Origin of the sequence: Tropicimonas sp. TH_r6 (genome assembly GCF_033101155.1) — a bacterium.
Taxonomy (GTDB): domain Bacteria; phylum Pseudomonadota; class Alphaproteobacteria; order Rhodobacterales; family Rhodobacteraceae; genus Tropicimonas.
Genome location: NZ_JAWMPX010000003.1, coordinates 168,843 through 226,513, shown reverse-complemented (window position 1 = coordinate 226,513; position 57,671 = coordinate 168,843). Strand labels below are relative to the sequence as shown.

General features: G+C 60.8%; 47 protein-coding genes, 1 tRNA gene and 2 pseudogenes (1 of these 50 only partly in view). 43 read left to right on the top strand and 7 right to left on the bottom strand.

Annotation, left to right across the window (positions count from 1 at the left end; all coding sequences use genetic code 11):
• Positions 1 to 1,323, bottom strand: the 5' portion of a protein-coding gene (locus tag R3X27_RS05085) for an ABC transporter substrate-binding protein (protein WP_317707745.1). 198 nt of this gene lie to the left of the window's left edge; 1,323 of the gene's 1,521 nt are visible here — the first part of the coding sequence; it begins with the start codon at positions 1,321 to 1,323; its stop codon lies off the left edge, out of view.
• On the opposite strand from R3X27_RS05085, the gene R3X27_RS05080 reads away from it, so the two are divergent.
• From R3X27_RS05080 to R3X27_RS04985, 20 genes are all read left to right on the top strand, one after another.
• Positions 1,322 to 1,777: an IclR family transcriptional regulator C-terminal domain-containing protein gene (locus R3X27_RS05080; protein WP_317707744.1), complete on the top strand. Its 456-nt coding sequence runs from the start codon at positions 1,322 to 1,324 to the stop codon at positions 1,775 to 1,777. The two genes, R3X27_RS05085 and R3X27_RS05080, sit on opposite strands and share 2 nt — an antisense overlap.
• Before the next feature lie 263 nt (positions 1,778 to 2,040).
• The gene (locus R3X27_RS05075) at positions 2,041 to 2,832 is read left to right on the top strand and encodes a transporter substrate-binding domain-containing protein (RefSeq protein WP_317707743.1); all 792 of its coding nucleotides are present in this window, start codon (positions 2,041 to 2,043) and stop codon (positions 2,830 to 2,832) included.
• A gap of 139 nt (positions 2,833 to 2,971) precedes the next feature.
• The gene (locus R3X27_RS05070; protein WP_317707742.1) at positions 2,972 to 3,769 is read left to right on the top strand and encodes an amino acid ABC transporter permease; all 798 of its coding nucleotides are present in this window, start codon (positions 2,972 to 2,974) and stop codon (positions 3,767 to 3,769) included.
• 93 nt (positions 3,770 to 3,862) lie between these two features.
• Entirely contained in the window at positions 3,863 to 4,165 is a 303-nt protein-coding gene (locus tag R3X27_RS05065) for a putative quinol monooxygenase (RefSeq protein WP_317707741.1), read from the top strand.
• Positions 4,166 to 4,252: 87 nt separating this feature from the next.
• The gene (locus R3X27_RS05060) at positions 4,253 to 4,684 is read left to right on the top strand and encodes a DUF4399 domain-containing protein (RefSeq protein ID WP_317707740.1); all 432 of its coding nucleotides are present in this window, start codon (positions 4,253 to 4,255) and stop codon (positions 4,682 to 4,684) included.
• A 75-nt stretch (positions 4,685 to 4,759) separates the two neighbouring features.
• Positions 4,760 to 6,811 carry a M3 family metallopeptidase gene (locus R3X27_RS05055; RefSeq protein ID WP_317707739.1) on the top strand — a complete coding sequence of 684 codons (2,052 nt, stop codon included), beginning with the start codon at positions 4,760 to 4,762 and terminating at the stop codon, positions 6,809 to 6,811.
• Positions 6,812 to 7,098: 287 nt separating this feature from the next.
• Complete coding sequence (sucC, locus tag R3X27_RS05050) at positions 7,099 to 8,292, top strand: ADP-forming succinate--CoA ligase subunit beta (RefSeq protein WP_317707738.1); 1,194 nt, start codon at positions 7,099 to 7,101, stop codon at positions 8,290 to 8,292.
• Between the two features lie 5 nt (positions 8,293 to 8,297).
• Entirely contained in the window at positions 8,298 to 9,179 is an 882-nt protein-coding gene (gene sucD / locus R3X27_RS05045; RefSeq protein WP_317707737.1) for a succinate--CoA ligase subunit alpha, read from the top strand.
• 147 nt (positions 9,180 to 9,326) lie between these two features.
• On the top strand, positions 9,327 to 9,899 hold the full coding sequence (locus R3X27_RS05040) for a DUF805 domain-containing protein (RefSeq protein ID WP_317707736.1): 573 nt from the start codon (positions 9,327 to 9,329) through the stop codon (positions 9,897 to 9,899).
• 52 nt (positions 9,900 to 9,951) lie between these two features.
• Positions 9,952 to 12,903 carry a 2-oxoglutarate dehydrogenase E1 component gene (locus R3X27_RS05035; RefSeq protein ID WP_317707735.1) on the top strand — a complete coding sequence of 984 codons (2,952 nt, stop codon included), beginning with the start codon at positions 9,952 to 9,954 and terminating at the stop codon, positions 12,901 to 12,903.
• Between the two features lie 4 nt (positions 12,904 to 12,907).
• Complete coding sequence (odhB, locus tag R3X27_RS05030; RefSeq protein WP_317707734.1) at positions 12,908 to 14,401, top strand: 2-oxoglutarate dehydrogenase complex dihydrolipoyllysine-residue succinyltransferase; 1,494 nt, start codon at positions 12,908 to 12,910, stop codon at positions 14,399 to 14,401.
• A gap of 6 nt (positions 14,402 to 14,407) precedes the next feature.
• Positions 14,408 to 15,079, top strand: coding sequence for a hypothetical protein (locus tag R3X27_RS05025; RefSeq protein WP_317707733.1), 672 nt, complete (start codon positions 14,408 to 14,410; stop codon positions 15,077 to 15,079).
• Positions 15,080 to 15,081: 2 nt separating this feature from the next.
• Positions 15,082 to 16,476: a dihydrolipoyl dehydrogenase gene (lpdA, locus tag R3X27_RS05020; RefSeq protein ID WP_317707732.1), complete on the top strand. Its 1,395-nt coding sequence runs from the start codon at positions 15,082 to 15,084 to the stop codon at positions 16,474 to 16,476.
• A 236-nt stretch (positions 16,477 to 16,712) separates the two neighbouring features.
• Positions 16,713 to 17,234, top strand: coding sequence for a peptide deformylase (gene def, locus R3X27_RS05015; RefSeq protein WP_317707731.1), 522 nt, complete (start codon positions 16,713 to 16,715; stop codon positions 17,232 to 17,234).
• Positions 17,235 to 17,236: 2 nt separating this feature from the next.
• On the top strand, positions 17,237 to 17,731 hold the full coding sequence (def, locus tag R3X27_RS05010; protein WP_317707730.1) for a peptide deformylase: 495 nt from the start codon (positions 17,237 to 17,239) through the stop codon (positions 17,729 to 17,731).
• Positions 17,728 to 18,225, top strand: coding sequence for a peptide deformylase (def, locus tag R3X27_RS05005; protein WP_317707729.1), 498 nt, complete (start codon positions 17,728 to 17,730; stop codon positions 18,223 to 18,225). The genes def (R3X27_RS05010) and def (R3X27_RS05005) overlap by 4 nt, the downstream gene beginning before the upstream one ends.
• 3 nt (positions 18,226 to 18,228) lie before the next feature.
• Entirely contained in the window at positions 18,229 to 19,128 is a 900-nt protein-coding gene (gene fmt / locus R3X27_RS05000; protein WP_317707728.1) for a methionyl-tRNA formyltransferase, read from the top strand.
• Between the two features lie 124 nt (positions 19,129 to 19,252).
• Entirely contained in the window at positions 19,253 to 21,685 is a 2,433-nt protein-coding gene (locus tag R3X27_RS04995; protein ID WP_317707830.1) for a ligase-associated DNA damage response DEXH box helicase, read from the top strand.
• Positions 21,686 to 21,920: 235 nt separating this feature from the next.
• Positions 21,921 to 23,006, top strand: coding sequence for a ribosome small subunit-dependent GTPase A (gene rsgA / locus R3X27_RS04990; protein ID WP_317707727.1), 1,086 nt, complete (start codon positions 21,921 to 21,923; stop codon positions 23,004 to 23,006).
• Positions 23,007 to 23,352: 346 nt separating this feature from the next.
• The gene (locus tag R3X27_RS04985; protein ID WP_317707726.1) at positions 23,353 to 24,600 is read left to right on the top strand and encodes a DUF2254 domain-containing protein; all 1,248 of its coding nucleotides are present in this window, start codon (positions 23,353 to 23,355) and stop codon (positions 24,598 to 24,600) included.
• 50 nt (positions 24,601 to 24,650) lie between these two features.
• Here R3X27_RS04985 and R3X27_RS04980 read toward each other — a convergent pair whose 3' ends face one another.
• Entirely contained in the window at positions 24,651 to 25,670 is a 1,020-nt protein-coding gene (locus tag R3X27_RS04980; RefSeq protein ID WP_317707725.1) for a putative zinc-binding metallopeptidase, read from the bottom strand.
• 272 nt (positions 25,671 to 25,942) lie between these two features.
• Complete coding sequence (locus R3X27_RS04975) at positions 25,943 to 27,829, bottom strand: acyl-CoA synthetase (protein WP_317707724.1); 1,887 nt, start codon at positions 27,827 to 27,829, stop codon at positions 25,943 to 25,945.
• Positions 27,830 to 28,152: 323 nt separating this feature from the next.
• On the opposite strand from R3X27_RS04975, the gene R3X27_RS04970 reads away from it, so the two are divergent.
• The 3 genes from R3X27_RS04970 to R3X27_RS04960 all read left to right on the top strand — a co-directional run bounded on the left by R3X27_RS04970 (position 28,153) and on the right by R3X27_RS04960 (position 29,718).
• Positions 28,153 to 28,752, top strand: coding sequence for a nicotinate-nucleotide adenylyltransferase (locus tag R3X27_RS04970; RefSeq protein ID WP_317707723.1), 600 nt, complete (start codon positions 28,153 to 28,155; stop codon positions 28,750 to 28,752).
• A 342-nt stretch (positions 28,753 to 29,094) separates the two neighbouring features.
• Positions 29,095 to 29,430 (top strand): hypothetical protein, encoded by a 336-nt coding sequence (locus R3X27_RS04965; protein ID WP_317707722.1) that lies wholly within the window; start codon positions 29,095 to 29,097, stop codon positions 29,428 to 29,430.
• Positions 29,431 to 29,631: 201 nt separating this feature from the next.
• A tRNA-Leu gene (locus R3X27_RS04960) sits at positions 29,632 to 29,718 on the top strand.
• A 511-nt stretch (positions 29,719 to 30,229) separates the two neighbouring features.
• Here the strand turns inward: R3X27_RS04960 and R3X27_RS25630 are convergent.
• Positions 30,230 to 31,255: pseudogene (locus tag R3X27_RS25630) on the bottom strand (recombinase family protein); the annotation flags it as partial.
• A gap of 141 nt (positions 31,256 to 31,396) precedes the next feature.
• The gene (locus tag R3X27_RS04950) at positions 31,397 to 31,636 is read right to left on the bottom strand and encodes a hypothetical protein (RefSeq protein WP_317707720.1); all 240 of its coding nucleotides are present in this window, start codon (positions 31,634 to 31,636) and stop codon (positions 31,397 to 31,399) included.
• Positions 31,637 to 32,125: 489 nt separating this feature from the next.
• Here R3X27_RS04950 and R3X27_RS04945 point away from each other — a divergent pair, with 489 nt between their 5' ends.
• From R3X27_RS04945 to R3X27_RS04885, 13 genes and pseudogenes are all read left to right on the top strand, one after another.
• On the top strand, positions 32,126 to 32,581 hold the full coding sequence (locus tag R3X27_RS04945) for a hypothetical protein (protein ID WP_317707719.1): 456 nt from the start codon (positions 32,126 to 32,128) through the stop codon (positions 32,579 to 32,581).
• A 70-nt stretch (positions 32,582 to 32,651) separates the two neighbouring features.
• Positions 32,652 to 33,095 carry a hypothetical protein gene (locus R3X27_RS04940; RefSeq protein ID WP_317707718.1) on the top strand — a complete coding sequence of 148 codons (444 nt, stop codon included), beginning with the start codon at positions 32,652 to 32,654 and terminating at the stop codon, positions 33,093 to 33,095.
• 959 nt (positions 33,096 to 34,054) lie between these two features.
• Complete coding sequence (locus R3X27_RS04935; protein WP_317707717.1) at positions 34,055 to 34,528, top strand: recombinase family protein; 474 nt, start codon at positions 34,055 to 34,057, stop codon at positions 34,526 to 34,528.
• Between the two features lie 100 nt (positions 34,529 to 34,628).
• A complete protein-coding gene (locus tag R3X27_RS04930) occupies positions 34,629 to 35,213 on the top strand; it encodes a hypothetical protein (RefSeq protein ID WP_317707716.1) in 585 nt (194 codons plus the stop codon).
• Positions 35,210 to 35,938: a hypothetical protein gene (locus tag R3X27_RS04925; protein WP_317707715.1), complete on the top strand. Its 729-nt coding sequence runs from the start codon at positions 35,210 to 35,212 to the stop codon at positions 35,936 to 35,938. The genes R3X27_RS04930 and R3X27_RS04925 overlap by 4 nt, the downstream gene beginning before the upstream one ends.
• A gap of 252 nt (positions 35,939 to 36,190) precedes the next feature.
• Positions 36,191 to 39,340, top strand: coding sequence for an AAA domain-containing protein (locus tag R3X27_RS04920; RefSeq protein WP_317707714.1), 3,150 nt, complete (start codon positions 36,191 to 36,193; stop codon positions 39,338 to 39,340).
• On the top strand, positions 39,309 to 41,300 hold the full coding sequence (locus tag R3X27_RS04915) for a hypothetical protein (protein ID WP_317707713.1): 1,992 nt from the start codon (positions 39,309 to 39,311) through the stop codon (positions 41,298 to 41,300). The genes R3X27_RS04920 and R3X27_RS04915 overlap by 32 nt, the downstream gene beginning before the upstream one ends.
• Positions 41,300 to 43,309: a chromosome segregation ATPase-like protein gene (locus R3X27_RS04910; RefSeq protein ID WP_317707712.1), complete on the top strand. Its 2,010-nt coding sequence runs from the start codon at positions 41,300 to 41,302 to the stop codon at positions 43,307 to 43,309. The genes R3X27_RS04915 and R3X27_RS04910 overlap by 1 nt, the downstream gene beginning before the upstream one ends.
• A gap of 71 nt (positions 43,310 to 43,380) precedes the next feature.
• Positions 43,381 to 44,811 (top strand): DUF2357 domain-containing protein, encoded by a 1,431-nt coding sequence (locus tag R3X27_RS04905; protein ID WP_317707711.1) that lies wholly within the window; start codon positions 43,381 to 43,383, stop codon positions 44,809 to 44,811.
• Positions 44,808 to 47,177: a hypothetical protein gene (locus R3X27_RS04900; protein WP_317707710.1), complete on the top strand. Its 2,370-nt coding sequence runs from the start codon at positions 44,808 to 44,810 to the stop codon at positions 47,175 to 47,177. The genes R3X27_RS04905 and R3X27_RS04900 overlap by 4 nt, the downstream gene beginning before the upstream one ends.
• Before the next feature lie 284 nt (positions 47,178 to 47,461).
• Positions 47,462 to 47,644 (top strand): hypothetical protein, encoded by a 183-nt coding sequence (locus R3X27_RS04895; RefSeq protein WP_317707709.1) that lies wholly within the window; start codon positions 47,462 to 47,464, stop codon positions 47,642 to 47,644.
• An 84-nt stretch (positions 47,645 to 47,728) separates the two neighbouring features.
• Entirely contained in the window at positions 47,729 to 48,127 is a 399-nt protein-coding gene (locus tag R3X27_RS04890) for a hypothetical protein (RefSeq protein WP_317707708.1), read from the top strand.
• Between the two features lie 27 nt (positions 48,128 to 48,154).
• A pseudogene (locus R3X27_RS04885) lies at positions 48,155 to 48,912 on the top strand (IS5 family transposase).
• 585 nt (positions 48,913 to 49,497) lie between these two features.
• On the opposite strand, the gene bhcR reads toward R3X27_RS04885, so the two are convergent.
• Complete coding sequence (bhcR, locus tag R3X27_RS04880; RefSeq protein WP_411572463.1) at positions 49,498 to 50,304, bottom strand: HTH-type transcriptional regulator BhcR; 807 nt, start codon at positions 50,302 to 50,304, stop codon at positions 49,498 to 49,500.
• Positions 50,305 to 50,572: 268 nt separating this feature from the next.
• Between bhcR and R3X27_RS04875 the strand changes: the two genes are divergently transcribed.
• From R3X27_RS04875 to R3X27_RS04845, 7 genes are all read left to right on the top strand, one after another.
• Entirely contained in the window at positions 50,573 to 51,670 is a 1,098-nt protein-coding gene (locus R3X27_RS04875; protein WP_317707707.1) for a TRAP transporter substrate-binding protein, read from the top strand.
• 80 nt (positions 51,671 to 51,750) lie between these two features.
• The gene (locus R3X27_RS04870; protein WP_317707706.1) at positions 51,751 to 52,362 is read left to right on the top strand and encodes a TRAP transporter small permease subunit; all 612 of its coding nucleotides are present in this window, start codon (positions 51,751 to 51,753) and stop codon (positions 52,360 to 52,362) included.
• A complete protein-coding gene (locus R3X27_RS04865; RefSeq protein ID WP_317707705.1) occupies positions 52,359 to 53,723 on the top strand; it encodes a TRAP transporter large permease subunit in 1,365 nt (454 codons plus the stop codon). Before R3X27_RS04870 ends, R3X27_RS04865 begins: the two co-directional genes overlap by 4 nt.
• Positions 53,720 to 55,072 (top strand): amidase, encoded by a 1,353-nt coding sequence (locus tag R3X27_RS04860; RefSeq protein ID WP_317707704.1) that lies wholly within the window; start codon positions 53,720 to 53,722, stop codon positions 55,070 to 55,072. Before R3X27_RS04865 ends, R3X27_RS04860 begins: the two co-directional genes overlap by 4 nt.
• Before the next feature lies 1 nt (position 55,073).
• A complete protein-coding gene (locus tag R3X27_RS04855; protein WP_317707703.1) occupies positions 55,074 to 55,274 on the top strand; it encodes a hypothetical protein in 201 nt (66 codons plus the stop codon).
• Positions 55,271 to 56,233 (top strand): D-glycerate dehydrogenase, encoded by a 963-nt coding sequence (locus R3X27_RS04850; protein ID WP_317707702.1) that lies wholly within the window; start codon positions 55,271 to 55,273, stop codon positions 56,231 to 56,233. The genes R3X27_RS04855 and R3X27_RS04850 overlap by 4 nt, the downstream gene beginning before the upstream one ends.
• Positions 56,234 to 56,250: 17 nt before the next feature.
• The gene (locus R3X27_RS04845) at positions 56,251 to 57,123 is read left to right on the top strand and encodes an NAD(P)-dependent oxidoreductase (RefSeq protein WP_317707701.1); all 873 of its coding nucleotides are present in this window, start codon (positions 56,251 to 56,253) and stop codon (positions 57,121 to 57,123) included.
• Positions 57,124 to 57,216: 93 nt separating this feature from the next.
• Here R3X27_RS04845 and R3X27_RS04840 read toward each other — a convergent pair whose 3' ends face one another.
• Positions 57,217 to 57,348: a heme-binding protein gene (locus R3X27_RS04840; RefSeq protein ID WP_411572461.1), complete on the bottom strand. Its 132-nt coding sequence runs from the start codon at positions 57,346 to 57,348 to the stop codon at positions 57,217 to 57,219.
• Between the last annotated feature and the right edge of the window lie 323 nt (positions 57,349 to 57,671).

The following is a 57,671-nucleotide window of genomic DNA, read 5'->3' as shown; positions in this document are numbered from 1 at the left end:
CTCCAGAACCTCGTCATCGCGGGTATAGTCCAGCGAACCATGCTTGAAGAACTGGCTGACCATGGCCGAGGCATCGTTGATCGAATAGCTGCCCCAGGTCTGGAAGGAGAGCGCCACCTTGCCGTCCATGTTCAGCTCGCGCAGGGCCGAATATTGCAGCATCTTGAAATCCGTCTGGATGCCCACGGCATTCAGGTAGGACGCGATGGCTTCGGCATATTGGCGGTCGCGATAGACGTAGAAATCGACCGTGAGCCCGTCCGGGTAGCCTGCTTCCGCCAGCAGCACCCTGGCCTTCTCGGGATCGTACTCATATTCGGTCACATCCTGGATGCAGCCGAACTGGCTGGGGAAACACGGCGTGTAGACGACCCGGGACTTGCCCTGCAACAGGGCATCCACCAGTTCCTGACGGTTGATCGCGTGGTTGACCGCCTGGCGCACCTTCCGGTCGGCAAAGGGGGAGTCTTCCGTGCGGCCCGCCGAGTCCATCTGCAGGTAGCCCACCCGCATGGTGGATTCATTGGCGACAGTGAACTGGTCCATCTGCGCCAGCTTGTTGGCCTGATCCGCCGGAACCTGCCAGATCAGGTCGAGCGAGCCCGAGAACAGTTCGGCCATCTGCGTGTTCACGTCCGGAATGGTACGGATGTCGATGCGCTCCACCTCTGGCTGACCTTTCGGGCTGTCATGGTAGGCTTGGTTCTTTTCCAGCACGAAATGCTGGCCGGGGACGACCTCGACGACCTTGTAAGGGCCGGTGCCGACGGGCTTGAGCCCCATGCCGGAGGGGCCGGCCTCGGCATAGTACTGGTCGGGATACATGGAGACCGGGCCGGAGAGGAATTCGATCGCCGCCGGGAACTTGTCCTTGAGGGGAATGCGCACGGTGTAGTCGTCGACTTTCTCGGCCGAGTCCATCCAGTTCACATTGCGCTGCGTCTTCACGCCGTTCTCTTCCTTGGCGACGAAATTCACCGTGTAGACAACGTCATCGGCGTTGAAAGGCTCGCCGTTGTGGAAGGTGACGCCCTCCCGCAGCTTGAACTCCAGCGTGGTGTCGTCGATCCACTCCCAACTGGTCGCAAGGTTGCCGATATATTCGTTCGTGTCCGGATCACGATAAATCAGCCCGTCCCAGACCGCGCGTTGCAGGACAACGCCTTCGCGGGAGGAGTTGAAATAGCTGTCGACGTTTTCAAGCTCCTTGGTGAAGGCCACTTTCAGCGTGCCGGACGCCTTTTCGGCGACGGCCGGCATGGCCGCTGTCGTTGCCAGAATGAGAGCCAGTGCTGCGGAACGTTTGGTCGATATCGTGGTCATGAGAGAGACCGGGACCCTCGCCCAGATCTCCGGAGATCACATCATCTACTCGCTGCGCCTGCCAAACCAGCGCATGCATTTCGCCGCCAGTCTCATCGGGCGCCGGATAAATGCGCTGGGCACGGCGGGACGGGTAATGCTGGCGACATGGCCCGAGGCCGAGGCCCGAACCGCCTTCGAGACTTGGTCGATCCATCAGGTTACCCCTAAGACAATCACGGATCGAAGCAAGATCGCGCAGAGCGCCGCGCAGGCCGCACGCGATGGCTATTCCATCACGCAGGATCAGATGATCCTGAAGGAGATCAGTATTGCCGCCCCGATCCTGAATATCGACAGGCGGGCAGACGCCGCCGTTCAGGTCTCCGTGTCGAGCCTCAGCTATGACATCGATACGATCATGGACAAGATCCTCCCCACGCTGCTGGATGTCGCCGGCGGCATCCAGGGCTAAGGCCGATTGCAATCCATACACGCCGGATGTGCTTGCAGAACCGGGGCGCGTCCTTCACCAGCATCCGAAACTCAAGATCCGCCGGTGCGTTCGACGCGGCAGTCAGGATCTTGTGAACCCGTCTGGCGTTCCGGCCCGGAGACCGACGAAACGGGCTGGGAATCGCGTAACGCGCAAATCTGCCATGCTCGGAATCCTCCAGCATAGCTGGACCTTTTCCAAAGGCTGGCCATACTGCGCGCGAAGAAAAAAGGAGAACCTCGATGCATCTTGTCAGAACGCTCGCCGCTGCCGCGCTGGTCACGCTCGCCACCGGCCCGCTCTTGGCCGAAACGCCCGATCTTGGCGGGCGAGAGGTGACCGTCGTCACCGAGAATGCCTATCCGCCGCTGCAATTCGTTGACCCGAACACGGGCGAACCGGCAGGTTGGGAATATGACGCGATGGAAGAGATCGCCAAGCGTCTCAATATCGAGGTGGTCTACGAAAACATCTCCTGGGATGCGATGATCCCGGCTGTCTCGGAGGGCCAGTACGATCTTGGCATGACCGGTATCACCATCCGCGAAGACCGGATGGAGAAGGTTGATTTCTCCGACGCTTACTTGCGCTCCGAGATGCGGATGATCGTTGCCGGCGACGAGGACCGCTTCACGGACCACACCGAATTCGCCGCCAATGAAGACCTGCTGATCGGTGCCCAGCCTGGCACCACGCCCTTCTATGTCGGCATCTATTCGGTGCTGGACGGCGATGAACAGAACCCGCGCATGAAGCTCTTCGAGACCTTTGGTGCTGCCATCCAGGCGTTGCGCACCGGCGACATTGATCTCGCGCTCTCCGACGGCACAGCTGCCAATGGCTATGTCTCCGCGTCCGAAGGCAAGCTGAAGATCATCGGCGAGGCCTTGGGGACGGAAGATTTCGGCTTCATCTTCCCCAAGGGTTCGGATCTCGTCGCGCCGATGAATGCAGCCATCGCCGAGATGAAGGAAGACGGGACCATCGACGCGCTCAACAAGAAGTGGTTCCTCGATTTCAAGATGGGCGGCTGAGCCTGTCCGGCGCGCCACGCTCTGGGCGGGGCGCGCCACCTGCAACATTCCGGCGCGGGGCGTCGGGTGGCCATTGCGGCCAGGCGGGAATTCTTGCTATCGGAGCCGGGCTGCTGCGCGCCCTTCCCGAAAGGCATCCATGATCCCCCGGAACAAGAATGACGAAAGAGAGTTTCCCTGGTGGCTGGTCGTCGCCGGTGCGCTTGGCGCCTTCTTTCTCTATCGCATCCTTGCCGACGATCTCTACCGGCAGGTCCTGACCACGCTCTCCCGCGGTGTCGGCATCACGCTCTTCGTGACAGCCGTGGCCTTCACCTCGGCCTGCCTGATCGGGCTCGGCCTCGCCGTCGCCAGCCTCTCGCGCTACCGTCTGCTGCGCGAGCTGGCGCGCTTCTATACTGAGATCCTGCGCGGCCTGCCGATCCTCGTGCTTCTTCTCTATGTCGCGTTCGTCATTGCGCCGGGGATGGTCGCAGCGATCAACTGGGTTCTGGAAGGATTGGGACAGGAAACGATCCGGACGCGCGACTTCTCCTTGCTCTGGCGCGCCATTGTCGCGCTGACGCTGGGCTATTCGGCTTTCATAGCCGAGGTCTTCCGCGCCGGCCTGCTCTCGGTCGATGAGGGGCAGGTTGAGGCCGCCAAGGCGCTCGGTCTCAATGGCTGGCATCGCTTTCGCTTCATTGTCTTTCCGCAGGCGATCCGCACGATCCTGCCGCCGCTGGGCAATGACTTCATCGCCATGATCAAGGACAGCTCGCTGGTCTCCGTGCTCGGCGTGCTCGACATCACCCAGCTCGGGAAGGTCACCGCGGCCGGCAACTTCCACTATTTCGAGACCTATAACGTCGTCGCTTTCCTCTACCTGACGATGACGGTCACGCTGTCCCTGCTGCTGCGTCGGTTGGAAAGACATATGCGCCGCAAGCCGGGCTGACCTTCCGACGGAACAGGCCTTCTCCGCCGTTCAGGGATTGCAGCGACCGAGTCACGCACTTACGTGACATTCAATTCCAAGGAGGAGGGCAGCGTGAAGCCGCCAGTTTACTGTCTTGTGAGCGTCAAGGTCCGTAAAGAACGTCTGAACGATGCCCGCCGGCAGATGCGGCTGTTGGAGAAGGACGTTCTGTCCCGCGCCGGATGCCTTCAATATCACCACCTGCAGAACCTGGACGATCCGACCCGGTTCACCGGCTACGGCATCTTTGCCTCCCATTCCGATCTGGAAGCGCATTTCGAAATGATGAAGGCGCGCAGGACGGGCGACGATGCCTTGGATGGGATCATGGATCCGGACGTCGAGGTCACGGTACAGACGATGGACCGCATCTGACCGACTTTCCGTTAGGTTAGCTTCCGATTGAGTTCCTTCCGTGGGCGGCTATCCTCGGTTGTGCGTGAACAGAGGAGCCGACGCATCATGAAGAGAGTTCTTTTTGCCGCCCTTTTGGCGGCCAGTCCCGTTCTTGCCGAGACCAGCATGTCGCCTGAAGGTGCGAAAGTGTATTTCGCCAATATCGAAGATGGCGCGACCCTGTCCTCCCCGGTCGAGATCCAATTTGGTCTCGACGGAATGAAAGTCGCCCCGGCCGGAACCGAGATGGAGAGTTCGGGCCATCACCATATCCTCGTCGATCGCCCGCCGCTCGGCGAGGGCGAGGATGGCGCCGACGAGTTGCTCTACAGCCTTCCTGCGGACGAAAACCACGTGCATTTCGGCAAGGGGCAAACCGCGGTCGTGCTGGACCTGTCGCCGGGCGAGCATACGCTGCAACTAGTCCTGGGAGACCACAACCATATCCCGCATGACCCGCCGGTCGTGTCCGAGGTGATCACGATCACCGTTCAGTAACCGCGGGGCAGAGGGGCTGGAAAGCCCGGGCGGGGCAGCTTAGGTATCGGCGCAAGTCAAACCGGAGCCCCGCCCATGACCAACCCGCTTCTTGCCGAGCGCACGCAGCCCTTCGAGCTTCCCGACTTCTCCACCATTTCCGACAAGGATTTCGCCTCGGGGTTCGAGACCGCGCTGGCCGCGGCCCGGGCCGAGATCGACGCCATTGCCAACTGCCCGGAACCGCCGAGTTTTGCCAATACCATCGAGGCGCTGGAACTGGCCGGCAAGGAGCTGTCGGATGTGCTCTCGGTCTTCTTCCTGCTGGCGGCGGTGGATTCGAACCCGGCGCGGGAGGCCCTGCAACGGGATTTCTCGCCGAAACTGGCGGAATACGGCTCCGATGTGTCTCTCAATGTGCCGCTGTTCGAACGGGTCGATACGCTCTGGCAGGCGCGCGCGACGCTGGATCTCTCCGAGGAACAGGCGCGGGTTCTGGAGCTGACGCATCGCAGCTTCCGCCGCTCCGGCACGGCGCTGGACGCCGCCGGGCGGGCGCGTCTGCGCCAGATCAACACCCGTCTGGCCGAGTTGGGCACAGCCTTCGGCCAGAACCTGCTCGCAGATGAGCGGGACTGGTACATGGAGCTTTCCGAAGACGATCTCGACGGGTTGCCCGGCTTCGTCGTGGACACGGCGCGGGCCGCCGGGGCCGAGAAGGGGATAGACGGGCCAGTTGTGACGCTGTCGCGCTCGCTGATCGTGCCGTTCCTGCAATTCTCGCCGCGCCGCGCCCTGCGCCAGCGCGCCTATGAAGCCTGGGTCTCGCGTGGGGCCGGCGGGGGCGAGACGGATAACCGGGCGATGGTCGCAGAGATGCTGGCGCTGCGCCATGAGAGCGCGCAGCTGCTGGGCTATGAGAGCTTCGCCGATTTCCGGCTCGAGCCGGAGATGGCCAAGACGCCGGATGCGGTGCGGGAGCTGCTGATGCAGGTCTGGGCGCCGGCGCTCAAGCGGGCGAGCTATGACAATTTCCATCTCGAGCGCGCGATGGTGGCCGATGATGGCGACATGCCGCTGCAGCCCTGGGACTGGCGCTATTATTCGGAGAAACGACGCAAGGCCAAGCATGACCTCGACGAGGCCGAGCTCAAGCCCTATCTCCAGCTCGACCGGATGATCGAGGCCGCCTTCGACTGCGCCAACCGTCTTTTCGGCCTCGAATTCGCACCGCTCGATCTGCCGCTGCACCACCCTGATGTCCGCGCCTGGGAGGTGAGCCGCGACGGTCGGCACATGGCCGTCTTCATCGGCGACTATTTTGCTCGCTCCGGCAAGCGCTCCGGGGCCTGGTGCTCGGCGATGCGCAGCCAGCAGAAGCTCGCTGGCGAGATCCGTCCGCATGTGCTCAATGTCTGCAACTTTGCCAAACCCGCAGAGGGATCGCCGGCGCTGCTCTCCTATGACGATGCGCGCACGCTCTTCCACGAGTTCGGCCATGCGCTGCACCAGATGCTGAGCGACGTGACCTATGAGAGCATCTCCGGCACCTCCGTGCCGCGCGATTTTGTCGAACTGCCGAGCCAGCTCTATGAGCATTGGCTTGAGGTGCCGGACGTACTCCGGCGCTTCGCCACCCATGCCGAGACTGGCGAGGCCATGCCGCAGGAGATGCTCGACGCGGTGCTGGCAGCGGCCAATTACGACATGGGCTTCCAGACAGTGGAATTCATCGCCTCGGCGCTGGTCGACCTGGAGTTCCATGCCGGCGAGCCGCCGGCGGATCCGATGCAGAAACAGGCGGAGGTGCTGGAAGGCATCGGGATGCCTGAGGCGATCCGGATGCGCCACGCCACGCCGCATTTTGCCCATGTCTTCTCTGGTGGCGGTTACGCCTCGGCCTATTACAGCTACATGTGGTCGGAGGTCATGGATGCGGACGCGTTCCAGGCCTTCCTTGATGCCGGGGACCCGTTCGACGCTGAAACCGCCGCCGCGCTGGAGGCTAATATCCTCTCCGCCGGCGGGCTGCGGGAGCCGGACATGCTCTACACCGCGTTTCGCGGGCGGCTGCCTGCGGTCGAGGCATTGCTGGACGGGCGCGGGCTGTTGACGGAGCCGGTCGAGGAGCCGACGCATTCGCATTGATGCTTTTCGGGGCCCTCGGCGCGTCGAATGATGCAGCCTGCATTTTCGCTGTTTCGGGGCCGGAAATACCACGATGACACATGTTTGCGCTATCTTGGGCCTTGCCTGCAGAGGTTGATTCCCTTCGGGGTGATACCAATTCCAAAGTTTTGTGATCACAGTTTTTTCCGCTGTGATCACAAATGACGGTTTTTTCCCGGATTCCCCTGTCTGAACACATAAAACAGTTTGATTGCACACCGTGGCATGCCAATCAGGAAAAAATCGAAGCAAGACGGGACAGTTTCATGAACATCCATGAATACCAGGCGAAGGCTCTCCTTCGCGACTTCGGCGCCCCGGTCAGTGACGGCCGTATCGTCTACAAGGCGGAGAATGCAAAAACCGCCGCGGGTGAAATCGACGGACCGCTCTGGGTCGTCAAGGCCCAGATCCATGCTGGTGGCCGCGGCAAAGGCTCCTTCAAGGAGCCCGAAGCTGGCGACAAGGGCGGTGTTCGCCTCGCCAAGTCGGTCGAGGAGGCCGCGGAAGAGGCGCGCAAGATGCTCGGCCGCACGCTCGTCACCGAGCAGACCGGTCCGGCGGGCAAGGAAGTCCACCGCGTCTATATCGAGGATGGCTGCAACATCCAGCGCGAACTCTACCTCGCCCTGCTGATCGACCGCCAGACCTCGCGCATCTCCTTCGTCTGCTCCACCGAGGGCGGCATGAATATCGAAGAGGTCGCTGCCGAGACCCCCGAGAAGATCCTTTCCTTCTCCGTCGACCCGGCCACCGGCTACCACGGCTACCATGGCCGCCGCATCGCCTTCATGCTCGGCCTCGAGGGCCCGCAGGTGAAGCAATGCGTTGCGCTGATGAAGACGCTCTACCGGATGTTCGTCCAGAAGGACATGGACATGCTGGAGATCAACCCGCTGGTTGTTTCCGACAGCGGCGATCTCAAGTGCCTCGATGCCAAGATGGCCTTCGACGGCAACGCGCTCTATCGCCACCCGGACGTGGCCGCGCTGCGCGACGAAACTGAAGAGGACTCGAAGGAGCTGGAAGCCAGCAAGTTCGACCTCAACTACATCGCGCTGGACGGCGACATTGGCTGTATGGTGAACGGCGCAGGTCTGGCCATGGCGACGATGGACATCATCAAGCTCTATGGCGCCGAGCCGGCGAACTTCCTCGATGTTGGCGGTGGCGCCACCACGGAGAAGGTCACCGAAGCCTTCAAGATCATCACCTCCGACCCGAACGTGAAGGGCATTCTGGTGAACATCTTCGGCGGCATCATGCGCTGTGACGTGATTGCCGAGGGTGTGATCGCCGCGGTGAAAGAAGTTGGCCTGCAGGTTCCGCTGGTTGTCCGTCTTGAGGGCACGAATGTGGAGAAGGGCAAGGAAATCATTGCCACCAGCGGTCTCAACGTGATCGCGGCGGACGATCTGGCCGATGGCGCCCAGAAGATCGTCGCAGCGGTGAAAGGATAAGAAGAATGGCTGTTCTCGTTGACGAAAACACAAAGGTGATCTGCCAGGGCTTCACCGGCTCGCAGGGCACGTTCCACTCCGAGCAGGCGATTGCCTATGGCACCAAGATGGTCGGCGGCGTGACGCCGGGCAAGGGTGGCAACACCCATCTCGGCCTGCCGGTCTTCGACTCGGTCCACGAAGCCAAGGCCCGCACCGAGGCCAACGCGACCGTGATCTACGTGCCGCCCCCCTTTGCCGCCGATTCGATCCTCGAGGCGATCGATGCCGAGATGGAGCTGATCGTCTGCATCACCGAGGGTATCCCGGTCATGGACATGCAGACCGTCAAGCGCGCGCTGATGGACAGCAAGTCGCGCCTGATCGGCCCGAACTGTCCAGGTGTCATCACGCCCGACGCCTGCAAGATCGGCATCATGCCCGGCCATATCCACAAGCGCGGCTCGGTGGGCGTCGTCTCCCGCTCCGGCACGCTGACCTATGAGGCGGTCAAGCAGACCTCCGATTCCGGTCTGGGCCAGTCTTCCGCTGTCGGCATCGGCGGCGACCCGATCAAGGGCACCGAGCATATCGACGTGCTGGAGATGTTTCTGGCCGATGACGAGACGCAGTCGATCATCATGATCGGCGAGATCGGTGGCTCGGCCGAAGAGGAAGCCGCGCAGTTCCTCGCCGATGAGAAGAAGAAGGGCCGCTGGAAGCCGACCGCTGGTTTCATCGCCGGCCGCACGGCGCCTCCGGGCCGCCGCATGGGCCATGCCGGTGCGATTGTCGCCGGTGGCAAGGGCGGCGCCGAGGACAAGATCGAGGCCATGATGTCGGCCGGGATCACCGTCGCCGAAAGCCCGGCACATCTCGGGCAGGCCGTCCTCAAGGCGATTGGCTGAGACTGAACCTTCCGGCGCCCTCTCACAGGGCGCCGGGTTTTCGAAATGACTTCAGGGACGTGCAGAGGCGGCTTCGCGATTTGACACCCTTTGGCGGTAAAGGGCCTGTATCGGGAACGCGTCTTGCCTCGCGAGGAGGGGACTGAGATGGGACTGATCGAAGCGACGAGAACCTGCTTTTCGAAATACGCCACATTCTCGGGTCGTGCATCGCGCCCCGAGTTCTGGTGGTTCATGCTGACCTATGCGATCTGCATGGGCGTGGCCTCCTTCCTAGACATCTCGGCATTCGGCGAGACCGTCAGCACGGTCGCCAGCACCGAGACGGAGGCGGGAAGCACGGCTGCGGCCAACGTCGAAGTTACCACCCGCCACCACCCGGTACAGTCGATAACCTGGCTTGTTTTCTTCCTGCCATTGCTGGCCGCCGCCTGGCGCCGCATGCAGGATACGGGCCGTCCGGGCTCCGTCCTGCTTTTGCCAATAATCATCTCTCTTGCCGCTGGAATTTTCCTTTTCCTGGGGGTACTTGGGTTCAGCCTGCTGGAAATGATCGGGCTTGACGGACAGGTGCTCCGGGCGCTTGCGAGCGCGATGGGGATTGCCGGGCTGATCGGCTCGCTGGTGCTTCTGCTGGCTATGCGGATCCTGATCCTCGTCTGGCTGATCCGGCCGAGCGTGAAGGGCCCGAACGAATATGGCCGGCAACCGGCCCACTGAACGCAACCGGCCGCGCGGAGGCGGCAAGAAGAACAAAGTCAAAGGTGCGACGATGACCGAACACAGCCCCAACGATATCTTCCACGCCTCGAGCTTCCTGCAGGGCCATAACGCAGAATATGTCGAGCAACTCTACGCCCGCTATTCGAACGACCCCAGTTCGGTCGACGAGGCCTGGGGGGAGTTCTTTCGGCAACTCGGCGATGGCGAGAAAGAAGTGAAGGCTGAAGCGACCGGCCCGTCCTGGGCGCGGCCCTCGAACTTCATGGCCGACGAACTGACCGCGGCGCTGACCGGCGAATGGGCCGAGCCGGAGGTCCGCGAGGCGGGAAAGAAGATCAAGGCGAAGGCCAACGAAAAGGGCGTCGAGATTTCCGACGACCAGGTCAAGCGCGCTGTGCTCGATTCCGTCCGTGCGCTGATGATCATCCGTGCCTATCGGATCCGGGGCCATCTCGTCGCCGAGCTCGACCCGCTCGGGATGCGCGATGCGACACCGCATCCGGAGCTCGACCCAGCCTCCTATGGCTTCAAGGACGCGGACATGGACCGTCCGATCTTCATCGACAACGTGCTCGGCCTGCAAGTGGCCTCGATGCGCCAGATCCTGGAGATCGTGAAGCGGACCTATTGCGGCACCTTCGCGCTGCAATACATGCATATTTCCGACCCCGAGCAATCCTCCTGGCTCAAGGAGCGGATCGAGGGTTTCGGCAAGGAGATCCACTTCACCCGTGAAGGTCGCCGCGCGATCCTGAACAAGCTGGTTGAGGCCGAGGGCTTCGAAAAGTTCCTCCATGTCAAATACATGGGCACCAAGCGTTTCGGCCTGGACGGAGGCGAAAGCCTGATCCCGGCGATGGAGCAGATCATCAAGCGCGGCGGCGCGCTGGGCGTGACCGATGTCGTGATCGGCATGCCGCACCGTGGGCGCCTGAGCGTGCTCGCCAACGTGATGAGCAAGCCTTACCGCGCGATTTTCAACGAATTCCAGGGCGGCTCCTTCAAGCCCGAGGACGTGGATGGCTCGGGTGATGTGAAATACCACCTCGGCGCCTCCTCGGACCGTGAGTTCGACGGCAACTCGGTGCACCTGTCGTTGACCGCCAACCCGTCTCACCTCGAAGCCGTGAACCCGGTCGTTCTCGGCAAGTCCCGCGCCAAGCAGGACCAGAACAACGACCAGCTGCGCACCTCCGTTATGCCGATCCTGCTGCACGGCGATGCCGCCTTTGCCGGGCAAGGGGTCGTGGCCGAGTGTTTCGCGCTTTCGGGCCTCAAAGGGCACAAGACAGGTGGCACGATGCACATCGTTGTCAACAACCAGATCGGCTTCACCACAGCGCCGCACTTCTCGCGCTCCTCGCCCTATCCGACGGATAACGCGCTGGTCGTGGAAGCGCCGATCTTCCACGTCAACGGGGACGACCCCGAGGCGGTTGTGCATGCTGCGAAAGTGGCGACGGAGTTCCGGCAGAAGTTCCACAAGGACGTGGTGATCGACATCTTCTGCTACCGCCGGTTTGGTCACAACGAGGGCGACGAGCCCATGTTCACCAACCCGATCATGTATAACAACATCAAGCGTCACAAGACGACGCTGGCGCTCTACACGGAGCGGCTGGTTAAGGACGGCCTCATCCCCGAGGGTGAGATCGAGGATATGAAGGCGGCCTTCCAGGCCAAGCTCAACGACGAGTTCGAGGCCGGCAAGGAGTTCAAGCCCAACAAGGCGGATTGGCTGGACGGCCGCTGGTCGCATCTCGACCGCGAGGGCGACAGCTACCAGCGCGGCGAAACCGCGATCAAGAGCGAGACCTTCGACGAGGTCGGCAGGGCGCTGGTCTCCGCGCCCGAGGGCTACCCGCTGCACAAGACGGTTGGCCGGCTTCTCGACGCCAAGAAGAAGATGTTCGAGAGCGGGCAGGGCTTCGACTGGGCCACGGGCGAGGCGCTGGCCTTCGGCTCGCTGATGACCGAGGGCTATCCGGTGCGCCTTGCGGGGCAGGATTCCACCCGCGGCACCTTCTCGCAGCGCCATTCGGGCTTCACCAACCAGCAGACGGAAGAGCGCTACTACCCGCTCAACAATGTCCGCGAGGGCCAGGCGCATTACGAGGTGATCGACTCGGCGCTGTCCGAATATGCCGTGCTCGGGTTCGAATATGGCTACTCGCTGGCCGAACCGAATGCGCTGACGCTCTGGGAAGCGCAGTTCGGCGATTTCGCCAATGGCGCGCAGATCATGTTCGACCAGTTCATCTCCAGCGGCGAGAGCAAGTGGCTGCGGATGTCGGGGCTTGTCATGCTGATGCCGCATGGTTTCGAAGGGCAGGGGCCGGAGCACAGCTCCGCGCGCCTCGAGCGCTGGCTGCAGCTCTGCGGCTCGGATAACTGGATCGTCGCGAACTGCACGACGCCGGCGAACTACTGTCACATCCTGCGCCGCCAGCTCCACCGGAGCTTCCGCAAGCCGCTGGTGCTGATGACGCCGAAATCGCTGCTGCGCCACAAGTTCTGTATCTCCAACCGTGAGGATTTCGTCGAGGGTTCGTCCTTCCACCGCGTCCTCTGGGACGATGCCCAGAAGGGCAATTCGGAGATGGACCTCAAGCCCGACAGCGAAATCAAGCGCGTCGTGATGTGCTCGGGCAAGGTCTATTACGACCTGCTGGAAGAGCGCGATGCGCGCGGCCTGGACGATGTCTACCTGCTCAGGATCGAGCAATTCTACCCGTTCCCGGCGATCTCGCTGGTCAAGGAGCTTGAGCGCTTCAAGGGCGCCGAGATGGTCTGGTGCCAGGAAGAGCCCAAGAACCAGGGCGGCTGGACCTTCATCGAGCCGAATATCGAATGGGTGCTGACCCGTATCGGCGCAACGAATAAACGTCCGTCCTATGCCGGGCGCTCCGCCTCTGCCTCGCCCGCCACGGGCCTGGCCTCCATCCATAAAGCACAGCAAGCGGCGCTCATCGATGAAGCGCTGACTATCGAAGGGAAGTGAAGCAATGACCATTGAAGTCCGCGTGCCCACCCTGGGCGAAAGCGTCACCGAGGCCACAGTCGCCACCTGGTTCAAGAAGCCCGGCGATGCCGTTGCTGTCGACGAGATGCTGTGCGAGCTGGAGACCGACAAGGTAACGGTCGAAGTGCCCGCCCCCGCCGCTGGCGTGCTGGGCGAGATCGTCGCCGGGGAAGGTGAAACTGTCGGTGTCGATGCGCTGCTGGCCACTCTGGCCGCCGGTGACGGCGCAGCACCTGCTCCCGCCGCTGAAGCGCCGGCCGACGCCGCTGCTGCGCCGACCGCATCCGGCGGAGGCGCTGCTGTCGATGTCATGGTGCCGACGCTGGGCGAGAGCGTCACCGAAGCCACCGTCTCGATCTGGTTCAAGGCTGTTGGCGATGCCGTCGCGCAGGACGAGATGCTCTGTGAGCTGGAGACGGACAAGGTCTCCGTCGAGGTGCCGTCGCCCGCTTCTGGTGTGCTGACCGAGATCTCCGCGCCGGAAGGTTCGACCGTCGATGCCACCGCCCGGCTGGCCGTCATCTCCGCCGGCGAAGGCACCGCCGCCCCGGCTGCTGCCGCGCCCGCCGCTGCTGCCCCGGCCGCTGCCAAGGACGTGGCCGACGCGCCCTCCGCGCGCAAACTCATGGCCGAGAAAGGCATCGAGTCTGCTGCCGTTTCCGGCTCCGGTCGTGATGGCCGGGTGATGAAGGAAGACGTCATCGCCGCGCTGAACAAGCCCGCCGCCAAGCCTGCCGCCCCGGCCGCCCCGCGCGCCCCGGTCCCGGCCGAGGATGCGGTGCGCGAAGAGCGGATCAAGATGACCCGCCTGCGCCAGACCATCGCCCGCCGCCTCAAGGACGCGCAGAACAACGCCGCGATCCTGACCACCTTCAACGAGGTGGATATGACGGAGACGATGGCCCTGCGCAGCCAGTACAAGGAAGAATTCGAGAAGCGCCACGGCGTCCGCCTCGGCTTCATGTCCTTCTTCACCAAGGCCTGTGCCGCCGCCCTCAAGGAGGTCCCGGAGGTCAACGCCGAGATCGACGGCGACGAGATCGTCTACAAGAACTTCGTCCATATGGGCATCGCCGCCGGAACGCCGCAGGGCCTCGTCGTTCCGGTCATCCGTGACGTGGACCAGATGGGCTTTGCCGAGATCGAGGCCGCGATTGCCGAGAAGGGCCGCCGCGCCCGCGACGGCAAGCTCTCCATGGCCGAGATGCAGGGCGGCACCTTCACCATCTCCAATGGTGGCGTCTACGGCTCGCTGATGTCCTCGCCGATCCTCAACCCGCCGCAATCGGGCATCCTCGGCATGCACAAGATCCAGCAGCGCCCGATGGTCATCAATGGCGAGATCGTCGCCCGCCCGATGATGTACCTGGCGCTGAGCTACGATCACCGCATCGTCGACGGCAAGGGCGCCGTGACCTTCCTCGTCAAGGTCAAGGAAGCGCTGGAAGACCCGCGCCGCCTGCTGATGGATCTGTAGGAAAAAATGCTAGGAAGTGCCGTAGCACTAACGTCTTCTATTCCGAGTGCGTTCTCCGCACTCGGAGTAGGTGCTGTTGGGTTCGTTTCTGCGGCAATTCTGGTTTCAACGTGGCCGCCTGAGAGGCTTGGGATCGAGAAGGTCGATCTGCCCTCGAAGATGGCAACTTCAGAGACTCTATCGTCGCTCTTTCCGATCGCGTTGGCCTTCGCAGGGCTTGCCTTCGCCTACGCTCTTGGCTTGGCTATGATAAGCTTGGGCGGGCGTCTAAGGGTCAGTTTTTGGGGCGGTTTTGATCCGCAAAGGGCGGCCTTTGTAGCTCAATCTCGGAACGAGTTCCTGCAAAAGTCCTATTTGGAGTTGAAGGCAGCAAATAGCATTCTTGACGGGCTTGGGATCTCCAGCTTCTTTTTCTTTGCCTCGTCGGCTGCCGCAATGAGCCAAGTGAACGGGTGGGCTTTCGCACTGATCGGCTTGGCGGTCGCGTGTAGCTCTTGTTGGACCTTTTGGCGTGAGGTCGATCAAAGAAATCGCGAGTTTGACGAGGTCGTTCTTGCCTTTCAGCAATACTCAACCCGAGACGAAAGCCGCGTGACCTTAAACACGCCGACCGATCCAAATCACACAGCGACAACGAACACGGTCGTTGAAGTCGCAACTACTCCTGAGGGAAACTAACCATGGCAAGCTATGACGTCATCGTAATCGGCGCCGGCCCCGGCGGCTATGTCTGCGCTATCCGCTGCGCCCAGCTCGGGCTCAAGACAGCCGTTGTCGAAGGGCGCGAGACGCTCGGCGGCACCTGCCTCAATGTCGGCTGCATCCCCTCCAAGGCGCTGCTCCATGCCTCGCATATGCTGCACGAAGCAGAACATAATTTCGGAGCCATGGGCCTCAAGGGCAAGTCGCCTTCCGTGGACTGGAAAGAGATGCTGGGCTTCAAGCAGGGCGTGATCGACACCAATACCAAGGGTGTCGAGTTCCTGTTCAAGAAGAACAAGATCGACTGGCTCAAGGGCTGGGGCTCGATCCCGGAGGCCGGCAAGGTCAAGGTCGGGGACGAGGTCCACGAGGCCAGGCATATCATCATCGCCTCCGGTTCCGACGCGGCCTCGATCCCGGGTGCCGAGGTGAGCATCGACGAGAAGATCGTCGTCACCTCCACCGGCGCGCTTGAGCTGCCGAAGATCCCCAGGAAGATGATCGTTGTCGGTGCTGGCGTGATCGGGCTGGAGCTTGGCTCGGTCTACAAGCGGCTCGGCTCCGAGGTCACGGTCATCGAGTTCATGGATGGCGTGACGCCGGGCGCCGATGCCGAAGTTGCGCGGGCTTTCCAGAAGATCCTCAAGAAGCAGGGGCTGGACATCATCACCGGCGCCGCTGTTTCCAAGGTCGAGACGCTCAAGACCAAGGCCAAGGTCAGCTACAAGAAGCGCAAGGATGACAGCGAGCATCAGCTCGACGCCGATGTCGTTCTCGTGGCCACCGGCCGTCTTCCCTACACCGAAGGGCTGGGGCTGGACACGCTGGGCGTCAAGATGTCCAAGCGCGGCCAGGTCGAGGTCGATGCACATTACCGGACCAACGTTCCGGGCGTCTACGCGATTGGCGATGTGATCGACGGCCCGATGCTCGCGCACAAGGCCGAGGACGAGGGCGGCGCGGTGGCCGAGATGATCGCCGGGCAGAAGCCGCATATCGATTACAACCTGATCCCCGGCGTGATCTACACCACCCCGGAGGTTGCCTCTGTCGGCGCGACGGAAGAGCAGCTGAAGGAGGCCGGGCGCGCCTACAAGGCCGGCAAGTTCAACTTCATGGGCAATGGCCGCGCCAAGGCGATGATGCAGTCCGACGGCTTCGTGAAGATCCTTGCCGACAAGGAAACGGACCGCATTCTCGGCGCTCATATCATCGGCCCGGTTGCCGGCGAGATGATCCACGAGATCTGCGTTGCGATGGAGTTCGGCGCCTCGGCTGAGGATCTTGCCCGGACCTGCCATGCGCACCCGACCTGCTCGGAAGCCGTGCGCGAAGCCGCAATGGCTTGCGGCGACGGACCGATCCACGCCTGATCAAACGCCCCGTCCGCACACGGTTCGTGCGGACGGGGCGGATACTCGCGTCGGTCGCGCGGATGCACACCGCTCCCGTGATCTGACCGATCTCTGTCCGGGATTCCCAGCAACACCGGCCGGCCCATTCGACGAACTCCCCGACAGCTCTCCAAACTGCTCGAAATTGCGCCCTTGGCGTCAAGGATCGTCGCCACGATGTTGCGCCCTCGTCAGGCATCGCCTACATCCCCTGCATGGCTTTGCGTTCGATCCTCATCCACCCCGACCCCCGCCTCAAGAAGGTCTGCGATCCTGTCGCCGATCTCTCCGACGAGCTGCGCCTGCTCGCCGATGATATGCTTGAGACCATGTATGACGCGCCCGGCATTGGGCTTGCCGCCCCGCAGATCGGCATCAACCAGCGCCTGATCGTGCTCGATTGTGTGCGCGAGGAAGAAGGTCCGCCGCGCCCTATGATCATGTTCAACCCGGAAGTGGTGGCGTCCTCGGACGAGAAAAACACCTATGAGGAGGGTTGCCTCTCGATCCCCGAGCAATATGCTGATGTCGAGCGCCCCACCGATGTCACCGTGCGCTGGATAGACCGCAACGGCGCCGAGCAGCAGGAGAGCTTTGACGGGCTCTGGTCAACCTGCGTGCAGCACGAGATCGACCACCTGAACGGCGTGCTCTTCATCGATTATCTCAAGCCGCTCAAGCGCCAGATGATCACTCGAAAGATGCAGAAGCTCAAGCGCGAGCGCGCGCGGGGCTGAACATGGCGCGACTGGATATCGTCACCTTCCCGAACCCGATGCTGGCGCGCGACTGCCTCCCCGTCGGCGAGATCGATGCCGAAATCCGGACTCTCGCCGAGAACATGCTGGAGACGATGTATGCCGCCGAGGGGCGCGGGCTGGCCGCGCCGCAAGTCGGTCATGCGCTTCGGCTCTTCGTGATGGACGAGGGCTGGAAGGAGCGCGCCCCTGCGCCGCGCATCTTCATCAATCCCGAAATCACCTGGACCTCGCCAGAGACGCAGATCACCGCCGAAGGGTGTCTGTCGATCCCGGGGGTCGAGGCCCGTGTCGAGCGCCCGGCGCAGATCCACATGCGATGGACTGCGATCGATGGCTCTCCGCAAGAGGAGGATCTGCACGGTTTCGCCGCCATCTGCGCCCAGCACGAGCTGGACCATCTCGACGGCATCATCACGCTGGACCGCATCGACCGCCAAACCCGCCTGGCCCTGATCGAGGAATATCGCGCGTGAGCCCACGCCCCTTCCTGCCCTGGCCAGACAAGCGCCTGCGTTCACCTGCCGAACCGGTTGGCGCGATCACCGACGAGATCCGAGCCATCTGGGACGATATGGTCGACACGATGGAAGCCATGCCCGGGCTCGGCCTTGCCGCGCCGCAGATCGGCGTGATGCTGCGGCTGGCGGTTGTCGATTGCTCGACCGAGCGCGGGCAGGTGATCCGCCTGGCCGATCCGGAGATCCTCGAGGCGTCCGAGGCGCTCTATGCCCATGACGAGGCCAGCCCGAACCTTCCCGGCGTGCATGCGCGCCTGAAGCGCCCGGCGCGGGTCGAGATCGCCTTCACCGATCCGACCGGCGCGCGCGTTCAGCGGGTTTTCGAGGATCTCTGGGCGACCTCGGTTCAGCACCAGATCGACCACCTGAACGGGCGGATGTATTTCGACAGGCTGAGCCGCATGAAACGCGAAATGCTGCTGAAGAAGGCCCTCAAGGCGAAAGGATAAGCTATGAAGATCGTCTTCATGGGAACCCCGGACTTTTCGGTCCCGGCGTTGAATGCGCTGGTCGAGGCCGGACATGAGATCGTCGCGGTCTATTCCCAGCCGCCGCGACCGGCCGGACGTGGCAAGAAGGAACGGCCAAGCCCGGTTCAGGCGCGCGCAGAAGCGCTTGGTCTGCCGGTGCGCCACCCGGTCTCGCTGCGCCCACAGGAGGCGAAGGACGACTTCGCTGCCTTTGGCGCCGATATTGCGGTCGTGGTGGCCTATGGCCTGATCCTGCCGCGCGCGGTGCTTGATGCGCCGAAACATGGCTGCCTCAATATCCACGCCTCGCTGCTGCCGCGCTGGCGCGGCGCGGCGCCGATCCACCGCGCGATCATGTCGGGCGATGCGGAGACGGGGATCTGCATCATGCAGATGGAGGCCGGGCTCGACACAGGTCCGGTGCTGCTGCGCCGCGCGACGCCGATTGGTGCCGGGGACACTACCGCCGATCTGCACGACCGGCTTGCCGGGATGGGCGGCGAGATGATCGTCGAGACATTGGCGGGCCTGTCCGAGCTGTCGCCGGAGGTCCAACCCGACGAGGGCGTCACCTATGCCGAGAAGATCGACAAGTCCGAGGCAAGGATCGACTGGACCCGGACTGCCGCCGAAATCGACCGCCAGATCCGCGCGCTCTCGCCCTTCCCGGGCGCCTGGTGCGAGGTGGCGGGCGAGCGGGTGAAGCTCCTGCGCAGCCGGCTTGCGGATGGGACCGGAGTGCCGGGACAGGTGCTGGACGGGTTCTCGGTTGCCTGCGGTGACGGGGCCATCGAGATTCTCGAAGCGCAGCGGCAGGGAAAGCGGCCGATGCCGACTGGGGAGATCCTGCGTGGACTGACCCTTCCGGATCGACTGGACTGACGGAGCGCGCACGGGCAGACATGGCTTCAAGGCGTTGCGACTGATCTCGCATATCCCAACACGTCCACTCCCCGCGATGCGATACGATCTGGAAGCCCTGCCGCGAGAGCGCTACCTTGCCCTCATGCCCGCCCCGCTCCCCCCAGTTTTCAGGGACTGGTTCGCCACCCGTGGCTGGACCATTCACCCCCACCAGCAACAGATGCTGGACCGCGCAGAGGCACCGGCCCTCCTCCTCGTCGCTCCCACCGGCGGCGGCAAGACCCTTGCCGGCTTCCTGCCCAGCCTCGCCGAACTCGCCGACGGCCAGCATACCGGCCTCCACACGCTCTATATCTCTCCGCTCAAGGCGCTCGCCGCCGATATTCGCCGCAACCTCTCTGCGCCGGTTGCGGAGATGGCTCTCCCCATCCGCATCGAGGACCGCACCGGCGACACTTCCGCCACGAAGAAGAAACGCCAGCGCGCCGACCCGCCGCATATCCTGTTGACCACGCCCGAATCCCTCGCGCTGCTGACCTCCTATGAGGACGCCCCGCGCATCTTCGCCGGCCTCTCCCGTGTCATCATCGACGAGATCCACGCGCTGGCCGAGAGCAAGCGGGGCGATCAACTCATGCTCGCCCTCTCGCGGCTCGAAACCCTCGCGCCGGGGCTGCGCCGCGTGGGCCTCTCGGCCACGGTGGATGATCCGCAGGCCATCGGCCACCTTCTTGCCCGTCACCCCGACCCGGTCGATATCCTTCAGGCCGATCCCGGCCCCGCCCCGGACATCGCCATGCTGGAGACCGAGACCCCGCCTCCGTGGTCCGGAGGGGGCGGGCGCTACGCGATCCCGGAAGTGCTGGAGCAGGTCCGCCAGCACCGGACCACACTGATCTTCCACAACACCCGCGCCCAGGCCGAGATCTTCTTTCATCACCTGTGGCTCGCCAATGAGGACAGCCTGCCCATTGGCATCCATCACGGTTCTCTCTCGCGCGAACAGCGCGAGCGGGTCGAGGCGGCCATGGTGGCAGGCCAACTGCGCGGGATCGTCTGCACCGGATCGCTTGATCTCGGCATCGACTGGGGCGATGTCGACCTTGTCCTGCAGGTCGGCGCGCCAAAGAATGTCAAACGGCTGGTTCAGCGTATCGGGCGGGCCAACCACCGCTACAATGCGCCCTCCAAGGCGCTGCTCGTCCCCGCAAACCGCTTCGAGATCATCGAATGCCAAGCCGCGCTGGAAGCCGCCCGGATCGGCGATCTCGACGGCGAACCGCGCGGCCCCGGCCCGCGCGACGTGCTCTGCCAGCAGATCCTGATCGCCGCCTGCTCTGGCCCCTTCTGCGCCGATACGCTCTACGAAGAAGTCTCCCGCGTCGGCGCCTATTCCGCACTGTCCCGCGCGGATTTCGATGCCTGTCTCGATTTCTGCGCCACCGGAGGCTACGCCTTGCGCGCCTATGACCGCTGGCAAAGGCTGAAGCAGCGCCCGGACGGGCTCTGGAAGCTGCGCGATCCGCGTGCCGCGCAGCGTATCCGGATGAATATCGGCACGATCCAGGACACGGATACGCTCAAGGTCCGGCTCAAGAACCGTGGCGGCGGCAAGCCACTGGGCGAAGTTGAGGAGAGCTTCGCGGCGACCTTGAGCCAAGGTGACACCTTCCTCATTGGTGGCAAGATCGTCCGGTACGAGGGGTTGCGCGAGATGACGGTCGAGGTCACGCGCCATGCCGCGAAACGCCCCCGTGTCGCCGTCTTCTCGGGCTCCAAGTTTTCCGCCTCGACCCGGCTGATGGACCGCATCCTCGACATGTTGCGCCAGCCGGACTGGCCGGCCCTGCCGCAACACACGCGCGACTGGCTGGCGTTGCAGCGGGACCTCTCGCGTCTGCCCCGCCGCGACCGGCTGCTGGTCGAGAGCTTCCCGCTGGACGGCCGGGAACATGCCTGTTTCTACGGCTTTGCCGGCAAGAACGCGCAGCAAACGCTCGGCTTGCTGCTGACGCGGCGGATGGAGCAAGAGGGGCTGGACCCGCTCGGTTTCGTTTCCACCGATTACGCGACGCTGATCTGGGGGCTTGAGCCCCTGCGCGACGCAGGTCCGCTCTTCGACCGTGCTGCCCTGCGCGACGGGTTGGAGAGCTGGCTTGCGGGCAATGCGGTGATGAAGCGGAGCTTTCGGGCCTCGGCGATCATTGCCGGGCTGATCGAGCGCAACATGGCCGGAACACGCAAGAGCGGGCGGCAGGCAACATTTTCTTCCGACATTCTCTATGACACGCTGCTGAAATACGACCCCGACCACCTGCTGATGCAGATCACCCGGGAGGAGGCGCTGCGCGGGTTGGTCGATCTCGGCAGGATCGAGGAGATGCTCGACCGGGTGGGGAACCGGATCGACCATGTCGCGTTGGACCGCGTCTCGCCCTTCGCCGCGCCGCTTTTGCTGGAGGTCGGCAAGGTGCCGGTGCAGGGCGCGGGGCGCGAACGGTTGCTGGCCGAGGAAGCGGCACGGCTGATGGCCGAAGCCGGGCTGGGCGAAACGGACACACTGCCAAAACCCTGACAGCGTGGCCACGTGCCACGGGTTGAAACCGCCCTGCGGACCCCCTACCTTCCGGGCATCGAAGATGGAGCTTTTATGGCCTGGTAAGGGTGGGGATGGCAGCAGGCCGTCCCGTTGCAGAACACAGCGCGAGACACGCCCGACAAGCGCGGAGTGTGGCTATTGTTTTGCGTCTTTTCTCCAAAACCTTACAATTCCGGCGAAAGCCGGGACGGCATCATGAAAGCATGACCCAATGACACGGGATTTTTCCCAATTCTTCTCCTCCGCCGCGACGCCGGACTCCGCCCGCCGGGACCGACCGCTGATCGAGAAACTCGGCTGGCAGCCCTTTTTCGCTCAGCAGACCAATGCCGACGCGCTGACACAGACGCCCCCCGTCCGCGTGGTCGAGGTGCATCGCAACGGCTTGCACGTGATTGGCGACGGGATCGACGCGCTGGTTCCGCCCCGGCTGGAGGCGACGGTTGGCGACTGGCTGCTCTTCGACCGGGAGAATCCCGCCGACAGCGAGCTTCTGCACCGCAAGAGCCTCTTCAAGCGGCGCGCGCCCGGCAAGGAGCGGCACCTCCAGCTCATCGCGGCAAATATCGACACCGCCTTCATCGTCACCTCCTGCAATGACGATTTCAACGTCGCGCGGCTGGAACGCTATTTGGCGCTGTCTTTCGAGGCCGAAGTGGAGCCGGTCATCCTGTTGACCAAGACGGATCTCTGTTCGGATATTGCGCCCTTCACCGAAACCGCAGGCGCGATCTCGGATCGCGTGGTGGTGGTGGAGCTCAATGCGTTGAGCGCCGAGCCCGCTGCCCGGCTTGCCCCGTGGTGCCGGCCCGGCCAGACGGTCGCCTTCCTTGGCTCGTCCGGTGTTGGCAAATCCACATTGGTCAACGCGCTCTTTGGGGAAGAGGCCGTCGAAACCTCGGGGATCCGGGAGGATGACAGCAAGGGACGCCACACCACGACCCGTCGCCAGTTGCACCTCGTCCCGCAGGGATGCACGGTCCTGGACACACCGGGGATGCGGGAGTTGCAACTCGCGGATGCGCTGGACGGCATCGCAGATCTGTTCGACGATCTCGCAAACCTGGCCACGCGCTGCCGCTTCAACGACTGTCAGCATGAGACAGAGCCGGGCTGTGCAATTCGGGCTGGGCTGGAGAGCGGCGAGGTCGATCCGGCGCGGCTTTCGCGCTGGCAGAAACTGGCCGCCGAGGAACGATTCAACTCCGCCAGCCTCGCCGAGCGCAGGGCCAACGACAAGGCGTTCGGGAAGATGGTCCGGTCGGTGATGGAGGCGAAGAAGAAGCGGAAGAGGTAGGGGTCGGGGCCGGGCATTGGAAGGATCTTGCCGCGCTCTTCCGGGATGCCGGAAAGCAGCGATTGCGGAGCGCCGGAGGTCACCGGCGCTGTCAAGCGGAACAGGGTGCGTCCCGGGCCGTTCTCGTTTGAAGGTGCCGACGCGCGCGCTCATGATGTCGATTCGGCGCAAGAACCGGGCTTTCCTACCGTGATCCAGGTTGCGGCTTGGGACAGACCCGAGGCGGCGCCGGAAAATCGGCAGGGATGCCGTGTGAAGAGGAGATATGCATGCGTCTTCAGTCATTTGAAACCGGCCTGGCATCCAGCCCCTCTTGCTGGGGCCGGATGTGATGGGCGGGGCGGGGATGTCCGGACAACGGCTCACGGGGTCGCGCGCTTGGCTGGCCAAGGTGCTGGGAGACCTGCGTGCGAGCTACTGGGCCGTGCCCGGGCTCTGCCTCGTCGGGGCGCATCTGCTGGCCGCGCTCACGCTGCTGGCGGACCGGCACCATCCGGAGCTGGCCGCCGCCATGCCCACCGCCTTCCCGGACATGCAGGCCGCGGGCGCGCGGGGGCTCCTGACATTGATGGCCAGTTCCGTGATCGGCGTGGCCGGTGTCATGTTCTCGATGACCATGGTGGCGGTGTCCTTTGCATCGGGGAATTTTGGCCCGAGGCTGATCGGAAACTTCATGCGCGATCGTGGCACCCAATGGTCGCTCGGCATCCTTGTCGGCACATTCGCTTTCTGCCTCCAGATCCTGAGGGCCGTACAGCCGGGAAGTAATGCGGACGGTTTCCTGCCCAGCCTGTCGCTTAACGCGGCCCTGTGGCTGACCCTGATCTCGACCTGCACGATGGTCTATTTCGTGCATCACGTCCCCGAAATCATCAAGGTGAGCAATATTGCGGCCGCGCTTGGCCGCCGGCTCGAAACCTGCCTGCGCGAAGAGATCGGCGCCGCTCCCAGCGATGCTGCGTGGCAGATCCCGGCGGGCGACCCGGTGGCGCGGCCCAGCCTCGGACGCTCGGGCTATGTGCAGACCCTCGACACGGATCGCTTGCAGGATATCGCGGATTGCAACCAATGGCGTCTCCGCCTCTGCGCACAGCCCGGCGATTTCGTGGCGGCCGGAATGCCGGTCCTCGAGGTCTTCGCGGAAGACGGCGCGAGAGCGCCGGACGACCGTGATCATGGAGCGCTTTGTGCCTGCTTTGCCATCGGGGATGAACGGACCGAAAACCAGGATCTGACCTTCCTGGTCGATCAACTGGTCGAAATGACGGCCCGGGCCCTGTCATCCGGCGTGAATGACCCGTTTACCGCCTGTGATTGCCTCAACCGGATGTACGCGGCGCTCGATGTCCTGCTGACCTGCCCAACCGGGGCACCGCAGGATGAGTACGGGCAGATGGGACGGAACCGGACGACGTTTTGCGGCTTGCTCGAGAGATCCTTTGCCGCGAGCTGTCCCTATATCGTCACCGACAGGATGGTGTGCGACCATGCATCCGTGCTTGTCGCCCGGCTGCGAGCCTCGGCGCGGACCGATCGCGACATCGAAGCGTTGGACAGGCTGGCCGAAGGTCTGAATGGGGCGAAACCGGCCTGACGGCACCCTGCTGTCGGGCGACGCCGTGGCATCCACAGAGCCGTACACGTTCAGCCATCCGGGCCGCGCTGGCCCGACGCGGGCAGGATTGGCTCGCGCACGGCGCGGTTCAGCCAGTGTTGCGCGAATTCCAGCTTGTCGCGCACCGCCGGGGTGAGCACGAACGGGTAGAGATCGTTGAGACCCATCGCGCGCGTCAACTGGTTCGAGGCCATGCCGAGGTCGATCGCCACATGGATCAGTTCATTCCCATCCGTTGCCGCGTAGGCATCGGCCGGCGGCCGGTATTGCGTCGGCCAGCTCAGGCCGGTGGCGACCGCACTGTCGACCATGTCGACCAGATGCAGGATATGGGCCGAGGTTTCGGCCCAGTCTTCGTGGGGATGGGCGCTGGCATATGGGGTGACGTATTGCTCCTGCCATCCCGCCGGCGGCCCCTTGGCGTAATGCCGCTTCAGCGCCGCTCCATAATCGGCCTGCTCGTCGCCAAAGAGAGCCCGGAACTGCTCGGAAAACCCGGGTTCGGTGCTCAACCGGTCGAAGATGAAATGCGCCAGCTCATGGCGCATGTGGCCGAGCATGGTGCGGTACTCCTCATCCAGCATCTGGCGGTTGCGCACCCGGATGGCGTCATCCGCCTCCGCCACGTTGATCGTGATGACGCCGTTCGCGTGACCCATCATCACCCGCTTGGTGCCGTCGCGCGTCTGCGCCGACTTGAAATGAAAGGCGGGCAGTGGCTCGGGGCTACCGGCTCTGAACCAGCCCCAACGCGCCAGCGTCGCCAGAACCCAGCGTTTGGCGACCTCAGCCTCGGCCCAGAGCGCGCCGTTCGGAATCACGGAGAGATCCGGCACCACGTCGGTCATCCGGCAGGCGTGACACAGGCTTTCGTCGGCAAGGTCGCGCGCCCAGTTGCAGCCGATCTCGTCGCGGTTGCTGCACGCCTCATCGGCCTCCACGAACGCATCCTTGCCGGGGTGGAACGCAACATCGGCATTGCAGGCGCTACACGCGGAATTCATGAAATACAGCATTCCGCCGCAGGACGGGCAGTTATACAGCCTCACCTGGCCCTCCAATCATTTCTGTTGTCTTGATCAATGATCCGAGCAGTGTCGGCCTTTCGCGATTCTCGCAATGGTCTTTGTCGAAAAGGCGCGCCTGTCAGCACGGGATCTCTAACCAAACCGAACTCTGCGGTCCGCTTGCCCAGAGCAAGTGCGGATTGAGCCGCCTCCCTGCGCCGAGCCACGCTCCTCTGATCGGCACGGTATCTGATGGCCCTCTGGCCGACCACAGCGCCGCTCGCAGGATCTGTCCCCGAGCGGCGCCTATACCCTCAGTCCGCCCATTCCCACGGGTTGGTGAACTCGCCCAGCAGATGACCGAGCGCATCCTCGTCGACCTCGCCGGTCTTTCTCAATTGCGCCACAAGACCCCGCTTCTTGCTCTCGACAACCGTGTCCACATGGGCAGCGATCTTCGCGTGATCGAGCGCATGCTGGTAGACCCGCTGGATCGCCATCTTGCGAAGATCCGGTTTGAAGATCTTGCCAACCGCCGTTTTCGGCAGCTCCTCGACGATCTCCAGATGTTTCGGCACGGCCGCCCGCTCGGTGATCCGGGGTCGGATATACTCGAGCAGTTCCTTGCTCGTTACCTCCGCCCCGTCGATCAGCTCGACATAGGCGCAGGGCAACTCGCCGGCAAAGGCGTCCGGCTGGCCGATTGCTCCGGCAAAGGCCACCGCCTCGTGCCCGGCCAGCGCTTCTTCGATGATCGCAGGATCGATATTGTGCCCGCCCCGGATGATCAGGTCCTTGGCCCGGCCGGTGATCCAGAGATAGCCATCCTCATCGATCCGACCAAGATCGCCGGTGCGCAGGTAGACATCGTGGTGGAACAGCTCGTGATTCTTGTCCGCCTCGGTATAAGTCGAGCCGGCATAGACGCCCGGATTGTCGATACAGATCTCGCCAACCTCGTCGGTGCCGCATTCCACCGGGCCGTCCGGCGTATGGGTCAGGATCTTTACGTCCGTATGCGGGAATGGGATGCCGACGGAACCGACCTTCTTGTCGCCCTTGGGCGGGTTGCAGGAGACGAGACAGGTGGCCTCGGTCAGTCCGTAACCTTCGGTGATCTCGACGCCGGTGGCCTGTTCAAAGCGGTGATAGAGTTCGATCGGCAGCGGCGCCGAACCGGAAAAGGCCATGCTGAGCGACGAGACATCGGCATTGACCGGACGCTGCATCAGCGCGGCAAAGGCGGTCGGCACGCCGATCATGAAGGTCGCCTGCCAGCGTTCGATGAGCTGCCAGAAATTGTCGAAGACCCCGTCGCCGCGATAGCCCTGCGGGGTCGGGAAGACGACATGCGCCCCCGATGCGATCATCGACATCAGGATCGGCTCCACCGCGAAGACATGAAAGAGCGGCAGCGGACAGATGATGACATCGTCCTTGTTGAACAGCAGCTTGTGCCCAAGCCAGCCATTGTAGACCATGCCGGAATAAAGATGCTGCGCGACCTTGGGCATGCCGGTCGTTCCGCCGGTGTGGAAATAGGCGGCGACGCGGTCGCCTGTGCTGTCCTGGAAGGTCAGCCTGTCGGCGGGATGCTTGGCGATCTCCTTGTTGAAATCGCGCATCGCGGCGGTGTGGTGGACGACGTTTTTCGGCCGGATCAAGGGGATGACGAGCTTTTTGACGCCGGTCACGTAGCGCAGCAGGTCCACTTCCAGCACATGTTTGACCGTGGGTGCGAAATCGACCGCCTCGGCGACTTTCTGCGCCACGTCCGTTCGCGGGAAGCTCTTGAGCGTGACCACGACCTTGGCCTTTGTCTCGCGCAGGATGGCAGAGATCTGGTCCGCTTCGAGCAGCGGGTTGATCGGGCTGACGATGCCGGCAATGGCGCCGCCAAGGAGCGTGTAGATCGTCTCGTTCGAGTTCGGCATGATATAGGCGACCGTGTCGCCCTCCTGCACACCCAGGGACCGCAAAAGATTCGCGGTTTGGAGAACCTTTCCGTGCATCTCGGCCCAGGTCAGCGTCTCGGCCGGGTCCTTCGGCCCGGACATGAGCTGGAAGGAGGCGGCGGGACGGGACCCGTGCTTCTCCTTCGCCTGGTTCAGAAATTGGTACATGGTGACAGGAACATCGCGTTCCTCCCACGCCATCTCGGTGTGAATCGCATCCCTGTCGGCGACGGTCGCAAAGCCCATCCCGTTCTCCTCCCTGTTCTCGCCCTCCCGGCATTGGGGGGCAAACTGAGGTGAAACAACTATGAGGATCAAGTCTGACGCTGCGCAACTAGAGATCGCAAACTGTCGTCAGGTATGTCGCTCGGGGCGACGGGTCGGGGCGTCGTGATCGGACGAGGTCTCGGGGTAACTGCCTCCGACCAGCGCTGTTTCGGGGCCTTCGGGTCACGCTGCCCGGCCTGAAGCCACGGTGTCGCCCCCCGGTCGCAACGCAAGATTGACAGGACCCGGGAAGGGAAACATTACGGACGGGAATGGCATCTCGGATCGGAAAGGCTCTGGCGATGAGAGATATGTTGCCCCACGCCCGGCCGGGACAAACGATCGGTTTGCTGGGCGGGTCCTTCGATCCGCCGCATGCGGGGCATGTCCATGTCACCCGCGAGGCGTTGAAGCGCTTCGGGTTGGACCGGGTCTGGTGGCTGGTCAGCCCGGGCAACCCGCTCAAGCCGCACGGACCCGCACCGTTGTCGCGCCGGATGGCAGCCGCGCGAGGGGTGATGGCGCATCCGAAAGTCGAGGTCACCGATATCGAAGCACGGATCGGCACGCGTTACACGGCCGAGACCTTGCAGGCGCTTCAGGCGCTTTACCCGTCCTGTCGGTTCGTCTGGCTCATGGGGGCAGACAACATGGCGCAGTTCCACCTCTGGGATCGCTGGGACTGGATCCTGCGCCATGTCCCGATCGGTATCCTCGCCCGCCCGGGCGACCGGATGGCCGCGCTCAATTCACCGGCGGCGCGGCTTGCCGCCCCCTGGCGGTTGCCGGCGCGCAACAGTGCCGCGTTGGCGCGCGCCGAGGCGCCGTGCTGGTGCTTCATCAATGTGCCGATGCGCGACATCTCTTCCAGCGAGATCCGCGCGCGAGGTGACTGGGGGTAGGGCGCGTGCTCGTGCAGTCCTGTGCAAGGTTTTCGACCTCGCCGGAGCCGGCCGGATCATGCACGCTGTCCAGATTTTGCTTGGCCCCGCGCGCCCCGACACCCCATCCAGCAACGTTGGCCGCTCCGCATCCCGGCTTCCGATCCGACCTCGCCCGATCGAATTGCTCCGATCTGATCGGCGCTCATCCTGTTCTGGCAGCCAGGTCAAGGCAGGGGCTTCGCCTGACCGATTGCCGGCAAGTCAAGCCAACGGCGTGACAATGGCCGCGCCTGGACATAAGCTGACGGGGATATGGTCGCCTTCCCGTTCCACCCCGGCGGTCCACTGAAGGAATAAGACATGCGAACCCGTCCGTTTCTCTCCGGAGCCCAAGCTCTCTCTCGCAGCACTCTGCTGGCCGCGCTGGTCCTGACGGTCGCCGGTTGCGAGGGCTACGGTCCGAACCCGTCCGGAGAGGTGATCCTTCCGGAGGCGACCCGGCATATCAATGCGGCCGCTCAACGCGAAGCGCAGTTGCGCACCGCAACCAGTGACGACGACCTGCCTGAACTCACCGGAGCCCCCGGTCCGGACGGCCTCTGGCCGGCCCGGGTCGGTGTGAATGGCATGACCGTCTATCGCGATGCAGACAGGCTGGTTGTGGGCTCGGAGGGGCCCGGTGCACGGACTCAATAGACCTGGTTCTGCGCGGAACGCCTAGTCCGGCACGCGCTGCTGGCCGGTGCGTTCGGTTGGTAAAATCCATGCATTCCAAGGAGTTCCAGTCAGATCGGCATGGGCTGCAAGGCCCGAGACGTTCGGTGTGAAAAAAACTGCATTTTCCCCTTTTCATCTTCGTTCAGCTTCGCTATCTACGCCCGGCCTACCTGATCACGTGCGGTCGTGGCGGAATTGGTAGACGCGCAGCGTTGAGGTCGCTGTGGGGTAACTCCCGTGGAAGTTCGAGTCTTCTCGACCGCACCATTTGACAATCAGGGTCGCTGAGATCAGCTAAGACCCTGAACGGAAAAGCGGAATTTGCAGTTCGATATCCCTTGGAAGCGGAGTATCGAACAGGCTCGGAAAACGCCAACCTCGCTACAGTCTGCTTGGTTTCGAGAGACCCGTTTTTATAAATAGTACAAGGGCTTGAGAGGAATTTCCGGGATAGTTCGAACATCTCGCCCTTTTTGCCTTCTGAAGGCAGCGGTTCTTCCGATTTTTCAATGAGCAAGAGCTTCTCACGTTTCAGTTTCTCGATACGTTCTTCAATGGCCTCAGCCACCGCAGAACTGGATGTGCTCAAGAACCGTTCAAGCAGAACTTGAATTTGACCCTCGATCGTCCGCAGTTGCTTCTTGGCGGCCTTTCTGTCTTCAACAGCTTGGGCTCGCCTGGACTCCCATGCATCAAGGAGCATCTCATCGGCCAACTGAAAGAGTTCCTTCGTGGGCTCGAGGTCGTTTAGGATCCTTTCATAACCGTCCTCGATGGTTGCCCGCGGGATGGAGGGGCGTTTGGAAGGACAATCCCTCGTTTGGCAGCGGTAGTAGGGATAGGGTTTGCGACACCCCTTTGACCACGATGCAGTCAAAGGTCGGCCGCAGTCATCGCAATAAACGAACCCGCGCAGGGGGAAATCTCTTGCCACATCCTTGCGAGTACCTGGTCGCCTTCGGCCCCGCCGAATTTCTTGGATCTTCAGGTGGGTTTGAAAACTGATAAGGCCCTCGTGTTGGCCCTCCCTGAGCGAAACATTCTGTGTGGGCGCCTCAATGTATCCGGCGTAAATCGGACGCTCGAGAATTTGAGTGATTTTCCAGTCCCGAATCTTTCCGTTGGGCAGATCTTTTGGAAATTCTGGCCTGCTCTCAAGAAACCGCTTTACGTCTGCTTGCGTCGAGAACCGTCCACATGCGAATCCTTCCAAGGCCTCTTTCAGGACTGAAGCAACAGGTTCGTCTGGAGTGAGAATTTTGTTATGGACCTTGTCCCGGGTGTAGACATACCCGATCGGAGCCCGATTAGTCCAATACCCTTGTTCCAGACGGGCTTGCGTCTTTTGAATGGTCTGCCGAGCGTTCTGTTTGCGCTCGAGTTGCCCTGAAGCCGCCAGTACAGTTTCTTGGAACTCTCCTTCGGGAGAGTCGTCGAATCTGAAGTTTAGACATTCAAGTTCCGAACCTTGCTCCCTGAACACATCTCGTAGCTCCAGATGGAATTTGGTGTCTCGGGCAAAACGTTTGAGATCATCGAAAATGACAACGTATTGAATGGCCGGTTGGGCTTTGATGAAGGCGAGCAAATCCCGAAGGCCGGGGCGCTTCCTGAAGTCACCGCCAGCAGTGGTGTCGTCTCGAAATACCGCCCCAACAGGGTAGCCTCGGGACTTCGCGTGGGCACGGCATCGATGCTCTTGGCTTTCCAGCCCCTCGCCTTCAATTCGTTGCTTGGGTGAAGAGACACGACAATAGATGATTGCGACCTTGCCCTCGAACGATGAATTAGCGGTGTTATTCATTTTTGACTTCATACCTTTGACCTTTTCTTCAAATGAAGCAGCAGTTCTCACCGAACTTCTTCAATCACTAAGGTTCGAAGTGAAGCCGGGGGAGAGATAACGTCCTCCCCCAACAAACACTTCGCCGCAATGGCCAACCTTTCAGCCATCGTCGGCTTCAACCGGCGAGAACCCGAGATCGACCAAAGACACAATTATCGTCCAGAGAGCATGAACGAGCTCTTTCTTTTGCTCGTTTGAAAGATCGGGATCATCGATCATTTCCTGATACTTGCCGATGTTCACCGAAACCGGTCGACGATCCGAACAAGCGTCAAAAGCGCAGACTGAATGACGTTCCTCGTCGGATTCAGGCTTAAAAGATTCGAGAGATTGATACACTTACAACAGGCCTCCTGGTTTGCGCAAATACGCGCTCTATTTGGGGCATTCGCCCCCTGCGATCATCGATCGCTTCAAGTGTGTGGCCGTGTTGCGGCGTCGAATCTGCCTGCGGAACAAAACATATACATCCGTCGACAGCCGTCAACCCCCAATTGTCCTTTTCGCCATCTCTCTCAGTGGTTTATATATTGGCCAACTTTGAAAAACCGGAAGGTTTTTTTTTAAATTTAGATCGCAACTAAGTGTTGCCGCAATCAAGCGAGCGGGATCGTCTCCGAACGCCGCCTCAGCATATATAGATCGAAGGCGCTTTCACTATTTTTGCGGACTTCTGCACGATTTCTGGTGAAGCCCATCCAGCGCCCAGCATTGCTGCTACATATATTTCAGAAGGATCTGGGAAGATGCTCTCTCAGCCCTTCCTTGGCAGCCTTGTCGTCTGGGCGAGACAAGGCTGCAAAGGAAGGGCCGCGAAGAGCTGGTGCGATGGACTTGAACCGCGAGATGGCGGGCAACTACGAACCATGGAAGGTCTATCAGATGACATGTTTTTACACGACACACCACGTTCCTGACCGGATGATTACTTCGGCCGAATGGTCTCTGTTGCAGTCCCTCGAGCAGGATCGAGAAGCATTGTTGTCAGCAGGCAAGTTGCTCGGGGGCAAGGATGGCCTGTCCCTCGTCGAAGGGCTCTACGTTGGAATCGCCAGAGACGGATTGGCGACCCATGGTGTTCGCCGCCGACTTTCGGCGCTCATGGCGCTTATTTCGCTTCGAAATGCCAGGAACCCAGGCCAGAGCGAGAAGGCATTTCTTGCGGAGCTCGATCTACTGGATCCGTGGATTGAGGGAATCTGCCTGCTCACCGACCGGTTGGCCTTTCGTCTGGCTGCGATTTCCAAGGAGCCGATCTGGGAAACCGCAAATGAGGCCGGATGACATTCTTCCAGAGCTCCAACAGGAGCTCTCTTGACGCGAATTCCCGCGAAAAACTTGGAAGGAGTTCCAAATGCATAAGAACCAACATGACAACGCTGGCGTTGGCGAGATCGTGTCGCTGATGGTCCGCGCCGCCATCACACTGACCGACGAACTCGGGGATGCCCGGCCCCTGTTTGATTTCCAACACCACAATCTCATCGACAAGGTTTCGAAGGCGCTCGAGATGCCTGAGTATCCCAACCGGGAGACTGAGGCAAACCTCGAGTTGCTCCAGGAACTGGTGAAGGTCCTGATCTTGCAACAGGTTCTCGGAGCAGAAACCTCGCTTCAGGAGGTCTATTCGGACTCCGGTATGATCGAGTACGAAATCTCGAGAACGCCCATCTATACGCTCAAGGGCGAGCGCCTCAAGAGGCTCAGCGATGCCCTCGTCGACTTTCAACAATGGCAGCTGGAACTGGTGATCCGCCAACGGGAAGCAGCAATCCTCGCGCAACGCTTCCCACACTGACCTCTGTGGTCCCCTTTGTCCGAACCAAGGGGACTGACTTGAACTCCGAGGTTTCCCCTCGTTGTGCGACTGCTGGGACTTGCATTTTGGCAATCAATCGCAGTGAACCGGCCAGGCCGAACTCTAACATTACTCACGTCTCCGCGTATCAGTTTGGATCAAGCAGGACTTCCGTGCCATGGCTTCAGCGAGAACGGTTCATGTGCCACCTCAGGGTATCTCTTCTCCAAGTCGCGATAGGAAGACGTGTGATTTGCCAAGGCCGCCCAGGTCTTGCCGGCCTATGGCCCCCGCGGTGCAGACGGATCCCCATCTGTGTAGCGACCGGAGTAGCTGTTGGACAACAGGGTTTGGCTCACGTGGGGCGCCTTGACCACGAAGGATCACACGGAAGGTTTGATGTCGTTGTCTTCTCGGTCACCGATGCGTTGTTTGTGAACACATCAATGACCGCGCAGATGGGCAACCCGCACGCCTACGCGCGCGCGTATATTGGCGGTTTTCTTAGAACCGGAAGAAAATTGTGTAAATAAATTATAGGCTTAGATGGTTGATCGGCATTGCGGGTAGGTATATGTCTTCAGCAGTTCGGACAAAGTGAAGTCGGGCTCACCTTTTGACGCAGGACTTATTCCTGTTTCTGCACGGTCTATTCACCGTTCGGAACCTGTAACCGCGAACCGCATCCTACGTGGCTTCGCGCCCTGTATGGAGAATGGACATTGTCGGCCATGAAGCCTCCCATCGCGCGTTAAGCGCAGGTCCGGCGCTATCGCGGAGATCTCTCCTTATTGGCCTCCAACAATAGCCTCGCGTCCCACAAGGCGTTGTTTTTCAGGAGAGGTTTGAGAACTTGAGCTGTACGATTTATCGGCCGCATCTGCGGTCGGTCTTTAGGGAGTGAGCAAGAATTACGGCATGGTGCTGGGATCTCGCTTCCGGAAAAGGAAGGGTTATTGATGACAACCAAATCCAAGATTGGCGTGATCTACGCCAGAAGCGCCAGTAGCTCCCAAGATCCCACTGAGGATAAGCTTCAAGGTCAGATCGACGCATGCAAGCGCTTCGCCGAGGAAGCCGGTGTTTTCGTTTCCAAGGTGTTTGTGGATGCTCCAGTCGGCTTCAATGCCCCCCGGCCGGGCCTGACGGACTTGTTGGGTTTCCTCGAGTCGCGAAAAGGCGCCGAGACCCTGGTGCTGGCAAGCGATTTGGCTCGGTTCTCCCGTAACATCGAGGACATCAGGAAGCTCGAGGCACGCTTTCAATTGCTGAACGCAAAAATCTATCCTTCTTACGGTGTTGCGGCAGGCTTCATACAAGGCAAGTCGAGGCAGCTTGATGCGGCGCTTCGCCTTTCAGAGGAGCGATACCGCTCGAAGGTCCCACAGCATCGCATCGCGGCAGCCAAAGCTGGAAAACAGGGCCAGGCATAGTCAAGGCCGATCTCCCGGCTTCCGAAACCGATGATTGCGTCCAATTTGGTCCCGCGGCCAGCCCCCTCTTGACCGTGTAAGCGCGGTTCTGACGGGAATTGTGGGCAGCATTCTGCAGATCTCTGACAAGAAGGCGCGAGTCGCACTTGGCGCCGGAGTCAACGTTGTCGCTGGGACCATGGCGGCAGGAGCGGGCACCGGACTGATCGGCAGTTTTGGCGTTGCATCGACAGGAACTGCCATCGCGTCTCTGGCGGGAGCAGCAAAGAGCACAGCGACCTTGTATTGGATCGGTGGCCTCGTTGGCGGAGGGGTTGCCGCAGGAGGTCTGGTATTGGCGGCTGGCGGCGCTGGGGCGGGCTATCTTGCCGCGCGGAAAATGCGATCGGCCGTATTTGGTTCTGCTCGTGGGGAGACTGAGATTTCCGAGGAGGAACAGCGTCTGCTTGAAACGATTGCGGCACTGAAATCAGCCATCTCGCAAGCAACTCTTGAAGATAGAGATGTTTCAACGGACGAGTTGAGCTTATTCTTCGAAATCGGCGTAAATCCCTTGGTCCGACATTTGCAAAAGGCCTTGGAAGTCGGCGTTTTTGACAGGCTTACCCACTACAACCGCATCAGACTGCGTGGGCAGGTCCATGTATTGCGCGGTTATCTTGAAGCTTCTGGAGATACCTTATGAATCGTAGAAGCGCAGCTGTCGTCATGGCTGTCACAATGCAGCGGATCGCAGATGGTTGGAGCGGCGGCTACTCGCCGGACCAAGCCTTGTGCATAGAGGCCTTGAGGCGTTCGAGCAATTCGCTCCATTCCGCCAGTGAAGCCGAACTGCGAGAGTATCTCAACTCATTGACCCCCGATCAGCTTCGAGGGGTCGTATCAAACGTAAAGGGCATATTCCATGAACTCCTGGTGGAACGTGCCGAAGACTTCGATGGAGATAATGTTTCCGCAGCGCTCTTCGATAAAACCAACCATCCCGGTGCCGACCTTGAGTTCTTCGTCGATGGCGAAGTGATAGGTCAGGTTCAGTTGAAGGCTGTACAAGACCCGGCAGCGCTCGCCGACCACTTCGAAGTCTATCCGGATATCGAGGTTATGGTTACTTCAGAGGCGTTCTCTCAGTATCAGGGTTCGTTCTCCGACTTGGTTTTCGACTCAGAGTTTTCCAACGTTGATTTGGCTGCGCTGACCGAAGAAACCCTGGGAGACCTTGCTGGCGAGACTCTTTCAGGTATCGTCCAGGATGGTGCAATCACTTCGGCCCTGGTGACCGGAGCTATTCAAGCGAGAGCAATCTTGGACGGTCGGCGCATAGACAAGAGAAGTTTACGCTCCGTGCTGGAGAACATGGGGGTCGGGATCGCTACCGCAGTTGCTGTCGAGGCGTTGATCAACGCTGTATAACTTTCGGTGTGCCCCCGGCCACCGCGACAGTTGCCACGAGTTGTCCAATTGCGACACACCACCTCCTTGTAGTTCGCTGAAATAGCGCTCAACTTCATGTGGTTGTGTGTGAAAAACAACTTGGCAAGTGCCATCCACCAAGAGTTCCCAATTCAAGGCCCGAAGGTGCCCAAGGGTCAACTTGAAGGGGCAGGCATTTGTGGAGGGCAAGGACATCTCACTGTCTTTGCGAATTCCTGAGGGAAACACCGCTTGAGCGCAGTTTTGAAGACAGTCGAAGCTTTCCCGAGGGGGCGAACCACCAGAGAGCTTATTGCGCTTCTGGATGCAGATTTTAGCTTTGGGCGACGAGAAGAAATCCGCGCAGAACTCTTGTCGTTGCAAAAACAAGGGATTTTGACCCTTGGAAAAGACGACAAGTGGAGGGTCGTTGGTCGGAAGCCTTCGGCACTGAGAAAATCAGATAGCGTCGATGACCGGCTGGCAGTTTCAGAACCACCAGATTCACTTGCAGCCGTGCCCGCGTATTTCGGGAAGGAGCGGAGTTCGTCTTCGACCCCTGACGATGCTGTTGCAGGTGACCGCCATATCAACCCAAACGACCTGCTGCGATACTACAAGGCAGCATTGCAAAGTGATCCTCGTGGCGCTCTGACACAGGCACCAGACCGGCACACAACAGCATTCCAGCTCGTTTCAGGAGCCGGTGATCCGTTTCCAGCTGATGAAGACGTTGGGATCGTTCGCGTGCAGCTGGACCACCTTCCAGACAGCTTCAGGGAAGCTATTGCTCGCAGAGATGCAAACGAACGCGCCCTTGCCGTTGGTTGGCCGATAGAAATCGGACGACGAGCTGGTGCTCCCACGGTACGTCCGGTCGGACTCATTGCGGCAACGTGGGACTACAAGGCAGATTTCCTCGAAATTCGTATCGAAAACGATGATGTCATCGTGAACCCGGATTGGGTCAAGGCAGCGGCGCAGGGATCGCCTTGGTCGAATGCAGGGCTCTCCGAAGTGTTCGCCGGCCAGGGTGGCACCGGCCTCGGACGCGACAGATTTTCGGCTCGCCTGCGAGAGGCAGCTGCACGCTCCATTCGCGGTCGAATTACTGGTCGGTCCTTCGCGTCCAAGCTTGAAACATCCGATGTAGGCATTTTCGACGCGATGGGTCTCTTTTTCCCTGTTGGAAGCACTTTTACCGCGGGTGCCGTCCGGGATCTTGACGAGATCGCTTATTGGGAGCCGGAAAAAATCTCGCGCACCTCGTTGGGCCCTCTCCTGGGTATGTCCTATTCAGGCGACGAAACTGAAAGGCCTCCGATCAATGTCGGTCCACTCAATCACGAGCAGATCCGGGCGGTTTCTAATGCCAATCTGAAGGCGCTTTCTGTCGTTACCGGCCCACCAGGAACTGGGAAGAGCCAGGCGATTGTCGCAATGGCGGCCACTACGATTCTGGGTGGCGGTGCGGTCGCGGTTGCGTCCAAGAACCACCAAGCTCTGGACGCGGTCGAACAACGGTTGTCCGAGATCGCACCCAATGCTCGGTTTTTGGTGCGGACATTGGACCCTGCTCGAGAAATCGACGTCAACCTGACTACTGTCGTGTCAGAACTTGTTTCGGAACCAAGTGGCCCCGCCGGAGCCGCGGATCTGGTGCTGGAATCGGAGTTATCGATCTTGGCACGACAACGTCTTGCGGCGCTCGACAATGTCGAAACCACACGCAATTTGAACACTGAACTGGCCGATGCAATCGAGACGATCGAGGCTCGTAGGGCAATCGCAGAGCAAAATCTTCCAAACAATGCTGCTGTTCCGGCTTCGGGACTGTGGGGTCGGGTTCTGAAATGGCTCGCTCAGCTGTTCGGATTCGGAGGATCTGCCGAAGGTGGGATGGAGACGTCCCGCCTCGGGTTGGAACGCCTGATAAAGAAGAACAGGGAGCGATTGAAGGAACTTGGATCACCAGAAGACCCAGTGAAACTCACTGAGGAAATCGAGTCCCTGGCAAAGACCGTCCTTCGCCAGACTGTTGCACATCGGGCCGGTCTGACAGAGGAACAACGGATCGCGCTATCGAACGAGTATGCTGACCTTTCGCTCCACGAAGGTGCGACCATGTCTCGGGAGATTGCTGAGACTGTCTTGCAGCACAGGCCTCTTTGGCTTGCGTCGGTCCTCGGAGCGCCCAAACGGCTTCCTCTCTACGAAGGACTCTTCGACCTCGTGATCTTTGACGAGGCAAGCCAATGCGACATTGCATCTGCTCTACCATTGTTGGCGCGAGCAAAACGCGCGGTTGTGGTCGGCGACGATCGGCAACTTGCATTCATTCCCCAGCTGGGAGCGAAGCAGGACCGCAACTTGATGATGGCAAATGGTTTGCCCGAGAAGGGGACAGGGCGTTTCTCGCAGAGTGCCAAGAGCCTATTCGATCTCGCGCGCAGTACGCCCAATGTTCCAACCGTCATGTTGCGTGACCAGTATCGTTCTGCAGAGGACATCGTTGGCTACATCAACACGCAATTCTATGGCGGTAAACTACGTGTATCGGCCAACCTCGACGGCTTGAAAGTTCCTCAAGGGCGAAAGCCCGGCTTGGCCTGGACAGATGTTCCAGGGCCGGCAGTATCGGGGCACAACGCCCAAAACGCCAACGAGGCCGAAGTTGCAGCGATCTGCAAGGAGGTCGGCGACCTGCTCGTGACGAAGGGGTATACTGGAAGCATCGGTGTCATCTCGCCATTCAGATCCCAGGTGCAAGCACTCACGAAGGGGTTGCAAACCGCAATTCCCCAAGAATTGTGGGAGAAGTCGGATCTGCGGGTCGGCACTGTAGACGGCTTCCAGGGACAGGAGCGTGACCTGATCCTTTTCTCGCCGACTGTTCACCGAAAGATTCGTTCCAGTGCCGTTACATTTCTCCAACGCGATTGGCGGCGAATGAACGTTGCCATCAGCCGCGCTCGCGCTGTTGCCCATGTGTTCAGTGATCTCGGATACGCGAGATCCGGTCGAATCAAGCAATTGCAGAGCCTTGCTGCGCGTGCAACCGAACCTCGCCCTCTGACCGGTGAAGGCATCTTCGACAGCGAGTGGGAGCGACTTGTTTTCCATGCCCTTAATGCGCGCGGCCTCAACCCGCAGCCGCAATACGACATCGCCGGCCGACGGTTGGATTTCGCACTCTTCGGCTCTTCGGGCATCAAGCTCGATTTGGAGGTCGACGGACGGCGCTGGCACCAGGACTTGGATGGAAACCGAAAACTCGACGATCACTGGCGTGATCACCAGATGCGTTCGCTTGGATGGAAAGTCCGGCGATTCTGGGTGGATGAACTGAAACAGGATATGGAGGGTTGTCTTGACCTCGTCGAACGAGACCTCAACGAGTGATACCTGGCGAAAGTCACGGACCTTCACCCGAATTTCAATCGCATTTGCCGTTGTCACCGTAGCGGCATTCGGATTCCTGCTGTTCAAAATCAATGAACTGGAAGTCGAATATGGAAGCATTCGCGTCAACAAGGAGCAGACCTTGGCTGACATCGCTGGCCTGCAAAGTCAAAGGGATGGTTTCCGAGCCGAAATCACAGGCTTGAAGATGGAACGGGAAGGGCTCGAAGCAGATCTTGCTACATCCCGAACCCTACAGTCGCAACTGAGCAGCCGTAACGAACAGATAAAGTCTGCCGAGACAACGTATCACGCTCTTCAAGGCGACATCGCGGAGGCGGACCGACTGATTGCCGAAAGGGATGGAGTTCGCAGGGCACTCGAGAAAGACCGGGTTCAACAGGATAGAATTGCCAAGAAACGGGACGAATTGCTTTCCGAGATTGAACGATTGGAGCGTGATAAGGACTCAGCGGCCGATCAGGCCCGACTGGCCAAGAAGGCTTTGGATGACCTGCAAGACGAATTGGTCGACCTCCGCGCTCAAAAGCTGGAGCGAGACCGAGTCGTTTCGGAGTTGACCAATTCCCGAAACCAGTTGGAGGACACCAAAGAACAGTATGATCATGTTCTGAGAGAGGCTGGGGAGAAGGAAGCGGCCGCCAAAACCGCAGAACGGCGCGTGCAACAAGCTCAGGCAAGTCTTAAAACGCTGCTGTCCGAAAGCAGCGCAAAGGAACAAGAGCTCCAGAGACTCAGAGGCGAGATCGGCAAGCAGACATCGATCTTGGAGGGACTGCGCCAGGATACGTCGACCCTTTCTCCGAAAGTTGACGAATTGCGAACAGAGGAAGCACGCCTGAGAGGGATTGAATCGAAGATAGCCGAAGCCTCGGATCGACATTCGCAGCTCCGTGATGAAATCGGTTCAATGGAGGCGAGCAAGGTAAGACTTGGGAGCGAAATTGACACTGCCGAGAGTGCGCTTGTCGACACAAAAGGAGAGGTTCAAGTGCTGCAAGTCGCGCTCGCAGCGGCTGCAGCGCAGGAGGCCGAGGCAGGTGACCGTATCCAAGATTTGCTTCAGAAACAGCAAGAAGCTACCGAACACCAGGAGTTCCTCACCCGACAAATCCAGGAACAGGGGGCTCAACTGGCGGGACTGAGGGCGGAGGTTGAAAGCGCCCAAGAGTCCCATTCGAACCTTTTGGCTGGAATCAAAACTGCCAGACCGGCACTTGTTGGCCTACGGGGGCAGTCTGCCACCCTATCCCAAGAGGTTGATGAACTTTCGCTCGAGAAGAATGATCTACTCGAATACCTGGGAGGAGCTCGCGAAGAGAGTGCTCGTCTATCGGAAGCACGTACAGCTCTGGAAAACTCCATCGCAGCCCGGAAGAGTGAGGTTTCGGCAGCGCGGGAGCTGATCGCAGAGTTGGAAACGAAAATCAGTGCGCTTTCGGCCCAAGAGGCTGAAGCGAGAGATGCAGCCGTGGCTGCACGGCAGATGCTTGCGGAACTTCAGGCGGCGATACCAGCCCTTTCGGGATTTCCGGAGCAGGTGTCGGAGTTGGGAGAAAAAATCGAGGCGTTGCTGAAACAACAAAGTGACCTGCTTGCCGACGTTGGTGCCCTTGAGGAAAGGAAAGCTCGCCTGGCAGTGCAGAATGATGGTCTGGTTGCAGATTATTCAACGGTCTTGGAAAAAATCGAAGACCAGAAAAAAGTTGCCGCGAATTTGGAAACCCAGATTGCCGATCTCAATGCACGAAAAGACACGGTCGGTTCCCAAGTAACCGCAGAGCGCGGAAAGCTGGCTGGATTGAAGGCTGAACTGGACGAACGGTCGCAGCCAATGCCTGTCCTTGGGCCACAAGAGCAATCGGGGGCAGTGGTTCCTCCGGGTGGACAACCAGAAACGCCTGACGAGGCCGAGCCTACCATGGTGGAGGAAAACTGATGGGACAACTTCTTCTCACCGTCCTCCTGGTAGGTTTCGCATTGCTGGCACTCGTAATTGTCATGGTTGTGGTTTCCTGGCGCGCAGATCATGCGAACACCATCAAAGGTCCATTGGCGACAATTGGTGAGCTTGAGGCACAGATCGGCGGAAAAAATAACACGCTAACCGAGTTGGAAGATGAACTTCAAAAACGGCGGGAAGCGATCAAGACGGTTGCCGACATCCAGGCAGAAGTCGATTCATTGATCCGGCAACGTGAGGAATTGCAGCAAGAGTGGATGCAGCTGGAGGAACGCCGCGAAGAGGTTCTGGCGCTTCGGCAGGAAACCGATGAGGCGCAGACGGCGCTTTCAACGGTGACTCGCGACCTGCAAGACAAAGCCGCCGAGCTTGAAAAAGTTGAGACAAGGCTTTCCCGTGCAGAGCAACTGGTATCCCAAATCTCGCAGCTTGAGGACGACCAAGCCCGCCTGGAGAAGGAAGTCGAAGATCTGAGAGCCAACCTTTCGGATCTTCAGACGCTGCAAACACGGGAGCGGGAGCTGCACTCTGATATCGAGAGATTGGAGCGCGATACAGCCCGCCTAACAGGAGAAACCGAGGCGTTCAGAAATCGAAGAAGTGAGGCGGAGGAAGCGGCGGGCGCCGCGCAGGAACGGGTAGAGCGCATCAAAGCTCATCATCTCGAGGAAGCAACCAAACTCGCCTCAGCTCAGACAGAGATTGCTCGAATTGACTCGCAAAGGGCGGAACTGCTTGCCCAAATCGAAGCAATGAAAGGCAAGACCGGCGCTGGCGGAGCTGCGGGCGCCGGCGGCGAGGAAGATCCCTTGGCGGAGATGCGGGTACTTCCACCGGTTCTCGCTGATATGCGCGATTGGCCGGAGCGAGATCGAGAGATCGAAAACGAAGCCTTGTACCGGGTCTCGGTTCACATGAAGGCCTTGGGACTCGAATTCCACACCCGCGTAATTCGCGCGTTCCACACCGCCATGAAGGTCAACGAGACCACCCAAATGGCTGTACTTGCGGGTATCTCCGGAACAGGGAAAAGCCAGCTTCCCCGTCGGTACGCCCAAGCCATGGGCATCGGATTTCAACAGGTTCCTGTCCAACCCAGATGGGACAGTCCGCAGGATCTCATGGGCTTCTTCAATTACATCGAAGGGAAATTTCGACCGACCGACTTGGCCCAGGCGCTTTATCATCTTGACCAATACAACGGACCTGAAGAAAGCCGGGATTTTCAAGAGCACATGATGTTGATCTTGCTCGACGAGATGAACCTCGCTCGGGTCGAATACTACTTCTCCGACTTCCTCAGCCGGCTCGAAAGCCGGCCTGGAATCGGTGAAGCAGGCAAGATGGAGACACGCAAGGACGCCGAACTTTTCCTCGACATCCCGATGCCAGAGGGGCAGGTCTCGCCAAGGATTTTCCCCGGCTACAATGTCCTTTTCGCGGGGACAATGAACGAAGACGAAAGCACCCAATCGCTTTCTGATAAGGTAGTGGATCGGGCCAACGTCATGCGGTTTGCTGCTCCCCGTTCGATCCGTTCGGGCGCTGGAATTGGGGATATTGTCAAGACCGAAGCCCTGTCCCGGAGCCAGTGGAGCGCCTGGGTCCGAACGACGTCTTCGCTTGGCACTGATCTTCCAGCGGTCGAGCAACATCTCGATCGGATGGTGAATCTGATGTCGAGTTTGGGAAAACCTTTTGGCCATCGCCTTGGACGGGCGATCATGGCCTACGCAGCGAATTACCCATCTGACAACGATCGGCGCGACGTACGAACTGCTTTGGCTGATCAGGTGGAGATGCGACTTCTTCCCAAGCTCCGCGGTGTAGAAATGGAGACTGCGGGCGGAACTATTCAGGACCTGTCGGGATTTATCGAAAACGATCTTGGAGATGCGGTCCTTGCCGAAGGAGTCCGGGAGTCCGCACGTATCGCTGAGGATACTACTGGGCAATTCATCTGGCGGGGAGTGAGCCGCGAATGAACCTTCTGCGGCGGCCATGGACCATGCGCACGGCGTCAGTCGGTGACACGGTGCTTGGCCCTGAAGACTGCATGTTGGGAGAAGCCAAGGTCGGCGAAGGCGGACAATCGCGCTATACCTGTTTGCTTTCGCGAGCCGATCAGGAGTTGAGGCTTTTTCCCTACCCCAAGTCCGGTGCTTCAAGTTCCCCAGTGCAGATCGAAGGTCTTCCCGCCCGCCCACGGATCGGACTTGACCCCAAGGATGACGACGAAGAGGAGAGACGGGCCGTTGATGCATCCGGGCGGATGCACCGGGTGCTGGCGCGGATAGAGGAGATGGAAGGAGCTCTGGATGATCCGGAGAATCTTTGGCCGCGCCTCCAAGAGGCTTGGGATCGTGCCGAAGACGAAAGCGACCCACGAATGGCAGAGATCGTTCGGCAAGCCAAACAGGTCAAGCAGTACCTTCTCGATCTCGAAAGGCACATGCGCAAGGTGTTGCGCAGAATTCGGGAGCTTACGCCGCTTGACAGAGTCCAGGAGATGGATCGAGCCTCCATGCTCTGGATGGTTCGACAACCGGGCCGGTCAATCGCCGAACGCGCAGGCGCAGATCAGCGCATCCTGTCGATCGCAAGGCACGAGAATTTCGACACACTCGAGAACCGGGTCCTTCACGCCTATCTACGTCTGGCCTCGCATTTCGCGCGTCGCTGGCTTCGGGAGCATCGTCGGGCACGACACAGCTACAGGTATCGGGATGTTGAGTCCTACTCGCGCCTGTGCCGGCGCATTGATCGTGAGCTGAATGAACTTGGCGTCGGCATCGCTGAACCTGGCGTGACAGCGAATTACGTGCTTCTGGAAAACCGTTCGTACCGTGTCGTGAGGGAATCCTGGTTGCGATTGCTTCGGCAAGACAAAGCGGAAGACGAACTTTGGGCTTGGCAAGCGGAAAGCTGGACCGACTTTTGTGTGCTTGCACTGACACTTGCTCTGCACAGGATGGCCGATGCCAAGCTTCTGGCTCAAGCCCCAGTCGTATGGTTGGATGAGGCAATGCAGGGTCGTCGGTTTCTCCATGATCGTCCGTTGGCCGTTTTCTGGCTCAAAAACTCGAATCTGCTGGTCGAAGTCCAAGCCCGTCCTGAAGGGATTTCTCCAATTCAATTCGCGGCCAAGGCAAATGTCTGGCTTCGGGTAACCGAACTGAATAGCGACGCATACGAACGCCGAGTTCCCGTATGGACGCCTCACTCCTTCGAGAGGATGGATCTTGGAACAGATGCGGCCGATGCCGCCAGTTTGATAGAAGCGCTCAGGTCTCGAGCAAATATCGACCTTATGCGAGAGGGTCTCATCCTCACGCAAGCCCACGGACATTTTGAGGAGATCGAACGAACAGCCGGAAAAAGCCGGGTTCAGGCCATCGCTCTGGACGCAGTCGGAGAAACCCTTGGCAACGGCACGCGCGCATTGGCCAGTTTCGTCAGATCGTGTTTTTCGGAGGCGAACGTATGAAGCGTCTCGTTGGTATCGACCTGAATGGCTGGAACGATTTCACTGCGAGAAACTGGCTTGATGTGCCGGGCCAGGAAATCGAGAAAACAAACCAAGTGATCCATGGCGGCATAGGCGGGAGTGTAGTGCGGGTCCGAGAAAAAACCGACGGTGTGGAGTACATCGGCGGTATTCAGGCAGAGCGTGCGCCGCACGGACGTGGAGCAGGTTGGGGCAAGATGATCGGTGAGGCCTCCCGGCGTCGGCAGGTTCTCGATCTGCTGGAGAAGCCAAAGGAACATACCGAAGAAATCGCTCGGGCGATCCAAGCCATGGCTGACGGCAGGAAGTCGACCATGGTCATGGCTATTCCAGATCTTCCCTCTTTGGATGAGGGTAGGCAGGAGGCTCTGCTCTCTGCGATGCAGATTCTGCGTCCTGGGCGCCGACTTCTCGTTTGGAGGCCTGTCCTTGCGGCGCTCGCCGCGCTCTCCTTGTTCAAGGAGGAGCCTTGGGAAACCATAAGATCCGTTGGGGTACTCGATCACAACACCGACGGTTTCGCGTTGCAAACGCTTCGACTTAGACACCAAGGCGTTCCGGCGCCGGAACGTCAATCCGTTGGGGAGCCAATTGCCAGTGAATTGGGCCTCGGCGCCATACAACGGCAGGCTCTCTCTGCACTTCTTGAATGCTGCGAAGATCAAACTCATATCGCCCATGTGATTTCCTCACCCCTGTCGTGGCGTATGGCACTGGGACTCGACACCGGGCCCCTGCCGCTGCGCCGATGGAACGGAAGTTGGGAGGTCATTAAACCTCCTGAATCGTTCTTGCCGAATTCTGGAGAACTACCGATCACCATGGGTGCAAGCATTGAGAAATGCGATGTAATCCTACTGGCAACCCCAACAAACGGCTCAATCAGACAGCGCATCAGGGAAGCTATCGAAACGTCCCTTGGGCGATCTATCGTTATGTTGGAACCAAATTCAATTGCCTGTGGAGCATTGGAAGCAGCACGCAGACTGGCGGACGGCTTGCCTGTCTATTACGACTTTCTTCCGCAGATTTCGACAATCATTCAGGATTCAGATGGAGCAAAGAGCTACAATCTGATTCCCCCCAATGCACTTCTGCCAGCTGGTCAACTGTACCGCAGCTCTGATCCTGCGAGACTTGGAATGCTTGCGGGAACAGAAGAGGTGAAGGTCCACCTGAAGAAGGAGAGCATAGCAGAACCACGACGCGCCGTGGTGGCACTCCCGCTTCCGGTGGCAACAAACTGCACCGTCGAGTTGCACGTCCAGCAGGCGCCTGCTGCGGGCCGCGCGCACCTCACACTGACATCCGAAGTCTTAACGGGGCCAGTTATTGTCGATTGGGACCAAGCCGAACCATTGGCTATGAATTGGGAAGAGCTGATCGAAAGCCTGGAGCCCGAAAAACCGACCGTACCCAATCGCCTTGTTCTGCCTTGCGGAACAGAAAACTGGTATGGGAGGAAAAACCGCCCGGGACTTCTCGAATTGCTGGAACAGGAAGTACCTGCACTCTATCCGAACTGGCAGTTGCTCGCGCGGAAAATGTCGAATCGCCCGTTCGGAAAGTACTCGGTATCGAGCGATGGCGAACTTTCTTCCGACCTCCCCGAGGAGGCCGAAGACATACTGAACCAAGCATCGGCACTCGCGGAAGCAGATGTAGCAAAGCGTCTCGCCGGCGGTGGGAGCCAGGACAACAACTCCCTGGGCTTCCTCACTTGGTTGTTCCGCCGCTGCCCAGATTGGATCCCACCAGTGCTGCTGGAGGCCCTCCATGCCGGTCACAAAAATCACGCTTTCTTCGAAAAGTATCAATCGGCCACACTGTTGCTTCAGGGATTGGGAAGAACCGCAAAAGATCCTGAGGTCCAGCGCCAGACTTTCGACTATCTCCTCGCACTTCCTGTACAGGGGTGGAAAAAGGACCAGATGGCGTGCGCGTCCCAATTGCTTTCTCGAACGGAGAGCGCGCCAAAGCTATTGAAGAGGGAGGAAGTCGAGAAGATAGCCGGAATTGCTGAAGGCAAGGTTCTCGAGGCTGTCGGAGAAAGGTTCACGTCCCGCTACTCCTACGGGCCATTCCTTCTGGTTGGGCTTCTGCGATGGCGTCTCGTTGACCCGTGGGCATTGGTTGTCGATCGTGACCCGGTGGCAGACAGGCTATTCAAAGCCACACAGTTGCTTGTCGACCACCTGAGCCGACAGTTGGAGGAGGAGCACTATCTCGCGCGTTATCATGCTGTCTTACTGCAAGTACTGGAAGAGTTGGCAGGAGAAGGAAGTAACCCGAACTTGCTCTTCGATCTCGAGAGCATGACGAAACCGCCGTCGGCCAACTCATAGGGTGCGGACGATAGTAGCCACGGCGACGCACTTGCCGTTGCAACGGACCCTACCGCGGCCGAGGGCAGTTTGGAACACCTTATCGACGGGGATATCAGTTGAGCCCGATACCCCTCCAGACTTTTTCCCAGCACGCCAAGTCGGTAAAAAAAGAGTTCGAAGTTTCTCTCGTTAGGGGCACCATCTGGCCCTAGCCACACCCTGTGAAGCCCTTATTTTGTTGGGATTTGGTCCTTGCCGGCCTGTGTTTCGACACACAGGAGGCACACAAGGTGGCATTTACAATGAAGATCAAGCACGTCGACCAACGCCCGAACGGTGTCCTCCGGTTTCGCCGTCGATTCCCGAAAGATGTTACAGAAGCAACCGGTCAGGAGTTCCTTCAGGTCCACCTCAAGAACCGCTCAGGTATCGCTTTCCAGCGCGAGTACGAATCCGTTCTTCGCGAGTTCGACAAGATCGTTTGATCTGTCCGAACACAGGGAACTGAACAAGACTTACGCTCACCGACCCAGAGGTGGCGGGATGCCTTTTCGCGGGCCGACGAACTCATGGACGGCATTCGGGGCCTAGACGATACAGACGCCCGCAACATCCTTCGGCATGGCTTGGAAGTTCGGGGCGAAGACCCGCTTGTTCTGAAGGCCATCACGGAACCCGAGGCTTCACCACCCAACGCCACTGTGGCAGATGCCAAGGCCATCTATGCGACGGAGCGAGTGGGCACCGACAAGGATGCACTGGTCAGGCTAGACCGTACCTGCATGCGGTTGGCTGATTCCTTGGGGCCGCTGGACAAGATCCTGTTGACGGAGCTTCGGCGGGAACACGGACGAAACTTCCGTGACCACATGCTTTCCTTGAAGAAGGACAATGGAAAGCCGCTAGCCCTGGGAAGCGTGAAGCGCGAACTAGGCTCAGGACCCATTGATTTGGGGCGATCAGCGTGATTCACCGTTCGAAAAACGAGCGGTGACATGTCTGATCTCTTCTGGCTTAGCGACGCGCAGATGGCGCGGCTTGCGCCTTTCTTTCCCACGTCTCACGGCAAGCCCCGCGTCGATGATCGGCGCGTGTTGAGCGGAATTATCTTTATCAACCGCAATGGCTTACGTTGGCGGGATGCGCCTGCCGCATACGGTCCGCACAAGACCTTGTGCAACCGCTGGAAGCGGTGAAGTGACAAAGGTGTTTTCGCGAGGATGATGGCAGGGTTGGCCGCCGAACACAGTGAAGAAAAGACCGTGATGATCGACGCGACGTATCTGAAGGCACACCGCACCGCGTCCAGCCTGGGCGTTAAAAAGGGGGGCGTGGTCGCCTGATCGGCCGAACCAAGGGCGGTATGAATACAAAGCTGCACGCCGTCTGCGACAGCCTGGGGCGACCAATCAATCTCTTCGTCACCGCCGGGCAGGTGAGCGATTACATCGGCGCACGGGCATTGGTGAGCAGCCTGCCGAATGTCGAGTGGCTGCTCGGGGACCGGGGCTATGACGCAGACTGGTTCAGAGAAGCATTGGAAGACAAGGGGATACGAGCCTGTATCCCCGGCCGAAAGCAGCGTAAGACAGCCATCAAGTATGACAAGCGTCGATACAAGCGCCGCAACCGCATCGAGATCATGTTCGGAAGACTGAAAGACTGGCGGCGTGTGGCCACTCGCTACGACCGGTGCCCAAAAGTCTTCCTCTCAGCCATCGCATTGGCCGCAACCGTCATGTTCTGGCTTTGAGACAAGAACGAGCCCTGACCCTAATTGCCTTTACTGCAACAGCGAAGCGGCGCACCCGGCCCAGCGGCGGCAATGCGCAGTTCACTGCCGTCGGTCACGTCGGTGGCGCGCCCGCACTTCCGTTGATGCTTGAAAGTCATGTTTACCGACCTTGCGTCGTTCTCGGCTGTGCGGAACTTCCAGCTGAAAGCCATCGGTTTAGAAGCAGACCGGACGTTTGCGGTGGCTCACACCACAGGCAAGTCAGCGGACCCTACGGACCTTCGCTGCGAGTGCGAAATCTCGACTTCTGCGGGAGCATCATCCGGGAGGAAGGGCGAAGAGCCGACCTTCGCTGCGGTCTACGGCAAGGTCTGCTCGGCGGACATTGCGGTTGCTTGCGGAGCACAAGTGGTTGCAGGGCTTGCCGCATGCCGGCCGTCCCCACAAACGCGGCCCAGAATGCGTGGAACGCCTGGTCCAGCCGTTGCGACAAGCGCAATCCTTTGAGTTGGCAGGTTTCTTCATCAGCTTTGGGCGTACATGCCACGATCGAGCGCATGAAACATTCCAACAAAGAAATGCCGTTCGCGCTCAGGCACGGCACTATTCGGAGATCCGTCCGGTGAAGGTATCGGTCACGCGCTGAGCCGCCTCTTTCACCAATTCCCCAATGCGGTCGATTGCGTCGTCGGGCAGCCGCAAGGCGAGCCCGGAAACCGACACGCCGGCCACGGCTTCGCCAAAGGAATTGAAGACCGGAGCCGCGACGCAACGCATTCCGACAAACCGCTCCTCGTTATCAAGCGCCCAACCTCGCTCTCGTATCAGGTCGAGTTCCTTGCGGAAGGCGTGGATGTCGACAATCGTCTTGGGCGTGAAGGACGGAAGACCCTTGGTCCGTACTATGCCATCGACCTGTGCCGGGCTCAAATGCGCCATCAGCGTCTTTCCAATGCCGGATGCATGCATGAAACCACGGGTGCCGGTCCGGAAGAACACGCGGATCGGATTGTCCGATTCCACCTGGCAGAGAAACACCACGTCGCCGCTGTTTTCTACTGCGAGATTGCAGGTCTCACCGGTCTGTTCGGAAAGCTCGCGCATGATCGGGCGCGCCGCTTCCACGATATTCGAGCGGTTCAGATAGGCATTCCCGATCCGGAACGCCTGCGTGCCGATGAACCATTTCTGGAGCGTGTCGGAGAACTCGACCATGTCGCTGGCTTTCAGCGTTGCCAGGATACGATGCATCGACGCCACCGGGATCCCCGTGGCGCGTGCCAGATCCGACAAGGAGGCCCCATTGCTCGATGCGATATATTCAAGGACTCGCATCCCCCGATCAAGCGCAACAATCACGGTCTGGCCAGAGTCCGAAAACGCATTGGCAGGCCTGCCGCGAGGCCCCACGACCTTGGTATCAGTCAATCCTGCACTCCAGTTTTCGGTACAAGAGCTTCATAGAGAAAGAATTTTCTTGCCGCCAGAGGAAAGCTGGAAACACTAACTTATAATTACCTCAATATGTTATATGTGAATGTGGGTCTCAGAACAGATACTTCCGGAAAAATTGAAAAACGCTGGGAGTAGGTTAAGTTCGATCTGTACCGCGACAAGGTATGGCGGTTTCCGGCCTCCGGGACGGGCCGCGAACAAACTATGATTCTGGGAGGACATCATGACCAATCAAACGAGCCGCAGGAAATTCCTGCGCGGATCCGCGCTTGCGGGCGCCGCCGCACTCGCCGCGCCTGCAATTGCGCAGGCCCAGGGCACGACGACCCTGAAAATGCAGGCCGCCTGGGGAGGAGGCATCTGGCTCGAGAACGCAAACACCTTCGCGCAGAGGGTCGCGGAGATGAGCGGCGGGTCGCTGCAGATCGAAGTTCTTCCGGTCAATTCGGTCGTGAAGACCAGCCAGATGCAAGACGCCGTGCATCGCGGCGTGCTCGATGCCGCGCATTACGTCTGTGCCTACTGGTACTCGAAGTCGAAGGCGGCTTCGCTGTTCGGCACCGGCCCGTGCTTTGGCTGGTCGAGCCAGGAAGTGCTGGGCTGGATCCATCACGGCGGCGGTCAGGAGCTGTTCGACGAGTTGATGGCGGAGCTCGGGCTCAACGTCGTGTCCTTCTTCAACTCGCCGATGCCGGCACAGCCGCTGGGCTGGTTCAAGGAAGAGATCACCGATGCCAGCCAGATGGAGGGCCTGAAATACCGCACCGTCGGCCTGGCCGCCGACGTTCTGCTCGAGATGGGCATGTCGGTCGTTCAGCTTCCCGGCGGCGAGATCCAGCCGGCGATGAAGTCCGGCCTGATCGACGCGGCGGAGTTCAACAACCCGACCTCGGACCGTGAATTCGGCATGCAGGACGTCTCGAAGCATTATCACCTGGCCTCGTTCCACCAGAGCCAGGAATTCTTCGAGATCACCTTCAACAAGGAGAAGTTCGAAGGCCTGTCCGACGCGCACAAGGCGATCATCAAGAACGCATCGATGGCGGAGAACTCCAACTTCTGGTGGAACAACACCACCCAGTACGCGAAGGATCTCAGGACCCTGCGCGAAGAGCAGGGCGTGAATGTCTACCGGACGCCGGACAGCGTCATGGAGGCCCAGCTTGCGGCCTGGGACAAGGTGGTCGACCGGATCTCTGCCGAAGAGCCCTTCTTCAAGAAGGTTGTCGACTCGCAGAAGGCCTATGCCAAGGACGTGATGTACTATCTCGGGCTGAACCAGCCGGATTACCGTCTCGCCTACAAGCACTATTTCGGCTGACGCCGAGGCACGCTCGAATCGGAACGGAGGCCGCGTGACCGCGGCCTTCGTAATGCGACCTTTGCGGTGGGGGTGAGCCGTTGATCAAGACAATCCACGCCATCGAAGGGCTGAGCCAATGGGTCGGCAAGGCTTTCGGATGGTGCATTCTTATTCTGACACTGTCGGTGTCATACGAGGTGTTCGTGCGCTACGCGCTGAACGCGCCGACCGTCTGGGCCTTCGACATGATGGTGCAGATGTACGGGGCGCTGTTCCTGATGGCGGGCGCCTATGCGCTGGCGCAGGACGCGCATGTGCGCGGTGACGTGGTCTACCGGCTGTTCTCGGTCCGCTGGCAGGCCCGCATCGATTTCGTGCTCTACATCCTGTTCTTCTTTCCCGGCATGTTCGCCCTGTTCTGGTATGGCTGGGAAATTGCCTCTGACAGCTGGCGCTACAAGGAAGTCAGCTGGAACAGCCCGGCCCGGATCCAGATCTACTTCTTCAAGACGCTGATCCCGATCGCCGGCGCGCTGCTGATGCTGCAGGGTGCTGCGGAAATGATGAGATGCTGGCTGGCAATGCGCAGCGGAGAGTGGCTTCCGCGCATCGACGATGTTCGCGAGACCGAGGACATGCTGATGCACATGCAGGAAGACCATCCCGAAATCTATGGCAACGCCGACGAGACAAGAGAAACAACAAAATGACGGATCCCCATGTTGCGATCCTGATGCTGTGCCTGTTCATCCTGCTGGTACTGCTCGGGTTTCCCATCGCTTTCACGCTGCTCGCGATGGGCGTCGGCTTTGGCTACTACGCCTATTACAATGGCGCGCCGGAGACGTTTTCGGACATCTTTAACAACAACATCTTCTACCTGCTGAACCAGAACACCTATTCGGTGATGGAGAACGACACGCTGGTGGCGATCCCGCTGTTCCTGTTCATGGGATACGTGGTCGAACGGGCCAATATCGTCGATCGGTTGTTCTTTTCGCTCTACATGGCGGCGCGCAACCTGCCGGGGTCGCTGGCGATTGCCGCCCTGCTGACCTGCGCGGTGTTCTCGACCGCGTCGGGCATCGTCGGCGCGGTGGTGACACTGATGGGGCTCTTGGCCTATCCGACCATGGCGCAGGCCGGCTACAATCGCAGCTTCGCCTCCGGGGTGATCTGTGCCGGCGGCACGCTGGGGATCCTGATCCCGCCCTCGATCATGCTGATCGTCTATGCGGCCATCGCCGAGCTTTCGCCCCTGCGGCTCTACGCGGCGGCCGTGTTCCCGGGGCTGCTGCTGGCCGGGCTCTACATTGTCTACGTGATGGTGCGGGTGATGCTGAACCCGTCGCTGGCGCCGAAACCCTCCGAAGAGGACGTGCCGCCACCCTCCAAGATCTATCTCGACCTGCTGGTCTCCTTCGTGCCGCTGACGGTGCTGATTGCGCTGGTCCTGGGCTCTATCCTTGGCGGGCTTGCGACCCCGGCTGAAGCCGCGGCGATGGGCGCGCTCGGCGGGCTGGTGCTGGCGGCGATCTACCGCTCCCTGACCTGGGAACGGGTCAAGGAGAGCGTGTTCCTGACCGCCAAGGCCACGGCGATGGTCTGCTGGCTGTTCGTCGGTTCCTGGACCTTCGCGTCGATCTTCTCCTATCTCGGCGGGCATGACGTGATCGAACACTGGGTCTTGGCGATGGAGCTGAAACCCTGGCAGTTCCTGATCATGGCACAGTTGATCATCTTCGTGCTCGGCTGGCCGCTGGAATGGTCCGAGATCCTGATCATCTTCGTGCCGATCTTCCTGCCGATGCTCGAGACCTTCGGGGTCAACCCGTATTTCTTCGCCATGCTGGTGGCGCTGAACCTTCAGACCTCGTTCCTGACCCCGCCAATGGCGATGTCGGCCTATTACCTGAAGGGGGTGCTCAAGAACCAGATCGAGCTGATGGAGATCTTCCGCGGGATCATTCCCTATCTCGGCATCGTGATCCTCTGCATGGTGTTGATGTACCAGTTCCCGGGCATCGCGCTCTGGCTGCCGGACGCACTTTTCGGAGAATACGTGCCTTGACCAACCGTGACCTGACAACCCTCCCGGCCGCGCAGGCGGCCGCGGAGATCCGATCCGGCGTCCTGACCTCGGAGGCGTTGGCGCAGGCCTGCCTGTCGCGCATTGCAGAAACCGATGGCGCCATCCAGGCCTGGGAATATCTCGACCCGGAAGCGGCGCTGGCCCAGGCCCGCGAGATGGACGAGATCCGTCGAGCCGGCCGTGCGACCGGGGCGCTGCACGGCGTGCCGGTCGGGCTGAAGGACATCATCGACACCGCCGATGCGCCGACAGGTTTCGGATCGCCGATCTTCGAGGGCAACCGGCCAGCGGCGGATGCCTGCATCGTCGAGCGGCTGCGGGAAGCCGGCGCGGTGATCCTCGGCAAGACCCGGACCACCGAGTTCGCCTTCGCGCATCCGACCAGTACGACAAATCCGTGGGATGCCGGCCGCACGCCGGGCGGCTCCTCCAGCGGTTCCGCCGCAGCGGTCGCCGCGCACCATGTGCCGCTCGCGATCGGCACGCAGACCGCCGGCTCGGTCATTCGTCCGGCCTCCTTCTGCGGCACCTTCGGCTTCAAGCCGACGCGCGGTGTCATCTCGCGGCGGGGCGTCCTGCGGACCTCCCAGACCCTCGACCAGGTCGGCGTCTTCGGCCGGACGCTTGAGGATGTCTCGCTCCTCGCGGAGGTTCTGGGCAGCTACGATCCGAGCGATCCGCTGAGCCTGCCCCGCCCGCGCCCGACGATGGTCGCCGGGGTTCAGGCCGAGCCGCCGGTGGCGCCGGATATCGCCTGGTTCGACCTTGCCTTCCATGACCGCCTCGATCCGGATGCACGGGAGGGATACGAGCAGGTGCTGGAGGCGCTCGGGCCGCGCGTGGAACGCTTCGACGTGGCGCCGCAATTGTCCGAGCTGGGGCAGATCCAGGAGACGATCCACGAATACGAGTTCCTGCAAAACTTCGAGGAACTGATCGAGCGGGACCGGGACCGGCTCAGTTCGACCCTGCAGGCCGTGATCGAACGTGCCCGCAAGATCAGCCAGGCGCAATACGAGGATGCGCAGGCGGTCAAGGCGTCCGCCGAGGCATTCTTCACCGGACATTTCAACGAGTTCGACGCGATCCTCGCGCCGAGCGCCACCGGCGAGGCGCCGCTCCTGTCCGCGAACACGACCGGGGACCCGGCCTTCTGCAGGATCTGGACCCTGGCCGGACTGCCTTGCGTGAACCTGCCGATCCTTGTCGGCGCGCATGGATTGCCGATCGGCACGCAGCTTGTCGGCCCCGCCGAGCTGGACGACCGGCTCCTGCGCACGGCGTCCTGGCTTCTGAAGACCCTTTCCGACAGTGAGGAGGAAACCTGACATGTCCCGACTGACCAATATCACCATGGGCCTTATCGGCACGTCGCTCTGGGCCATCTTCATCATCGGCCTCGCCCACAGCATCTCGACCGGCTTCGCCGGTTTCTGGGGCGGGCTGCCCTTCACTCTCATCGCCGGGTTCGTGATCAGTCTCGCCCTCTACAACTTCTGGGAAGAAGCCATACGGAAGCCGAAGAAATGAGTGAGGAGCCGGTTCTCTGGCTGCCGCGGCGCGTCTCCGATGCCACGGTCGCGCGGGCCCGCGAAAGCTATGACGTGATCCTGAACGAGGCGGACCTGCCGGCAAGCGCCGACGAGATTGTCGCGATGAGCGCCCGTGTCGATGCGATCATGCCCTGCCATTCGGAGCATTTCAGCGCCGAGGTCGTGGCGCGGCTCGATCCGCGGCTGAAGATCCTCGCCAATCACTCGGTCGGTGTTGATCATTGCGACCTCACCGCGCTCAAGGCCAGGGGCATCGCGGTGACCAACACGCCCGACGTGCTCTCCGATGCGACCGCCGAGATCGCGATGCTGCTGATGCTCGGCGCGGCGCGGCACGCGGTGGCCGGCGACCGCATGGTGCGCACCGGCGCCTGGGATTTCTGGAGCCCGTCCTTCATGGTCGGCAAACAGGTGACGGGATCGCGGATCGGCATTGTCGGTATGGGACGGGTCGGTCGCGTCATGGCCGCGCGCGCGCGCGGCTTCGGCATGGAAGTCCACTACTGCAACCGGACCCGGCTCGCACCGGAGCTTGAAGCCGGAGCGACCTATCACGCCGATCTCGACAGCCTTCTGGCGGTGTCGGATTACCTGTCGCTGCATTGTCCCGCAACACCCGAGACCAGCAACCTGATGAACGCGGAGCGGCTGGCGAAACTGCCGGCCGGTGCAATCCTGATCAACACGGCGCGCGGCGCGCTGGTCGACGAGGCGGCCTTGCTGGACGCCCTGACGCGCGGCCACATCGCCGCCGCCGGGCTGGACTGTTTCGAGGTGGAACCGGGCGGCAATCCGGCTTTCGCGGCGCATGAAAACATCTTCATGCTGCCCCATATCGGCAGCGCGACGACGCGCACCCGGGTCGCGATGGGCTTCCGTGCCCTCGACAATCTCGACGCATTTTTCGCCGGCGACACGCCGGGCGATCTTCTCTGACATTGAAGGAGCCGGACATGGCTAAAGTTGCATTCCTTGGCCTGGGGGTCATGGGCTATCCGATGGCAGGGTATCTGGCGAAAGCGGGCCACGCGGTGACGGTTTATAACCGCACCGCGGAAAAGGCCGAGAGCTGGGTGTCCGAGTTCGGCGGCACCGCCGCGCCGACGCCGGCCGCAGCGGCGGCGGGGCAGGATTTCGTGATGGCCTGCGTCGGCAATGACGACGATCTTCGGCAGGTCTGCACCGGCGAGGCCGGGGCGCTCGCGGCGATGGCGCCGGGCTGTGTCTTTGTCGATCACACGACCGTCTCGGCCAAGGTGACCCGCGAGATGTACGCCGCCGCCGACGCCCTGCAGGTCAGCTTTGTCGACGCCCCCGTCTCCGGCGGCCAGGCCGGGGCCGAGAACGGCCAGCTTGTCGTGATGTGTGGCGGCACCGAGGAGGCCTGCTCGCGGGCGGAGCCGATCATCGCTTCCTATGCCAAGGCCTGCCGGCGGCTGGGCGAAAGCGGCTCGGGCCAACTCACCAAGATGGTCAACCAGATCTGCATCGCCGGGCTGGTGCAGGGGCTCTCCGAAGGGCTGCATTTCGCCGAGAAGGCGGGTCTCGACGGACGCGCGGTCATCGACGTGATCGGCGGGGGCGCGGCGGGATCCTGGCAGATGATGAACCGTTTCGAAACCATGCTGGAAGACCATTTCGAGCATGGTTTCGCGGTGGACTGGATGCGCAAGGATCTCGGGATCTGCCTCGCCACGGCGGATGAAAACGGCGCCAGCCTGCCGGTGACGGCGCTTGTGGACCAGTTCTACAAGGATGTGCAAAAGCTCGGCGGAGGCCGCTGGGATACCTCCTCGCTGGTAAAACGCCTGCGCGAGACGGGGTAGGACATGGGCCAACGACGGACCAGCGCATGATAGGGCGGACGGTGCGCTACCCGATGCGAGGAAGGGGTAGCCTTGTGCTGCCCCTTTCCTGTTTCAGGCTCCTGCGAGCAAGGCGTCAATGCCGGCTTGTCCGACCTCGAGATCCTGAGCAGGCAAGCCGGAGCTCACGCCTAAGCCGCCGACGACATCTCCGTCGCCAATCACCGGCAGCCCGCCCCCGACCACGGCCAGTCAGCCATCAAGGGAGGATTCGATGCCCCGTGCTGCGGCCCCGGGAGAAGGCATCCAGGCGATCGAGGCGCCAGCCTGTTCAACCCGTTCTGGGTCATCGTGCCTCCTGGGTGGCGTACCCGGCTGGGCGTCAGTGCCGTAGAGAGCATTTGAAGAGAGCGCCAACGCGCATTCGCGGCGCCAGGTCCCGCCACAGGAAGGCGAAATCGCCGCAAGAGCTTTCCGAGGAAACACCCGTTCCCGGCAACAACCGGGCTTCTGCAATGAACCACGAGAACGTCGGCAACCTGCAATCCGCGCGTTCGAGACAGGCCATG

What these genes read in the sequence shown, in the direction of transcription:
- odhB (WP_317707734.1), top strand. Translation starts at nt 12,908, where the DNA reads ATGACCATTGAAGTCCGCGTGCCCACCCTGGGCGAAAGCGTCACCGAG.
- R3X27_RS04850 (WP_317707702.1), top strand. Translation starts at nt 55,271, where the DNA reads ATGAGTGAGGAGCCGGTTCTCTGGCTGCCGCGGCGCGTCTCCGATGCC.
- R3X27_RS05040 (WP_317707736.1), top strand. Translation starts at nt 9,327, where the DNA reads ATGGGACTGATCGAAGCGACGAGAACCTGCTTTTCGAAATACGCCACA.
- R3X27_RS05025 (WP_317707733.1), top strand. Translation starts at nt 14,408, where the DNA reads ATGCTAGGAAGTGCCGTAGCACTAACGTCTTCTATTCCGAGTGCGTTC.
- R3X27_RS04895 (WP_317707709.1), top strand. Translation starts at nt 47,462, where the DNA reads ATGAAGATCAAGCACGTCGACCAACGCCCGAACGGTGTCCTCCGGTTT.
- R3X27_RS05070 (WP_317707742.1), top strand. Translation starts at nt 2,972, where the DNA reads ATGATCCCCCGGAACAAGAATGACGAAAGAGAGTTTCCCTGGTGGCTG.
- R3X27_RS04975 (WP_317707724.1), bottom strand. Translation starts at nt 27,829, where the DNA reads ATGGGCTTTGCGACCGTCGCCGACAGGGATGCGATTCACACCGAGATG.
- R3X27_RS04965 (WP_317707722.1), top strand. Translation starts at nt 29,095, where the DNA reads ATGCGAACCCGTCCGTTTCTCTCCGGAGCCCAAGCTCTCTCTCGCAGC.
- def (WP_317707730.1), top strand. Translation starts at nt 17,237, where the DNA reads ATGGCGCGACTGGATATCGTCACCTTCCCGAACCCGATGCTGGCGCGC.
- R3X27_RS04925 (WP_317707715.1), top strand. Translation starts at nt 35,210, where the DNA reads ATGAATCGTAGAAGCGCAGCTGTCGTCATGGCTGTCACAATGCAGCGG.
- R3X27_RS04935 (WP_317707717.1), top strand. Translation starts at nt 34,055, where the DNA reads ATGACAACCAAATCCAAGATTGGCGTGATCTACGCCAGAAGCGCCAGT.
- R3X27_RS04910 (WP_317707712.1), top strand. Translation starts at nt 41,300, where the DNA reads ATGGGACAACTTCTTCTCACCGTCCTCCTGGTAGGTTTCGCATTGCTG.
- R3X27_RS04940 (WP_317707718.1), top strand. Translation starts at nt 32,652, where the DNA reads ATGCATAAGAACCAACATGACAACGCTGGCGTTGGCGAGATCGTGTCG.
- fmt (WP_317707728.1), top strand. Translation starts at nt 18,229, where the DNA reads ATGAAGATCGTCTTCATGGGAACCCCGGACTTTTCGGTCCCGGCGTTG.
- rsgA (WP_317707727.1), top strand. Translation starts at nt 21,921, where the DNA reads ATGACACGGGATTTTTCCCAATTCTTCTCCTCCGCCGCGACGCCGGAC.
- R3X27_RS04985 (WP_317707726.1), top strand. Translation starts at nt 23,353, where the DNA reads ATGTCCGGACAACGGCTCACGGGGTCGCGCGCTTGGCTGGCCAAGGTG.
- def (WP_317707731.1), top strand. Translation starts at nt 16,713, where the DNA reads ATGGCTTTGCGTTCGATCCTCATCCACCCCGACCCCCGCCTCAAGAAG.
- R3X27_RS04905 (WP_317707711.1), top strand. Translation starts at nt 43,381, where the DNA reads ATGTTGGGAGAAGCCAAGGTCGGCGAAGGCGGACAATCGCGCTATACC.
- R3X27_RS04900 (WP_317707710.1), top strand. Translation starts at nt 44,808, where the DNA reads ATGAAGCGTCTCGTTGGTATCGACCTGAATGGCTGGAACGATTTCACT.
- R3X27_RS05035 (WP_317707735.1), top strand. Translation starts at nt 9,952, where the DNA reads ATGACCGAACACAGCCCCAACGATATCTTCCACGCCTCGAGCTTCCTG.
- R3X27_RS05080 (WP_317707744.1), top strand. Translation starts at nt 1,322, where the DNA reads ATGAGAGAGACCGGGACCCTCGCCCAGATCTCCGGAGATCACATCATC.
- R3X27_RS05055 (WP_317707739.1), top strand. Translation starts at nt 4,760, where the DNA reads ATGACCAACCCGCTTCTTGCCGAGCGCACGCAGCCCTTCGAGCTTCCC.
- R3X27_RS05060 (WP_317707740.1), top strand. Translation starts at nt 4,253, where the DNA reads ATGAAGAGAGTTCTTTTTGCCGCCCTTTTGGCGGCCAGTCCCGTTCTT.
- R3X27_RS05075 (WP_317707743.1), top strand. Translation starts at nt 2,041, where the DNA reads ATGCATCTTGTCAGAACGCTCGCCGCTGCCGCGCTGGTCACGCTCGCC.
- sucD (WP_317707737.1), top strand. Translation starts at nt 8,298, where the DNA reads ATGGCTGTTCTCGTTGACGAAAACACAAAGGTGATCTGCCAGGGCTTC.
- R3X27_RS04970 (WP_317707723.1), top strand. Translation starts at nt 28,153, where the DNA reads ATGAGAGATATGTTGCCCCACGCCCGGCCGGGACAAACGATCGGTTTG.
- R3X27_RS04845 (WP_317707701.1), top strand. Translation starts at nt 56,251, where the DNA reads ATGGCTAAAGTTGCATTCCTTGGCCTGGGGGTCATGGGCTATCCGATG.
- R3X27_RS04995 (WP_317707830.1), top strand. Translation starts at nt 19,253, where the DNA reads ATGCCCGCCCCGCTCCCCCCAGTTTTCAGGGACTGGTTCGCCACCCGT.
- lpdA (WP_317707732.1), top strand. Translation starts at nt 15,082, where the DNA reads ATGGCAAGCTATGACGTCATCGTAATCGGCGCCGGCCCCGGCGGCTAT.
- R3X27_RS04875 (WP_317707707.1), top strand. Translation starts at nt 50,573, where the DNA reads ATGACCAATCAAACGAGCCGCAGGAAATTCCTGCGCGGATCCGCGCTT.
- R3X27_RS04855 (WP_317707703.1), top strand. Translation starts at nt 55,074, where the DNA reads ATGTCCCGACTGACCAATATCACCATGGGCCTTATCGGCACGTCGCTC.
- R3X27_RS04890 (WP_317707708.1), top strand. Translation starts at nt 47,729, where the DNA reads ATGGACGGCATTCGGGGCCTAGACGATACAGACGCCCGCAACATCCTT.
- sucC (WP_317707738.1), top strand. Translation starts at nt 7,099, where the DNA reads ATGAACATCCATGAATACCAGGCGAAGGCTCTCCTTCGCGACTTCGGC.
- R3X27_RS04865 (WP_317707705.1), top strand. Translation starts at nt 52,359, where the DNA reads ATGACGGATCCCCATGTTGCGATCCTGATGCTGTGCCTGTTCATCCTG.
- R3X27_RS04945 (WP_317707719.1), top strand. Translation starts at nt 32,126, where the DNA reads ATGGACTTGAACCGCGAGATGGCGGGCAACTACGAACCATGGAAGGTC.